Origin of the sequence: Sphingomonas kyeonggiensis, from assembly GCF_030812785.1 — a bacterium.
GTDB classification, from domain to species: domain Bacteria; phylum Pseudomonadota; class Alphaproteobacteria; order Sphingomonadales; family Sphingomonadaceae; genus Sphingomonas; species Sphingomonas kyeonggiensis_B.
Genome location: NZ_JAUSTJ010000003.1, coordinates 961,772 through 1,019,442 on the forward strand (window position 1 = coordinate 961,772; position 57,671 = coordinate 1,019,442).

Annotated in this window: 38 protein-coding genes (2 of these 38 running past the window's edge); 23 read left to right on the forward strand and 15 right to left on the reverse strand. The window is 66.2% G+C overall.

Annotated elements, in window-relative coordinates:
• From J2W22_RS21870 to J2W22_RS21945, 16 genes are all read left to right on the forward strand, one after another.
• Positions 1-400 carry the end of an MFS transporter gene (locus J2W22_RS21870; RefSeq protein WP_307120389.1) on the forward strand. It extends 854 nt beyond the left edge of the window, so 400 of the gene's 1,254 nt are visible here — the last part of the coding sequence; the start codon falls outside the window, past its left edge; it ends in the stop codon at positions 398-400.
• Positions 397-1,461, forward strand: a complete 1,065-nt coding sequence (locus J2W22_RS21875) for a sugar phosphate isomerase/epimerase family protein (RefSeq protein ID WP_307120390.1) — start codon at positions 397-399, stop codon at positions 1,459-1,461. Before J2W22_RS21870 ends, J2W22_RS21875 begins: the two co-directional genes overlap by 4 nt.
• A 34-nt stretch (positions 1,462-1,495) precedes the next feature.
• A complete protein-coding gene (locus J2W22_RS21880) occupies positions 1,496-2,644 on the forward strand; it encodes a Gfo/Idh/MocA family protein (RefSeq protein ID WP_307120391.1) in 1,149 nt (382 codons plus the stop codon).
• Entirely contained in the window at positions 2,641-3,030 is a 390-nt protein-coding gene (locus J2W22_RS21885) for a c-type cytochrome (protein ID WP_307120392.1), read from the forward strand. Before J2W22_RS21880 ends, J2W22_RS21885 begins: the two co-directional genes overlap by 4 nt.
• Positions 3,027-3,965 (forward strand): hydroxypyruvate isomerase family protein, encoded by a 939-nt coding sequence (locus tag J2W22_RS21890; RefSeq protein WP_307120393.1) that lies wholly within the window; start codon positions 3,027-3,029, stop codon positions 3,963-3,965. The genes J2W22_RS21885 and J2W22_RS21890 overlap by 4 nt, the downstream gene beginning before the upstream one ends.
• Complete coding sequence (locus tag J2W22_RS21895) at positions 3,962-4,792, forward strand: 3-keto-disaccharide hydrolase (RefSeq protein ID WP_307120394.1); 831 nt, start codon at positions 3,962-3,964, stop codon at positions 4,790-4,792. The genes J2W22_RS21890 and J2W22_RS21895 overlap by 4 nt, the downstream gene beginning before the upstream one ends.
• Entirely contained in the window at positions 4,789-5,358 is a 570-nt protein-coding gene (locus J2W22_RS21900) for a gluconate 2-dehydrogenase subunit 3 family protein (protein ID WP_307120395.1), read from the forward strand. Before J2W22_RS21895 ends, J2W22_RS21900 begins: the two co-directional genes overlap by 4 nt.
• On the forward strand, positions 5,358-6,200 hold the full coding sequence (locus J2W22_RS21905; RefSeq protein ID WP_307120396.1) for a sugar phosphate isomerase/epimerase family protein: 843 nt from the start codon (positions 5,358-5,360) through the stop codon (positions 6,198-6,200). Before J2W22_RS21900 ends, J2W22_RS21905 begins: the two co-directional genes overlap by 1 nt.
• A gap of 22 nt (positions 6,201-6,222) precedes the next feature.
• Complete coding sequence (locus tag J2W22_RS21910; RefSeq protein WP_307120397.1) at positions 6,223-7,899, forward strand: GMC family oxidoreductase; 1,677 nt, start codon at positions 6,223-6,225, stop codon at positions 7,897-7,899.
• Positions 7,900-8,295: 396 nt separating this feature from the next.
• Positions 8,296-10,710, forward strand: coding sequence for a GH92 family glycosyl hydrolase (locus J2W22_RS21915; protein ID WP_307120398.1), 2,415 nt, complete (start codon positions 8,296-8,298; stop codon positions 10,708-10,710).
• A 10-nt stretch (positions 10,711-10,720) separates the two neighbouring features.
• Entirely contained in the window at positions 10,721-12,715 is a 1,995-nt protein-coding gene (locus J2W22_RS21920; protein ID WP_307120399.1) for a glycoside hydrolase family 2 protein, read from the forward strand.
• A gap of 161 nt (positions 12,716-12,876) precedes the next feature.
• The gene (locus tag J2W22_RS21925) at positions 12,877-15,858 is read left to right on the forward strand and encodes a TonB-dependent receptor (RefSeq protein WP_307120400.1); all 2,982 of its coding nucleotides are present in this window, start codon (positions 12,877-12,879) and stop codon (positions 15,856-15,858) included.
• A 174-nt stretch (positions 15,859-16,032) separates the two neighbouring features.
• On the forward strand, positions 16,033-17,082 hold the full coding sequence (locus J2W22_RS21930) for a glycoside hydrolase family 43 protein (RefSeq protein ID WP_307120401.1): 1,050 nt from the start codon (positions 16,033-16,035) through the stop codon (positions 17,080-17,082).
• A 43-nt stretch (positions 17,083-17,125) separates the two neighbouring features.
• Positions 17,126-19,465: a GH92 family glycosyl hydrolase gene (locus J2W22_RS21935; protein ID WP_307120402.1), complete on the forward strand. Its 2,340-nt coding sequence runs from the start codon at positions 17,126-17,128 to the stop codon at positions 19,463-19,465.
• A gap of 22 nt (positions 19,466-19,487) precedes the next feature.
• On the forward strand, positions 19,488-20,921 hold the full coding sequence (locus J2W22_RS21940) for a glycoside hydrolase family 125 protein (RefSeq protein ID WP_307120403.1): 1,434 nt from the start codon (positions 19,488-19,490) through the stop codon (positions 20,919-20,921).
• Positions 20,922-20,938: 17 nt separating this feature from the next.
• Positions 20,939-23,260, forward strand: coding sequence for a GH92 family glycosyl hydrolase (locus J2W22_RS21945; RefSeq protein ID WP_307120404.1), 2,322 nt, complete (start codon positions 20,939-20,941; stop codon positions 23,258-23,260).
• A 305-nt stretch (positions 23,261-23,565) separates the two neighbouring features.
• On the opposite strand, the gene J2W22_RS21950 is transcribed toward J2W22_RS21945, so the two are convergent.
• The 3 genes from J2W22_RS21950 to J2W22_RS21960 form a co-directional block, all read right to left on the reverse strand.
• The gene (locus tag J2W22_RS21950) at positions 23,566-24,003 is read right to left on the reverse strand and encodes a DUF6386 family protein (protein ID WP_307120405.1); all 438 of its coding nucleotides are present in this window, start codon (positions 24,001-24,003) and stop codon (positions 23,566-23,568) included.
• Positions 24,004-24,115: 112 nt separating this feature from the next.
• Entirely contained in the window at positions 24,116-25,339 is a 1,224-nt protein-coding gene (locus J2W22_RS21955; RefSeq protein ID WP_307120406.1) for an ROK family transcriptional regulator, read from the reverse strand.
• 26 nt (positions 25,340-25,365) lie between these two features.
• Complete coding sequence (locus J2W22_RS21960; RefSeq protein WP_307120407.1) at positions 25,366-26,694, reverse strand: sugar porter family MFS transporter; 1,329 nt, start codon at positions 26,692-26,694, stop codon at positions 25,366-25,368.
• A gap of 159 nt (positions 26,695-26,853) precedes the next feature.
• On the opposite strand from J2W22_RS21960, the gene J2W22_RS21965 reads away from it, so the two are divergent.
• The gene (locus J2W22_RS21965) at positions 26,854-27,768 is read left to right on the forward strand and encodes an ROK family protein (protein WP_307120409.1); all 915 of its coding nucleotides are present in this window, start codon (positions 26,854-26,856) and stop codon (positions 27,766-27,768) included.
• 37 nt (positions 27,769-27,805) lie between these two features.
• On the opposite strand, the gene J2W22_RS21970 is transcribed toward J2W22_RS21965, so the two are convergent.
• Positions 27,806-30,262: a calcium-binding protein gene (locus tag J2W22_RS21970; protein ID WP_307120410.1), complete on the reverse strand. Its 2,457-nt coding sequence runs from the start codon at positions 30,260-30,262 to the stop codon at positions 27,806-27,808.
• A gap of 132 nt (positions 30,263-30,394) precedes the next feature.
• On the opposite strand from J2W22_RS21970, the gene J2W22_RS21975 reads away from it, so the two are divergent.
• The 5 genes from J2W22_RS21975 (at position 30,395) to J2W22_RS21995 (ending at position 36,972) form a co-directional block, all read left to right on the forward strand.
• On the forward strand, positions 30,395-30,523 hold the full coding sequence (locus J2W22_RS21975) for a hypothetical protein (RefSeq protein ID WP_307120411.1): 129 nt from the start codon (positions 30,395-30,397) through the stop codon (positions 30,521-30,523).
• A gap of 76 nt (positions 30,524-30,599) precedes the next feature.
• Positions 30,600-32,330, forward strand: a complete 1,731-nt coding sequence (locus J2W22_RS21980; RefSeq protein WP_307120412.1) for a type I secretion system permease/ATPase — start codon at positions 30,600-30,602, stop codon at positions 32,328-32,330.
• 2 nt (positions 32,331-32,332) lie between these two features.
• Positions 32,333-33,688 carry an HlyD family type I secretion periplasmic adaptor subunit gene (locus J2W22_RS21985; protein WP_373423018.1) on the forward strand — a complete coding sequence of 452 codons (1,356 nt, stop codon included), beginning with the start codon at positions 32,333-32,335 and terminating at the stop codon, positions 33,686-33,688.
• A gap of 189 nt (positions 33,689-33,877) precedes the next feature.
• A complete protein-coding gene (locus J2W22_RS21990) occupies positions 33,878-35,611 on the forward strand; it encodes a type I secretion system permease/ATPase (RefSeq protein WP_307120414.1) in 1,734 nt (577 codons plus the stop codon).
• Positions 35,608-36,972 carry an HlyD family type I secretion periplasmic adaptor subunit gene (locus J2W22_RS21995; protein WP_307120416.1) on the forward strand — a complete coding sequence of 455 codons (1,365 nt, stop codon included), beginning with the start codon at positions 35,608-35,610 and terminating at the stop codon, positions 36,970-36,972. Before J2W22_RS21990 ends, J2W22_RS21995 begins: the two co-directional genes overlap by 4 nt.
• Before the next feature lie 78 nt (positions 36,973-37,050).
• On the opposite strand, the gene J2W22_RS22000 is transcribed toward J2W22_RS21995, so the two are convergent.
• The 9 genes from J2W22_RS22000 to J2W22_RS22040 form a co-directional block, all read right to left on the reverse strand.
• The gene (locus J2W22_RS22000; RefSeq protein ID WP_307120417.1) at positions 37,051-39,363 is read right to left on the reverse strand and encodes a Calx-beta domain-containing protein; all 2,313 of its coding nucleotides are present in this window, start codon (positions 39,361-39,363) and stop codon (positions 37,051-37,053) included.
• Positions 39,364-39,834: 471 nt separating this feature from the next.
• On the reverse strand, positions 39,835-41,022 hold the full coding sequence (locus tag J2W22_RS22005; RefSeq protein WP_307120419.1) for a CehA/McbA family metallohydrolase: 1,188 nt from the start codon (positions 41,020-41,022) through the stop codon (positions 39,835-39,837).
• 94 nt (positions 41,023-41,116) lie between these two features.
• Positions 41,117-41,758 (reverse strand): TetR/AcrR family transcriptional regulator, encoded by a 642-nt coding sequence (locus J2W22_RS22010; protein ID WP_307120420.1) that lies wholly within the window; start codon positions 41,756-41,758, stop codon positions 41,117-41,119.
• A 95-nt stretch (positions 41,759-41,853) separates the two neighbouring features.
• Positions 41,854-44,373: a TonB-dependent receptor gene (locus tag J2W22_RS22015; RefSeq protein ID WP_307120421.1), complete on the reverse strand. Its 2,520-nt coding sequence runs from the start codon at positions 44,371-44,373 to the stop codon at positions 41,854-41,856.
• A gap of 104 nt (positions 44,374-44,477) precedes the next feature.
• Entirely contained in the window at positions 44,478-46,019 is a 1,542-nt protein-coding gene (locus J2W22_RS22020) for a DHA2 family efflux MFS transporter permease subunit (protein WP_307120422.1), read from the reverse strand.
• Positions 46,016-47,269 (reverse strand): HlyD family efflux transporter periplasmic adaptor subunit, encoded by a 1,254-nt coding sequence (locus J2W22_RS22025; protein ID WP_307120423.1) that lies wholly within the window; start codon positions 47,267-47,269, stop codon positions 46,016-46,018. Before J2W22_RS22025 ends, J2W22_RS22020 begins: the two co-directional genes overlap by 4 nt.
• The gene (locus J2W22_RS22030; protein ID WP_307120425.1) at positions 47,269-48,696 is read right to left on the reverse strand and encodes an efflux transporter outer membrane subunit; all 1,428 of its coding nucleotides are present in this window, start codon (positions 48,694-48,696) and stop codon (positions 47,269-47,271) included. The genes J2W22_RS22025 and J2W22_RS22030 overlap by 1 nt, the downstream gene beginning before the upstream one ends.
• Positions 48,693-49,169, reverse strand: coding sequence for a MarR family winged helix-turn-helix transcriptional regulator (locus J2W22_RS22035; protein WP_307120427.1), 477 nt, complete (start codon positions 49,167-49,169; stop codon positions 48,693-48,695). The genes J2W22_RS22030 and J2W22_RS22035 overlap by 4 nt, the downstream gene beginning before the upstream one ends.
• A 120-nt stretch (positions 49,170-49,289) precedes the next feature.
• Complete coding sequence (locus J2W22_RS22040) at positions 49,290-50,129, reverse strand: alpha/beta fold hydrolase (protein WP_307120428.1); 840 nt, start codon at positions 50,127-50,129, stop codon at positions 49,290-49,292.
• Positions 50,130-50,429: 300 nt separating this feature from the next.
• Here J2W22_RS22040 and J2W22_RS22045 point away from each other — a divergent pair, with 300 nt between their 5' ends.
• On the forward strand, positions 50,430-51,044 hold the full coding sequence (locus tag J2W22_RS22045; RefSeq protein WP_307120429.1) for a CGNR zinc finger domain-containing protein: 615 nt from the start codon (positions 50,430-50,432) through the stop codon (positions 51,042-51,044).
• A 93-nt stretch (positions 51,045-51,137) separates the two neighbouring features.
• Here J2W22_RS22045 and J2W22_RS22050 read toward each other — a convergent pair whose 3' ends face one another.
• Positions 51,138-52,256, reverse strand: a complete 1,119-nt coding sequence (locus tag J2W22_RS22050) for a TIGR03032 family protein (RefSeq protein ID WP_307120430.1) — start codon at positions 52,254-52,256, stop codon at positions 51,138-51,140.
• Positions 52,257-52,315: 59 nt separating this feature from the next.
• Positions 52,316-57,671, reverse strand: the 3' portion of a protein-coding gene (locus J2W22_RS22055; protein WP_307120431.1) for a pertactin-like passenger domain-containing protein. It continues 449 nt past the right edge of the window; 5,356 of the gene's 5,805 nt are visible here — the last part of the coding sequence; the start codon falls outside the window, past its right edge; the stop codon is at positions 52,316-52,318.

The following is a 57,671-nucleotide window of genomic DNA, read 5'->3' on the forward strand; positions in this document are numbered from 1 at the left end:
GCCGCTGCTGCTGGTCGGCATGATCGCCTGGGCGCTACGCTATGCGCTGTTCGCGATCGGCGACGGCGGGAGCTCGCTCTGGGCGATCTATCTCGGCGTGGCGCTGCACGGCGTGTGCTACGACTTCTTCTTCGTCGCCGGGGCGATCTATACCGGTACCATCGCCTCGCCAAAGGGCGTCAACGCCCAGGCGCAGGGCATGCTGACCCTGTTCACCTATGGCGTCGGCATGCTGCTCGGCTCGCAGATCGGCGGGCTGCTCTACGCGCAGCTGCCCCAGGCCTCGACCATCGCCGACTGGCACCAGATGTGGTGGTACCCGGCGATCGCGGCCGCGGTCATCGCGATCCTGTTCCAGCTTCTCTTCCGCGACGACAGCCGGACGGAGGCCGCAGCATGAAGGCGATGAAGGGACCCGCGATCTTCCTCGCCCAGTTCCTGGGCGACGCCGCGCCGTTCGACACGCTGGACGGGCTGGCGAAATGGGCCGGCGAGCTCGGCTATGTCGGCGTCCAGATCCCCTGCGATCCGCGGCTGATCGACCTGAAGCTCGCCGCCGAGAGCAAGGCCTATTGCGACGATCTGCGCGGCCGGCTCGCCAAGTTCGGCGTCGAGCCGACCGAGCTCTCGACCCATCTCCAGGGCCAGCTCGTCGCGGTGCATCCGGCCTATGACCAGCTGTTCGACGGCTTCGCCCCGCCCGAGCTGCACGGCAAGCCGGCCGAGCGCCAGGCCTGGGCGGTGGAGCAGGTCAAGCTCGCCGCCAGGGCAAGCGCCAATCTCGGGCTGAACGCGCATGCGACCTTCTCGGGCGCGCTCGCCTGGCCCTATGTCTATCCCTGGCCGCAGCGGCCGGCGGGGTTGGTCGAGGAGGCGTTCGCCGAGCTCGCGCGCCGCTGGATCCCGATCCTCGACGTGTTCGAGGAAGCGGGCGTCGACTGCGCCTATGAGATCCATCCGGGCGAGGACATCCATGACGGCGCGACTTGGGAGCGGTTCCTCGAGGCGGTCGGCAACCACCCCCGCGCACGCATCTTGTTCGACCCGTCACACTATGTGCTGCAGCAGCTCGACTATCTCGACTTCATCGACCGCTATCACGACCGGATCTCGTGCTTCCACGTCAAGGATGCCGAGTTCAACCCGACCGGACGGACCGGCGTCTATGGCGGCTATGAGAGCTGGGTGAACCGCGCCGGGCGCTTCCGCTCGCTGGGCGACGGCCAGGTCGATTTCGTCGGCATCTTCAGCAAGTTCGCCCAATATGGCTATGGCGGCTGGGCGGTGCTCGAATGGGAGTGCGCGCTCAAGCGGTCCGAGGACGGTGCTCGCGAAGGCGCACCGTTCATCCGCGATCACATCATCCGCGTGACCGAACGCCCCTTTGACGACTTCGCCGCGAGCGGTGTCGATCGGGCGGCGATCCGCGCGCTGCTGGGGCTTTCGCCGCAGCAGGACTGAACTCGAACTCGTCGGTTTAGGGAATAGGCGTTCCATGGTTCGACACGCGCTTCGGCTCGGCATGGTTGGCGGTGGGGAGGGTGCCTTTATCGGCGCGGTCCACCGCATGGCCGCGGCGCTGGACGGCGACTGGCGGCTGGCGGCCGGGGCGTTCAGCACCGATGCGGGCCGCAACCAGCGGACTGGCGAGGCGCTTGGCCTGGCGCCGCAGCGCGTCTATGCCTCGCTCGATGCGATGATCGCCGGCGAACGGCAACTGCCCGAGAGCGAGCGCATCGATGCGCTGGCGATCGTGACCCCCAACCATCTCCACGCGCCAATGGCGATCGCCGCGCTGAATGCCGGCTTCCACGTTTTCTGCGAAAAGCCGATGGCGATGAGCGTCGCCGAGGCTCAGGCGATCGCCGAGGCGGCGCGGGCGAGCGGCAAGCATTTCGCGCTCGCCTTCACCTATAGCGGCTATCCGCTGGTCGAGGAGGCACGGGCGCGGATCGCGCGCGGCGACCTGGGCGCGATCCGGCTCGTCCAGGTCGAGTATCTCCAGGGTTGGCTCAGCCTGCCGATCGACAAGGGCGGCAACAAGCAGGCCGAATGGCGCACCGATCCCGCGCGCGCCGGGATCGGCGGGTGCCTGGGCGATATCGGGACGCACGCCTTCCAGCTTGCCGAGCATGTTTCCGGGCTGCGGGTGGACTCGGTGTCCGCTGAACTGACCACCTATGTGGCGGGCCGCCGGCTCGACGACGATGTCAGCGCGCTGCTGCGCTTCGCCGGCGGTGCGCGCGGCACGCTCAAGGCCAGCCAGGTCGCGGCGGGCGAGGAGAATGGCCTCAAGCTGCGCATCCATGGCGAGCGCGGCGGGCTGGAATGGGCGCAGATGGAGCCGAACACGCTCATCCTGCGCTGGCTCGACCGGCCGGCCGAGATACTGCGTGCCGGCGGGCCGGGCCTTCAGGACAGCGCGGCGAGGCTTCAGCGCACCCCATCGGGCCATCCCGAGGGCTATATCGAGGCCTTTGCCAACCTTTATCGTGCCTTTGCCACGGCGATCCGCGGCGGTGGCGACCGCTGGTTTCCCGGCGTCGCCGATGGACTTCGAACCATGCGTTTCATCGAGGCCGTCGTCGCCAATGCGGCGTCGGACGCGAAATGGACAATGATTGATCCGGGAGAGAAAGAATGAGGCTTCTCGTGTGCCTGGGCGCGTTGAGCGTCGCTGCGGCGGCGCAGGTCTTCGCCAGCGTACCCACCGTCGCGCAAACCGCGGCCCCCACGCCGCCGCCGGCATTCAATGCCTGTCGCGCCTGCCATACCGTCGACAAGGGCGGCAAGAACGGCGTCGGGCCCAATCTTTATGGCGTGGTCGGTCGGACCGCCGGTACGACGCCGGGCTTCAACTATTCGCCGGCGATGAAAGCCTCGAAGCTGCGCTGGGACGAGGCGACGCTCAGCGAGTATCTCGCGGCGCCGGGCAAGAAGGTCCCCGGATCGCGGATGCCGATCGGCATGCCCGATCCGGCCAAGCGCGCCGCGATCATCGCCTATCTCAAGGCAGGAAGCGGCAAGTGACCGGCGCGGTCACGCGCAGGACGGTGCTCGCTGCGGGCGCGGCGGGTGCTGCCTCGTCGGCGATGGCGATGACCGGGAGCTCGAGCAAGCAGGGCTCGAACGCCGCGCGCTTCTCGCTCGGCTATGCCCCGCACGAGGGCAGCTTCGCCAGCCGCGGCGGCCTGTTCGAGCAGATCGCCTATGCCGCCGACCAGGGCTTCACCGCCTGGGAGGACAATGAGGCGCGCAGCCGTCCGGTCGCCGATCAGGAGAAGATGGCCAAGGCCTTCGCCCAGCGCGGCATGAAGATGGGCGTGTTCGTCGCCAGCATGCCGAAATGGGCGCAGTCGCGGCCGCTGCTCGGCGGCAATGACGATGCCGAGCGCGAGGCGTTCCTCGCCGATATCCGCACCTCGATCGAGGTCGCCAAGCGGCTCAACGCCACGCGCATGACGGTGGTGACCGGCTTCCTCGACCAGAAGGTGCCGCTCGACATCCAGACCGCGCGCGTCATCGACGTGATGCGCAAGGCGGGTGACATCGTCGCCCCGCACGGGATCGCGATGGTGATGGAGCCGCTCAACACGCGGACCAACCATCCGGGCGTGTACATGCAGACGATCGCGCAGGGCTTCGCCGTTGCGCGCGGGGTGAACAGCCCCGCGGTGAAGATCCTGGCCGATCTCTATCACGAGCAGATCCAGTCGGGGAACCTGATCCCCGCGCTGGAGATGTGCTGGAGCGAGGTCGGCTATATCCAGTTCGGCGACAATCCGGGCCGCAACGAGCCCGGCACCGGCGAGATCAACTATGCCTCGATCGTCCGCTGGCTCCGCGCGCGGCGCTATGACGGGGTGATCGGCATGGAGCATGGCAATTCGGTGAAGGGCCGCGCCGGCGAGGATCGCCTGATCGCCGCCTATCGCAAGATCGATTCACAGGGAGAGGGACTATGACGCGCATGCGCATGGCGGGATATGCTGCCGCCGGCCTGATCGCGGTTACGGGGGCGCTGGCCTGCGCACAGGACGCGCAGGAGAAGCCGGGCTTCAAGGACACCCCGCAGCTGCCCGGTGGCAAATGGCTGGTCCATGATGCCGACCGGCCCGCACCGACGGTGGCCACGCCGGCCGCGGCACCGGGCGGCGCGCCTTCCGACGCGATCGTGCTCGCGCCCGATGCCTGGCAGGCCGAGACCGCGCCCTGGCAGGTGGCGGGCGGCGTGATGACCGTGCCGGCGCGCGCGCAGGGTGCCAAGGAGAGCAATCTCGTTTCGAAGCAGAGCTTCGGCGACGTCCAGCTCCACCTCGAGTTCCGCTCGCCCAATCCGCCCAAGGGCACGTCCCAGGACCGCGGCAACAGCGGCGTCTGGTTCATGCAGCGCTACGAAGTGCAGGTCCTCGACGGCTATCGGAACCCGACCTATGCGGACGGTACGGTCGGCGCCGTCTATGGCTGGAAGCCGCCGCTGGTGAACGCCGCGCGCAAGCCGGGCGAGTGGCAGAGCTATGACATCGTCTTCGAGCGGCCGCGCTTTGCGGCGGATGGCAAGCTGCTGCGCCCCGCCTATGTCACTGCGTTCCTGAACGGGGTACTGGTGCAGAACCATCAGGCGCTGCTCGGCACCACGATCTGGCGCAAGGTCGCCAGCTACCAGGCGCATGGCGATGCCGCGCCGCTGCAGCTGCAGGACCATGGCTCGCCGGTTTCGTTCCGCAACATCTGGGTGCGCCCGCTGCCCGAGGCGGCGATCGCGCAGGACCTTCCGGGAGACGCCAAGTGATCGATCGCAGAACTGCGCTTGCCGGCGTCGTCGGCATGTTCGGCGCGGCGGCCTTCGCGCCGCTCGCCCGTGCCGCCCAGGCGGGCAAGGCATCGGGCATCCCGGTGATCAGCGAGGGGCCGCCGAGCGTGGCGGTGTTCAACCCGGCCCAGCGCGCGCTGATGACCGCGCTCAGCGAACGCGTCCTGCCGACCACCGACACGCCGGGTGCGATCGCCGCGGGCGTGCCGGCCTTTATCGAGAAGATGCTGGCCGATTGGGCGCGGCCGACGGACCGGGTGCCGATCCTCGCCGGGCTCGATGCGATCGAGGCGCGCAGCCAGCAGGACTATAAGGTGTCCGCCGCGCAGGCGACCCCGGAGCAGCAGGATGCGCTGCTCACGCTCGCGATGAACGACAAGCTGCCCTCGGGCGGCGTGTTCTTCGAGGCGTTCCGCCAGCTCGTCCTCGCCGGCTACTACACGTCCGAGATCGGCATCACGCAGGAGCGCGAATATCTGCCGGTGCCGGGCGAGTATAACGGCGAGTTCCTCTATTCCCAGGTCAACAAGGTGTATTCCGCATGATGATCAGCCGTAGAAACCTGCTCGCCGGCGCGGGCGGCGTCGCCGCGCTTTCCCTTGCCGACCTCGCGATCGCGCCGGCCTTCGCCGCGCAGCTGGGGGCGATCGGCATCCAGCTCTACACGGTCCGCGACATCTTCCAGAAGGACCCGGTCGGCACGCTCGAGCAGATCGCGCGGATCGGCTATCGCGAGGTCGAGTTCGGCGGGGGCGGCTATGACGCCATGGATCCTGCGCTGCTGCGCAAGACGATGGACCGGCTCGGCCTCAAGTCGCCGTCGCTGCACATCGGCTATGACGCGCTGCTCGGCCAGTTCGACAAGTCGGTGACGATGGCGAAGACGCTCGGCGCCGATACGGTGGTGCTGCCCTACATGACCGACGAGCACCGCACCGAGCAGGGCTGGAACGCGGCGCTGCCGAACTTCAACCGCTTCGCCAGGGACCTGAAGAAGGCCGGGCTCGGCTTCGCCTATCACAACCATGATTTCGAGTTCACCCTGAAGCCGGGCGGCGTCAGCCTCTACGAGCGGTTCCTCAAGGAGACCGATCCCGCGCTGGTGAAGGTCGAGCTTGATCTCTACTGGGCGGCGCATGCCGGCGAGGATCCCGGCGCGCTGATCGATCGCCTGTCGAAGCGGCTCTACGCCTATCACGTCAAGGACATGCGCGCCGATCGCAGCATGGCCGCGGTGGGGCAGGGGACGATCGACTTTGCCGCGCTGTTCAAGCGCAAGGGCAGTGCGGGCGTCCGCCACTTCTATGTCGAGAACGACCAGGCGCCGGCGCCTTATCTGCCCGACATCACCACCAGCTTCCAGACGCTGCGCGCGCTGCGTTTCTGATCAGTTTTCGGGAGGGAAGAACATGGCTTCGACCAACAGGTTCGATGCGATCGTCATCGGCTCCGGCGTAAGTGGCGGGTTCGCTGCCAAGGAGCTCACCGAAAAGGGCCTGCGCGTCCTCATGCTCGATCGCGGCGTGATGGTCGAGCATGGCGAGGGCTATACCTATGACGGGAAGCCCGCCTACGAGATCCCGGCGCGCAACATGATGCCGGCGGGCCTGCGCGAGAGCGACTATTTCATCGCCAAGCACGGCTATGTCCAGCCGAGCAACCGCGCCTTCTACAATGACGACCGGCTCAACCCCTATGCCTTTGACGAGGGCAGCAAATTCTACTGGATCCGGCCTGGCGCGGTCGGCGGCAAGTCGCTGATCTGGGGGCGGTGGAGCTTCCGCTGGAGCCCGGCCGATTTCGAGGCGAACAAGCGCGACGGGATCGATGGCGACTGGCCGATCCGCTATGACGACCTCGCGCCCTGGTACAGCTATGTCGAGAAATATATCGGCGTGTCGGGCTCGCGCGAGAACTTGCCCTACCTGCCGGACAGCGAATTCCAGCCGCCGATGCCGATGAACATCGCGGAGAAGTGGCTCAAGCAGCGGCTCGAGACCGAGTTCCCCGGCCGCAAGCTGATCAACACGCGCCTGTCCAACATGACCGAGGACAAGCCCGATCAGAACCGCACCAAGTGCCAGTTCCGCAACCAGTGCGGCAATGGCTGCTCGTTCGGCGCCTATTTCTCGACCCAGGCGGTGACGCTGCCGGCCGCGCGGGCGACCGGACGACTGACGCTGCGCGCCGACGCGGTGGTGACCAACCTCGAATATGACGCGGCGAAGAAGCGCGTCACCGGGGTGCGGTTCATCGATGCGAAGACCGGGCAGGCGGAAGTGGTCAATGCCGGGCTGGTCTTCCTCTGCGCCTCGGCGATGGCGTCGAACCAGATCCTGCTCAACTCGCGGCCCGCGGGCAGCGGTCGCAGCCATTTCGACAGCAGCGGCACGCTCGGCAAATATGTGATGGATCACATCTTCCGGGTGTCGATCGACGGCGACATCCCGGGGATGGAGGAATATATCGAATATGGCCGCCGGCCCGGCGGCGTCTACATCCCGCGCTTCCGCAACAATGGCGGGGACGAAGGTGTCGGCTTCAAGCGCGGCTATGGCTATCAGGGCAGCGCGCGGCGCGAGCCGGCGCCGCCGGTGGGCTTCGGCGCGTCGATGAAGCATGGGATGCGCAAGTACAGCGGCTGGAAGTTCGGCATGGGCGCGTTCGGCGAATGCCTGCCCTATGAGGACAATCGGGTGTCGCTGCATGCCGACAAGGTCGACCGCTTCGGGGTGCCGCTGATGCGCTTCGACGTCCGCTTCCGCGAGAACGAACTGCGGATGATGGCGGACGCGCGGGCGCAGGGCGAGGCGATGCTCAAGGCGGCGGGACTGACCAACGTCAAGAGCTATGAGGACGAGCACGTCCCCGGCGACGCCATCCACGAGATGGGCGGCGCGCGCATGGGCGCCGATCCCCGTTCCTCGGTCCTGAACAAGTGGAGCCAGGCGCATGACGCCACGAATCTCTACGTAACCGACGGCGCACAGATGGCATCCGTATCCTGCGTAAACCCGTCACTCACCTTCATGGCCCTGACAGCCCGAGCGGCCGATCACGCGGTCAAGCAGCTCGCGAGCGGATGACGCTGCTCCTTTAGGCCTGACAAGGCGGCAGGGAGAGGCCTGCCGGTCTAATGGCTTTCCGTGCCGGTACGCTTTCATGGCGGGCCGGCACGTTTGTTTTAGTGCGCCAGATCGGTGGCGGCGAATCCGCGCGTCCGACGAACGCTCCAATGCCCATCCGATTTGAAGGGCAGCTGGTCAAAGCCAGAAGAATCCGCGAGTTGCAGCAAGATCCAGCATCAATCTGATTTATCAGGGGAATCGGTTCGGGTGGACGATTCTGCGCCTTTCGGACGCCCTCGAATGCGTGAGTTCATTTGACAAAATGATTTATTTAATCAACATCGCGACTCATGACCGCCGGATAAGGCGGCACGGGAAAATGAGCGGCGCGGACCGCTCGATTGGAGAGGGTGAATGGGGTTTTCCAACCTGCGGCCCAAGGATCGCGCGTGTCGCCGCGGGATCGGTATTGTTGCGCGTAGTCGCGTCGCGCGCTTCGTTGCGCTGGCCGGCGCTACGTCGTTGCTGGGCATCGCATCGGGCATTGCGCAGACTGCCGGTAGCGGGGACGAGGCGCGTGCGCCCGTCGATATCGCCAATCCGCTGGTCGGCACGGCCCCGCTCGACAAGCCTGAGTTCATCGGCAACGCACCGCCTGCGGGCGAGCCGCTCTATTCGGGCCTGACCTCGCCCGGTGCCCGTCTGCCGCACAGCGCGGTCGAGGCCGCGCCGGTCAATTCGAACGTCGAGCTCAGCTATCCCTGGGGCGTTGCTACCCCCTATTATTACACCAATCCCACGATGATCGGCTTCACCGGCGGCGGTGGTCCCACTTACGGCGCGCGTGCCACGCCGATGCTGATGCCGATCGTCGGCGACTGGACAGTGCCGCCGGTCTATACCGAGGCTTATTACGACAAGGCGCACGAAGTCGCGGCGCCGGGCTATTATTCGGTGTTCCTCGACAGCTTCAAGGCCAGGGTCGAGCTGACCGCGACCCAGGCGACGTCGCTGATGCGCTTCACCTTCCCGGCGACTGAGCGCGCGCATGTCATCCTGAACCTTCAAGGACGCGGCGGGCAGGTCGAGGTGGTCGGCGATCGCACGGTGCGCGGCATCATCGGCGCGCACCGCGACAATGATGCGCGCGACGGAAGCTATTTCGTCGCGGAGTTCTCAAAGCCGTTCAAGCGCTTCGGCACCTTCCGCAAGGCGCCGGGCAATGCCCGCGGCTATGGTATCGGCGACAAGGACGTGCAGCCGGACACCCGGCAGATCGAGGGTGCGTTCGCCGGCAGCTATGCCGATTTCACGACGCGTGACGGCGAGCAGGTGCTGGTCCGCATCGCCTATGGTCCGAGCTACGAAGCTGCCACGAAGCGGCTGCGCGAGGAGAGCCCGGACTGGAATTTCGACCGTATCCGCGGTGCTGCTCGTGCCGAATGGGCGAAGCTGCTCGACCGCGTCCAGGTGAGCGGCGGCACCGAGAAGCAGCGGATACTGTTCTACTCGACGCTGTTCCAGTCCTTCGCCAGCCCGCGGCTGGTGGCGCGCAAGGGCGAGCATTTCACCGATACGAACGGCAAGACCCAGGTCGCCAGCTATGATCGCTACGGCCCGGTGCCCTTCTGGGATACCGGCCGCAACCAGATCGTGCTGCTCGAACTGCTCGAGCCCGAGCTGACCCGCGACGTGATGCAGTCCGAGCTCGACATGGCCCGTGAGCGGGGGTTCATGAACACCTCGTTCCACGGTGACAATGCGGTGTTCCTCTATCTCGGCGCGATGCGGCGCGGCATCCCGTTCGACTATGCGGCGGCGTACGAATATCTCCGCAAGAACGCGCTGGACCCCAAGGGGCCGCGCCATTTCCTCGACGAATATATGGCGCGTGGCTGGATCTCCGACGTTGTTCCGGACCGCAACCCGAGCCCGCCCCATGCCGACGGCAAGGCCGGCGCCGCAAAGACGCTGGAATATGCCTGGGACGACGCCGCGCTCGCCGATATGGCCGATCGGCTGGGCAAGCCGCAGGACGCCGCACTGTTCCGCAAGCGCGCGGGCAACTGGCGCAACGTGTTCGACCGCTCGATCGGTTTCGTCCGCGGGAGGACCGAGGACGGCAAGTGGTTCACGCCCTTCGATCCGGTCGAGCCCTACTACAACCACATGATGAAGGAGGCCTCGGGCTGGTCGACCCTGTGGCTGGTGCCGCAGGACGTGCAGGGGCTGATCACTGCGCTGGGCGGCCGCACCGCGTTCAACGCCAAGCTCGATGAGTTCTTCACCAAGCCGTACAATCCCACCGGCATCTGCCGCGACTGCACCGGCGTGATTGGCCAATATGTGCAGGGCAATCAGCCCGACCAGCAGGCGCCCTATCTCTATGCGTGGAGCGGTCAGCCCTGGAAGACGCAGGAACTGTCGCGCCGCATCCTGCGCGACCTCTATGGCAGTGACGCTGCGGGTTATGGCTATCCCGGCATGGACGACCAGGGTGCGACCTCGTCCTGGTATGTGCTGAGCGCGATGGGCTTCTACACGGTCGATCCGGCGAGCGACGTCTATGTGCTGGGCAGCCCGCTCTTCGATCGCGCCGCGCTCAGGATGGGCAATGGCAAGACGTTCGAGATCGTCGCGAAGAACAACTCGGCCACGAACCTCTACATCCAGTCCGCCACGCTGAACGGCAAGCGCTGGACCAAACCCTGGTTCCGCCACGCCGACATCGCCAACGGCGCGGTGCTGGAACTGACCATGGGCCCGAAGCCCAATCCGGCCTGGGGCAGCAGCCCTGCCGATGCGCCGCCCTCGCTGAGCCGGCACTGAGGAGTTGACGATGCGAACCCTGATGCTCGCCCTGCTGCTCTCCGGTGCGGCGACCGAGGCGCTGGCCCAGCAGACGCCCGCGCCCCGCGCGGATGCCACCTATACCGGCGGGGGCATGATCACCCGCTGGGGCCGCGAGGTGACGCCCGAGAATGCCTGGCGCAGCTATCCGCGCCCGCAGCTCGAGCGCGCGAAGTGGCTGAACCTCAATGGCCAATGGGACTATGCCATTACGAAGGCCGCGGCGCCGATGCCGCAGCCGACCCAGATGGACGGCAAGATCCTCGTCCCCTTCGCGGTCGAATCCCGCCTGTCGGGCGTGGCGCGCAAGGTGCAGCCCGAGGACCGGATCTGGTACCGCCGCAGCTTCACCGTGCCCGCCGACTGGGCCGGGCAGAATGTGATGCTCAATTTCGGAGCGGTCGATTTCGAGGCGCATGTCTGGGTCAACGGCGCCATCGTCGGCGCGCACAAGGGCGGGTCGAGCCGCTTCGGTTTCGACATCACCCCCTATCTGAAGCCCGGCGCGAACGAGCTGGTGGTGCAGGTCGCCGACCCGACCAGCGCCGGCAGCCAGCCGCGCGGCAAGCAGCTGCTGAACCCGGACGGCATCTGGTACACCCCGGTCAGCGGCATCTGGCAGACCGTGTGGCTCGAGCCGGTGCCCGCGCTCCACATCGCCGATGTGCGGGCGACGCCGGACGTGGATCGCGGCACGGTGGAAGTCGATGTCGCTCTCTCCGCCTGGGCGAGCGACACCGACGCGGTGCGCCTGAGCGTGCGCTCGCAGGGCAAGACGATCGGCTCCACGATCATCCGCGCCAATCGCCACGCAAGCATCGCCATCCCCGACGCGCATCTCTGGTCGCCCGAGGACCCGTTCCTCTACGACCTGGTCGCCGAACTGGTGACCGTGCGCGATCCTTATGCGGACCGGAAGGAGCGCGACCGCGCCGCCTATGACTCGCGCTTCACCGTCGGCGAGAGCCAGGCCTATGCCGCCGCGCAGGTCGATGGCGCCGCGCGCGATACCGCCAAGGCCTATTTCGCGATGCGCAAGGTCTCGGTCGGGCCGGGCAAGGTCCATGGCCAGCCGGCGCTGCTGCTCAACAACAAGCCCTATTTCCACAATGGCGTGCTCGACCAGGGCTGGTGGCCGGACGGGCTGCTGACGCCGCCGTCCGAAACCGCGATGCGCTACGACCTGGAGTTCCTGAAAAAGGCGGGCTTCAACATGGTCCGCAAGCACATCAAGGTCGAGCCGGACCGCTATTATTACGATGCCGATCGCATGGGCATGCTGATCTGGCAGGACATGCCCTCGGGCGGCGGTGAGGACCAGTTCCTCGCCGGCACCAGCCAGAGTCAGGCGGTGCTGTCCTCCGAGGTGATGGCCCAGCAGCAGTTCGAGCTGTCGCACATGATCGGCGATCTGCGCGCCTTCCCGTCGATCGTGCTCTGGGTGGTGAACAACGAGGGGTGGGGGCAGTACGACTCCGCCACACTCACCAGGTTCGTGCGCGGCATGGATCCGAGCCGGCTGGTCAATTCGGACAGCGGCTGGCTCGACGTGGCCGGCCGCGATTCCGATGTGTTCGACATCCACACCTATGAGGACGTGCCGCACACCCCGGCCCGCCACAGCGACCGCGCCATCGTGCTCGGCGAATATGGCGGGGTGGGCTGGCCGATCGAGGGGCATCTGTGGCGCAACGACAAGCGCTGGAGCTACCAGGTCACCACCGACTCCAGCGACTATCTCGCCCGCTATCGCCGCAAGTTCGAGGAAGTGGTGCGCCAGGCGAAGGAGAACGGCCTGAGCGCGTCGGTCTACACCCAGACCACCGATGTCGAGGGCGAGATCAACGGGCTGCTCACCTATGACCGCGCCGTCGCGAAGGCCCCGGCCGAGGCGTTCGCCCGGATGGCGGCGCCGCTGTGGGAAAAGCCGGCCGCTCCGCCGAAGGACGCGCCGACGCCCCGAAAGCGCAAGCGCGGCTCATAAGGGCGCAAACGTGCAACAGCTGGTCGGGATAACGGGGCCAGTGCAACCGGATACAATTGACAAATTGATTTAAGTATTATGATTTCGGAGCGCCTCAAGGGAATAGCCGGGGCGCATAACACCGGGCCAGCCCTGGCCCGACTTGGAGAGGGAAATAGGGGATGACTTTTCGCGCACCAACGCCACTGGCTGGCCGTAACCGGCTGATCTGCCAGCTGCTCGCATCGGCGAGCTTCGCCATGATGATGGGCGGTGTCGCCCAGGCGCAGGACGCGGCCCCGGCCGGGCAGGATGCCGGCCAGGCGCAGCAGGATGCGGGCGCCCAGAGCGGCGACATCATCGTCACCGGCTATCGCGGCTCGATCGAGAAGAGCCTCAACCAGAAGCGCGAGGCCAACGCCTTTGTCGACGTGATCACGGCCGAGGACATCGGCAAGTTCCCCGACAAGAACGTCGCGGACTCGCTGCAGCGCGTGCCGGGCATCATCATCGACCGCGACGGCGGCGAAGGCAGCCGGGTGAGCATCCGCGGCCTCTCGTCCGACCTGACGCTGACCGAGCTCAACGGCAACTTCATCGCCTCGGCCGACAGCGGCGATCCCTCGCGCTCGTTCAACTATCTGCTGCTGCCCTCGACGCTGATCGGCAGCGTGGAAGTGTTCAAGTCGCCCGAAGCACGCCTCGACGAAGGCGGTGTGGGCGGTGTCATCATCAACCACACCCGCAAGCCCTTCGACCTCAAGCCCTGGTCGGGCACGGTGTCGGTCGAGGGTACCTATGCCGACGTCACCAAGAAGATCGAGCCGAACGTCTCGGGCCTGCTTTCCTGGCACAATGAGGACAAGACGCTCGGCTTCCTGGTCGGTGCGACCTATCAGGTGCGCACCAACCGCTCGCTGAGCGCGTCGGGCGACAGCTGGCAGTGGTGGACCGACAGCAAGGCCAGCCAGCCCGCGGTCGACGTCAACGGCAAGCCCTTCGCCAATGACTCCGCGATCTCCTATTGGAACAGCGGCAACAATGCCGGCCAGACGACGCAGGGCGGCACGCATTACAGCGGCTATTGGGCGCCCCAGTCGGTCGCCGAGACGATCACCGATCAGAAGCGCAAGCGGCTGGGCATCCAGGCGACGGCGCAGATGAAGCCGTTCGACAATTTCGAGGTCACCGCCAATTATTTCCGCTTCCAGCTGAACGGCGACTATACCCGCAGCACGATCAAGATCCCCGAATGGGGCTTCGGCAATTTCTTCACCGGCGCGACGTTCGACGAGAGCGGCACGATCCTTACCGGAGCGAAGTTCGAGGTTCCGCCCGAGGGCACCGGTTGCCGCGTTCCCGGCAACATGTGCACGATGGAAACGCCGGCGCCGCAGGACACCTATGTCCGCGAGAAGAGCGTCTCCAACACCTATGACGTGCGCGGCAACTGGGAAGTCGGCCACCTCAACGTCGACTTCGTGTTCGGCAAGACCAAGGCAACCGGCGGCCCGTCGTTCCAGTTCTTCGCCCAGGCCAAGCCGCGCAACGGCACGGTCAACGGCAATGCGCTGAGCGCCTGGAACTTCACCGATCAGTCGATCGCGATGCAGTTCTCGCCCAACGTGATCCAGAACATGCTGAACGGCGTGGCGCAGATCGATCTGGGCTCGACCGGCTCGGGCTTCACCAATAGCTCGATCTCGCAGCGTTATGCGCAGGTCGACGTGACCCGGAAGTTCGACTCGCCGTTCTTCGACTCGATCCAGCTCGGTGCGAAGTGGCGCGACGGCCGCGTTCACCGCGAGACCGGCCGCTTCGAATGGTATTCGGACGCGGCGAACACGCTGCGCTTCCAGGATACGCCGGGCGGCGCGCTGGCCAAGCCGGAGATCTTCTACCCGGGCTCGCTCAGCAACATCGCCGGCGGGTTCGAGACGACGGCCTTCCCGGCGATCAACATCCGCAAGTATATCGACTATCTGAACGCGACCTATAGCGGTCCGGTCCGCGTGCCCGAGCCGCAGAACATCTACAACATCAAGGAGCGGATCTGGGCCGGCTACGGCCAGCTCAACTTCAAGACGAGCAACATCCGCGGCAATATCGGCGTGCGCGTGGTCAACACCAAGCAGGACGGCACCTCGACCGATCGCATCACCTACGAGAACGAATATTGCGTCAATGGACCGGGCGGCCCGTTCGATCCGAACAAGCCGGTGGGCGCCGACGGCAACTGCACGGTGATCCCGGAGGCGCAGCGCCAGGTCCGCTTGTTCAGCCCGAACTCGGAGGGCAAGAGCTACACGGACGTGCTGCCGAGCTTCAACATCTCGTGGGACGTGACTCCGAACCTGCTGCTGCGTGCGGCGGCGTCGAAGGTCATTGCACGGCCGGGCTATGGCGATCTGGCGGGCGCACGCTCGCTGACCTTCAACTCGGATCCGTTCGTGTTCGACCGTGCCCAGTTCGGCGCCCGCGCCGGCTGGTTCGGCAATGGCGGCAATTTCGACCTGAAGCCGTTCAACGCCTGGCAGTATGATTTCGGCGTGGAGTGGTATTTCCAGCGCGGCTCGGTGCTGGGCGCGACCCTGTTCCGCAAGGACGTGAAGGACTTCATCGTTCCGGTGGTGATCGACCTTCCGCAGGAAGTTGCTGGCCAGACCGTGACGGTCCAGCAGTACGCCACCCAGGCCAATGGCACGAGCGCGGTGTCGCAGGGTGTCGAGGTCTATGCCCAGCACACGCTGGACTTCGGCCTCGGCGCGCAGGTGAACTTCACCTATAACGACACCTCGCAGGCCGATGTGTCGCTGAACGGCACCAAGCTCGGTGAATCGGCCCTGGTCGGCAGCGCCAAGACCCAGATCAATGCGTCGATCTTCTACGAGCATGGCCCGGTGCTGGTCCGCGCTTCGTACAATCGCCGCGGCGAAGTGGTGCGCGGCCTGTCGTCCGGCCTCAACGTCTATGACGATCCGTATGAGCAGGTCGATCTCAACGCCGCGGTCGATGTGTTCAAGAACTTCCAGATCACCGGCTCGGTCATCAACCTGACCAAGTCGGAACAGCGCCAGCACCTGGGCAACGACACGAAGGACCGCTTCATCTCGAACGTCTATTCGGGCCGCCGCTTCTACATGGGTCTGGCGTACAAGTTCTGATCATCGAATGAGTCAGCCCCCTGACTCAGGAGGTGGCCCATCCTCCCCCCGGGCCACCTCCACCCCCTTGATCGGGAGCAGGGACGAGGACGACAACGACAATCATGCAGCCGCCGGATTCTTCGGAACCCGGCGGCACATGAATCTGGGGTGGATGGAAAAGGGGACCGTCGCGTGAACAAGATCCGGGCCGGCATCGTCGCCGTCACCGCCATGCTGGGGGCGGGCATCGCCTGGGCGCAGAACCCGATCGTGCCGGGCTGGTATGCCGATCCCGAGATCCGGGTGTTCGGCGGGAAATACTGGATCTACCCGACCTATTCCGACGATTACGGCGCGCCCGACGTGACCAAGCGCTTCACGCCGCACCAGACGGAATTGCGCAAGCAGAAGACGGTGCGTCCGTCCTATGTGCAGCAGACCTTCTTTAATGCGTTTTCGTCACCCGATCTGGTCCACTGGACCAAGCACCGCCACGTGCTCGACGTCGAGAATGTCGCCTGGGCGGGCTATGCCATCTGGGCGCCCTCCGTGCTCGAGCACAAGGGGCGCTACTACATGTTCTTCAGCGCCAACGACATCCAGAGCGATGCGGAGGTCGGCGGCATCGGCCTGGCGGTTTCGGACAAGCCGGGCGGGCCGTTCAAGGATGCGCTGGGCAAGCCGCTGATCGGCAAGTTCCACAATGGAGCGCAGCCGATCGACCCGTTCGTCTACCGCGACGACGACGGCAAGGTGTACCTGTTCTACGGCGGCTGGAAGCATTGCAACGTCGTGCAGCTGAGCGACGACCTGCGCTCGGTCGTGCCCTTCGCGGACGGCAGCACCTACAAGGAAATCACGCCGCCCGGCTATGTCGAGGGATCGTTCCTGATCAAGCGCAAGGGCGTCTATTACCTGATGTGGTCGGAGGGCGGCTGGACCGGCCCGGACTATAGCGTCGCCTATGCGACGGGGCCGACCGCGCTCGGGCCGTTCACGCCCAAGGGCAAGATCCTCCAGCAGGACTTCAAGATCGCGCGCGGCGCGGGCCATCATTCGGTGGTCAACGTGCCGGGTACCGACGACTGGTACATCGTCTATCATCGCCGCCCGCTGGGCAACGACAAGGGCGAGCATCGCGAGATGGCGATCGACCGGATGGAATTCGCCGCTGACGGCGCGATCAAGCCGGTGGTGATGACGAACGAAGGTGTGACGCCGCGGCCGTTCAAGGCGCGGTGACGGGCGCACGCAACTACGAAATCGAGCAGGGGAGTATCGGATTGTGAGAAAGTTCATCGGCGCATGCTGCATCTCGGCAATGCTGCTCACCAGTGCGCTCGGCACGACCATGGCGCCGGCAATGGCGCAGAGCGCGGAACCCGCACTGGTCGACTTGATCAACCCGCTGATGGGCACCGACAGCAGCTACGAGCTGTCCTATGGCAACACCTATCCGGCGGTGGCGGTGCCCTGGGGCATGAACTTCTGGACGCCGGTCACCGGCAAGATGGGCGATGGCTGGGGCTACACCTATAGCGCGCACAAGATCAACGCGATCAAGCAGACCCACCAGCCCAGCCCGTGGATGAACGACTATGCCGCGTTCGGCCTCTTCGCCGAGACCGGGCCGCTCAAGGTCAAGGAGAATGAGCGCGCGTCCTGGTACAGCCACAAGGCCGAGGATGCCCGCGCCTATGGCTACAAGGTCTATCTCGCCGATTATGACGTGACCGCCGAGGTCACCCCGACCAACCGCGCCGCCAGCTTCCGCTTCACCTTCCCCAAGTCCGACGACGCGCACATCCTGATCGACGGCTATGCCGGCGGATCGATGGTGAAGATCGACGCAGCGAACCGCCGCATCATCGGCTATGTCCGCAACAACCACGGCGGCGTGCCGGACAATTTCCACAGCTATTTCGTCGCGCAGTTCGACAAAGACTTCGAAGTCACCCGCACCTGGGACGACAATGGCCAGGTCTCGGGCGCCAACGCCAGCGAAGGCGATCATGTCGGCGCGGTGGTCAGCTTCAAGACACGCGCGGGCGAGCAGGTGAACGTCAAGGTCGCCTCGTCCTTCATCAGCCCCGAACAGGCCGCGCTCAACCTCGATCGCGAGATCGGCAAGGACAGCTTCGACCAGACCCGCGCCAAGGCGCGCGAGACCTGGGAGAAGGAGCTCGCCAAGGTCCAGGTGAGCGATCCGAACCTCGACAATCGCCGCACCTTCTATTCGGCGATGTACCGCATGCTGCAGTTCCCGCGCATGTTCCACGAGGTCAATGCGGCGGGCAAGACCGTCCACTACAGCCCCTATGACGGCAAGGTGCACGACGGCTTCCTCTACACCGACAACGGCTTCTGGGACACGTGGCGCGCGGTCTTCCCCTGGTTCGCGTTGATGAACCCGGAACGCGACAGCGAGATCATGCAGGGGCTGGTCAACACCTACAAGGAATCCGGCTGGCTGCCCGAATGGGCGAGCCCCGGGCACCGCGACGTGATGATCGGCTCGAACTCGGCGAACCTGATCGCCGACGCCTATCTCAACGGCGTGCGCGGCTTCGACGTCGAGACGCTGTACGAGGCGATGGTCAAGAACGCGACGACCTCCGAAGGCCGCCCGAAGGACAAGCGCGGCCGCACGGTCGGCGCGGTCGGCCGCGAGGGCGTCGAATATTACAACAAGCTCGGCTATGTCCCCTATGACGTGGGCATCAACGAGAATGCCGCGCGCACCCTCGAATATGCCACCGCCGACTTCTCGCTCTCCCGCCTCGCCGCCGCGCTCGGCAAGACCGAGGACGCCAAGAAATACGCGGCGCAAGCGCAGAACTATCGCAAGCTGTTCGACCAGGAGAGCGGCTGGATGCGCGGCCGCAACCAGGACGGCAGCTGGTCCAAGCCCTTCAATCCCTACAAATGGGGCGACGCCTTCACCGAGGGCAATTCGCTCCATTACAGCTGGTCGGTGATGCAGGACGTGCAGGGCCTGATCGACCTGATGGGCGGGGACAGGAAGTTCGTGGATCGCCTCGACTCGATCTTCTCCACCCGGCCGATCTTCGACGACAGCTATTATGGCCAGGTGATCCACGAGATCCGCGAGATGCAGATCGTCAACATGGGCCAGTACGCCCATGGCAACCAGCCGATCCAGCACATGATCTATCTGTACGACTGGGCCGGCCAGCCGTGGAAGGCGCAGGCGCATGTCCGCGACGTGATGAAGAAGCTCTATTCGGCGGCGCCCGACGGCTATCCGGGCGACGAGGACAATGGCCAGACCTCGGCCTGGTACGTCTTCTCGGCGCTCGGCTTCTACCCGGTGACGCCGACGGTGGGCCAATATGCGATCGGCAGCCCGCTGTTCCGCAATGTCCGCCTGACCATGCCGGGCGGCAAGGTGCTCAACATCGAGTCCGCCAACAACAGCGACAAGAACGTCTACATCCAGTCGGTCACCCTGAACGGCAAGCCGCACGACAAGCCCTGGTTCTCGCGTGAGGAGCTGCAGGGCGGCGGCACGCTGCGCTTCGTGATGGGGCCGACGCCGAACACCAAATGGGGCATTGCCAAGGCCAATGCGCCTTTCTCGATGAGCGCGCCCGCGACGCGCTGAGCCAGAAGAACAGGAGAAAGACATGCAGCGTCGCGAGATGATGATGGGGGCAGGGGCACTTGCCGTTTCGGCGGCCCTGCCGATGCGGGCACTGGCCGGACAGGCGGAGGGCTTCGTCTCGAAGCGCCCGCCGGTCGCCCAGCGCGGCTTCGTCAGCAAGGCGGTCGAGGCCGAGATCAAGGCGGTGAAGGCGAAGATCGCCGACCCCGAGCTCGCCTGGCTGTTCGAGAATTGCTACCCGAACACGCTCGACACCACGGTCAAGCTCGGTACCGTGGAGGGCAAGCCCGACACCTTCGTCATCACTGGCGACATCGACGCGATGTGGCTGCGCGACAGCTCGGCGCAGCTGCAGACCTATGTCCACCTGACGCCCAAGGACGCCGACTTGCGCCGGGTCTTCCAAGGCGCGATCCAGCGTCAGGCGCGCTGCATCCTGATCGATTCCTACGCCAATGCTTTCACGCCGGACCCGACCGCCAAGTCGAACCTGTCGGCGATCAACGACCGGACCGACATGAAGCCCGGCGTCGCCGAGCGGAAATGGGAGATCGACTCGCTCGCCTATACGATGCGCCTCGCCCACAGCTACTGGACCGCGACGCGGGACAAGACGCCGTTCGACGCGCTCTGGGCGCAGGGTGCGGCGCGGGCCGTCGCGACCTTCCGCGAGCAGCAGCGCAAGGACGGCCCGGGCCCCTACCACTTCCAGCGCGTCGATCCCTCGCCGACCGAGACGCTGATGTTCGGCGGTTATGGCGCACCGACCCGCAAGGTCGGGCTGATCCATTCGGGCTTCCGCCCGTCGGACGACGCCTGTGTCTTCCCCTTCCTGATCCCGTCCAACCTGTTCGCGGTCTCCGCCCTCAAGATGCTAGCTCAGGTGCACAATGAGGCGCGCGGCGACACCGTGGCTGCGCAGGATGCGCTGGCATTGGCGAACGAGGTCCAGGCAGCACTCGACGCCCATGGCAAGATGCCGGACGGCAAGGGCGGCCAGGTCTGGGCCTTCGAGGTGGATGGCTATGGCAATGCCATCTTCATGGACGACGCCAATGTCCCGAGCCTGTCAGGCCTGCCGCTGCTCGGCGCCGCCGACAAGCGCGACCCGCTCTATGTCCGCACCGCCGCGCTCGCCTGGTCCGAGCGCAACCCCTATTTCTTCAAGGGCAAGTTCGGCGAGGGCATTGGCGGGCCGCATATCGGCATGGACATGATCTGGCCGATGTCGCTGATCACCCGCGCCCTCATCCACGACGACGACGCGACCGTGATGCAGTGCCTCAAATGGCTAAAGGCCTCGCATGGCGGCACCGGCTTCATGCATGAGAGCTTCCACAAGGACGATCCCGCCAACTTCACGCGGAGCTGGTTCGCCTGGGCTAACGGCCTGTTCGGCGACCTGATTCTCGACATCGCCAGGCGCAAGCCCGCGCTGCTCGCCCAGAAGATCTAGGAAGAGTAAGAGACCCCATGATCACCGCAAATCGCCGCCAGTTGCTCGCCGGAGCCGGCACCCTCGCGCTTGGTACCGCGCTGCCGCATGTAGCCAGCGCCCAGGGCGCGGCCGGGCCCGGCAAGCCCAATCTGTTCATCGGCACGGGCGGGCATGGCCACACCTTCCCGGGCGCCTCGCTGCCCTTCGGCATGGCCCAGCTCAGCCCCGATACCGACAATGCCCGCTGGGATGCCTGCTCCGGCTATCACCGCAGCGACACGTCGATCATGGGCTTCTCGCACACCCACCTGTCGGGCACCGGCATCGGCGACATGCTCGACGTGCTGGTGGTGCCGACCCGCGGGCCGCTGCAGCTCGATCCGGGCACGCTCGAGAATCCGGATCTGGGCTATCGCCAGCGCTTCTCCGAGGAAGCGGCCGAGCCCGGCTATTACCGCGTGAAGCTCGAAAGCGGCGTGCTCGCCGAATTGACCGTCACCGAGCGCACCGGCCTGCACCGCTATCATTTCCCCGCGGGGGCCGGGCACATCCTGATCGACTTCGCGCACATGATCCGCGACGTGTGGGACAAGGGCGTCACGCTCGATAATGCCTCGCTCGCGATCGACGCGAACGGCGTGCTCACCGGCAGCCGCCGGGTGCATCGCTGGGCCAAGGGGCGGATGATCCACTTCGCGATGCAGCTGTCGCGCAAGCCCGACCGCGTCGAGTTCTTTGGCGACGACAACAAGCCGGCGGCCAAGGGCGCCCGGTCGATCGCCGGCAACCGCCTGAAGGTCGCCTTGTTCTTCGACAAGGCCGGCGGCGCGCCGATCCAGATCAAGACCGGTATCTCCGCCGTCGATATCGCCGGTGCCAAGGCAGCGCTGGCCGAAGAGGCGCCCGGCTGGAATTTCGACGGTGCGGCAAGCAAGGCACGGCGCCTCTGGGCCAAGGAACTCGACCGCGTCCAGGTGGCCGGCGGCACCGAGGACCAGCGCACGATCCTGACCAGCGCGCTCTATCACTGCTTCCTCGCGCCGACGCTCTTCACCGATCGCGACGGCCGCTATGTCGGCATGGACCAGCAGGTGCATACGGTGCCGGCGGGCGAGGCATCGTTCAGCACCTATTCGCTGTGGGACACCTATCGCGCGCTGCATCCGCTGCTCACTCTGGTGCAGCCCGATCGCGCCGCCACCTTCACCCGCGACCTGATCCGCCAGACCCAGCAGAGCCCCTATGGCCCGCCGGTCTGGCAGCTCCAGGGGATCGAGACCGGCTGCATGATCGGCTGGCACTCGGTCTCGGTGCTGGCCGAGGCGCATGCCAAGGGCATCAAGGCCGATTATGCCGCCGCCTGGCCGAACATCCGCCGCCGCGCCTTCGATCGCACCTTCAAGGACAGCGACGGCTCGCTCGGCCGCGGATATTATTACGACCTCGGCTATATCCCCGCCGACAAGATCTGGGAGTCGGTCAGCCGCACCCAGGAATATGCCTATGACGACTGGGCGATGGCCGTGCTCGCCGACGCCGCGGGCGCCAAGGACGATGCCGCGGCACTCCGCAAGCGCAGCCTTAACTATCGCAACGTGCTCGACGCCTCGACGCGCTTTGCCCGGCCGAAATTCTCGGACGGGAAGTGGTGGGCCAATTACGACCCGATCCAGATCGGCCATGATCCCAAGCTGCACCGCGATTACACCGAGGCGAATGGCTGGCAGGCGACCTTCCTCAACCAGCATGACGTGCACGGCCTGATCGCGCATTTCGGCGGCGATGCCGCGTTCGTCGAGAAACTCGACGCGCTGTTCAACGCGCCCTCGACGCTGCCCGACAATGCGCCGCCCGACATCTCGGGCCTGGTCGGCCAGTACGCGCACGGCAACGAGCCCAACCACCACGTCGCCTATCTCTACGCCTATGCCGGCGCCCCGGCGAAGACCCAGGCGATGGTCCGCCGCCTGTGCTTGGAGATGTACAAGAACGATCCCGACGGCGAGATCGGCAATGACGATTGCGGCCAGATGAGCGCCTGGTTCGTCTTCTCGGCGCTGGGCTTCTATCCGGTCGATCCGGTCAGCGCGCTCTATGTGTTCGGCTCACCGCTGTTCGACCGCGTCGAGGTGGCGCTGGGCGGCGGCAGGACGCTGCGGGTGGTGGCGAACGGCAACGGTGCGGATCGCCCGTACATCCAGTCGGTGCGCTGGAACGGCAAGCCCTGGACGAAGAACTGGATCGCCCATGCCGACCTCGCCAAGGGCGGTGAGCTGGTCTTCGAGATGGGCGACAAGCCGTCGAGCTTCGGCACCGCCAAGGCCGATCGCCCGCCCTCGTTCGGGCACGCCGGTTAGCTCACTCTTTCAGTTCCCCGGCGAAAGCCGGGGCCCAGGGTAACAAAGCGAGACGGCAGAGAAACCCTGGGCCCCGGCTTTCGCCGGGGAGCAGCTAAGTCACTCTGAGGATAACCTGCCGTCGGAGGCGGTGGGAGGGTGAGGGTGATCTCTCATCACGCGCCGGTGCCTGTGGAGAGGTCACTCCCACCCAGCCCTCCCCATCAAGGGAGGCTTTTTGGGTCAACGCTAGGTCGCGATTATAGGCATCAGCTTCTAGCGTAGGGCTGAGCGGTCGAGATTGGGTGGTTAGCTGCCGTTCCCAATTACAGCCGTATCAATTGCGAGACCTCGTTTCTCGAAGCCGGGGCCGCGACGAACTTCACACTTATCCTCTGCCCGTCGCGAGAGACGAAAACTCTATAATTGGGCTCCCGCACTTCGACAAAAAAACCGGACATGCCTTCGGGTTCGAAACCGCCGCCAGACATCTCCTCCCCAGCCCCAATGAAGACTCGACCTGACGGGGTATTCAAATTGAAACTAACCGCGCTCTGGTCAATCTCATCCACAATCTCAAGTTGATAGGTGCCGTCAGTCCCAAGATTGAGGAACAAGGCATTTCCGTTTTGAACCTCGGCCAATTCGTTCGCGGGGATCGACCACCAATCACCGACATCGTTGACCCGGTGCTTCATCGCGCCAACGTCAAAAATGCAGATGGTCGCCGTGTCGGTCGCGACGGCATTAAACAACAGCACCATAGAGCCCCCGTGCGATTTTGCGGGTAGTTTGAGAGCAAGTCGTCGATGTCCGCAACTGGGGCGCTTGCCACCAGTCCGCTTTATGAGCCCACGGCCCGATCGAGCCCCGCCTCTAACCGTCGATCCCATCCATCTCCATATCCGCGCTGCCCTGTGCCTTCCACAGCGCGCCCGGCTTGGGCAGCAGGAAGTGGCTGAACGGCAGGATCGCTGCTCCCACCGCCGGCGCGTCCTCGGACAGCGCGGCGCGGGCCACCGGCGCTACCGCCGGCAGCTGCGGCGCGCGCTCGCGCATCAGCGCGTCGGTGCGCGCCGCCAGCGCGTCGAGCTGCGCGGTGGGCAGGCGCCCGCCGAGCAGCACCACCGCCGGGTTGATCAGGCAGTTCACTGCGTCGAGCGGCACGGTGAGCTGGTGGGCGGCGCGCTCGGTCCAGTCGGCGATGCAGTGCTGTACCGAAGCCTCGGGCGTGCGGCCCCGCGCATCGGCTAGGCTGTGGCCGGCCGCCTCGAGGCAGCGGGTCAGGCCGGAGAGTGATACCAGCGACTGGATCTGCTCGCCCGTCTCGCCCTGCGCGCGCATGAAGCCCAGTTCGCCGCTGCGCCCGTCCGCGCCGCGGATATAGGTGCCGTCGATCACCAGACCGCCGCCCAGGCCCGAGGACAGCAGGATGTAGAAGAAGCTGTTGTTGCTTTGGCCATGGCCGAGCTGCATCTCGCCCATCGCGGCGGCGGCGGCGTCGTTCTCGACGAACACCGGCAGGTCGAACGGCTCGTCGAACAGCGCGGCGATGTCGGTCTGCTCCCAATCGGCGTAGTTGGCCGGGCGGCCCGGCAGGTCGACCAGCCCGAGATCGTCGGGCATCGCCACGCCCAGCCCGACGACCTTGGCCACATCGACATCGGCGCGGCGGAGCATGTTGCGGATCGATCGGCGATAGAGCGCGCGCACTTGGTCGGGCAGGGCGAAATCGACTTCCTCGGTGGTGCGCGTCAGCGTCTCGCCGGAGAAGTCGACCAGCACAATGGTGATATGGTCGCGGTCGATATTGACGCCGATCGAGTAGCAGGCGTCGCGCTTCACCACCAGGGCGGTCGGCGGCTGGCCGCGGCCGCCGCGGCGCTGGCCGGCTTCCTCGATCAGCCCGTCCTGCAGCAGCCGCTTGGTGATGTTGGCGATCGCCGGGCCGGTGAGCCCAGTGATCCGCGCCAGCTCGACGCGGGTCAGCGGCCCGAGCACGCGGATGGCGTGCAGCGTCACGCGCTGGTTGTGGTCGGCGGCACGCTCGAGATTGGTCCCGGAAAGGCGCGGCCGGGCGCGGCGGGCAATGCTCGTCATGCCAGGCTCATTTCCATCACCTACTCTCATTTCCCTTCGAGCGTTCCTTCCAGCCGCTCGAGCGAAATGCCGCGCGTTTCAGGGAAGTATCGCCAGACTATGACAAACTGCACCAGCATTGCAGCGGCGAACAGCCAGAATGGCAAGGCCTGCGTATATTGCGCAACTATCGGGAAGCCGAAAGCAAGAATTGCGTTCATGCCCCAGTGGGTTGCACTGCCGATTGCCTGGCCGCGCGCCCGCACCGCTGTCGGAAATATTTCAGAAAGATAGACCCAGATCACCGCGCCTTGTGAAACCGCGAAGAACAGGATGAACGCGATCAGTGCCGGCAGCAGGAGCATCTGTCCCGCGCCCAGCGTGTAGATCGTCGCGACGGCGGCGAGCGCCAGCGTCGTGCCGATCGCGCCGATCAGAAGGAGGAGCTTCCGCCCGACCCGGTCGATCACCGCCAGGCCGAGCAAGGTGGCGAGCAGGTTGGCGACGCCGATCGCCACTGCCTGCAGGTCCGCCGACACTGCGTTGAACCCGGCGGCTGCGAAGATGTCGCCCAGATAATAGAGGATCGCGTTGATGCCCGAGAGCTGGTTGAACAGCGCCAGCGCGATGGCGAGCAGGATCGGGCGGCGGTGGAGCGCCCAGCTCAGCCGGGCATGGCTTCCTGGAGTGGTTGCGGCGGCGGTGAACTGCGCGAGGAGCCGCTCGGGGTCGCCCATCCGCAGCGTGCGGATCGCGGCGCTCGCCTCGGCGATGCGGCCCTGCTGCGTCAGCCAGCGCGGGCTATGCGGGATGCGCAGGAGCAGTAGCAGGAAGAGCAGGGCGGGGGCGGCGGCCACGGCCAGCTTGATCCGCCAGGCCAGGTCGCCGTCGATCGCGCGGGCGATCAGGAAATTGCTCACATAGGCGGCGAGGATGCCGATCACGATGCTCAACTGGAACAGCCCGACCAGCTGTCCGCGCCGCTCGGCGGGGCTGACCTCGGCGATATAGACCGGTGCCAGCACCGAGGAGCCGCCGATCGCGAGGCCGCCGATGAAGCGGAAGGCGACGAGCATCGCCAGTCCGCCCGCCGCTGCCGATCCGATCGCCGAGACGATATAGGCGCCGGCGATCCAGTAGAGCATGGTGCGGCTGCCGAAGCGGTCGCCCGGCGGTCCGGCGCCGAGCGCGCCGACCAGCGTGCCGACCAGTGCGGCGGAGACCGCCGCGCCGAGCTCGGCGGCGCTCAGGTGGAAAGTATGGCGCAGGGCATCGGTGACGCCGGCGATCACTGCCGTGTCGAACCCGAACAACAAGCCGCCTAGGCTGGCGGCACCCACGGCCGATCGATTGAGCGTGCTGGTTCCAGCTTCCATCGCAGACCCCTCTCCGGATCATTGAATTATCTAATTTGAAATATTAATGCAGACATCGCGTGTGAAAAGCAATGCGTACCGAAACACGCCAAGTTATTGCCGGGAGAGGGGAATGCAGTCGCAATCTGGTCCGAACGCAGCGATTCGGATCTTGCCCGCGTGAGCGATGTTCACAATGTTACGCCGCTGCGGGCCGGCATCGAACTGGGCGGAACCAAGTGCGTCGCCACGCTGGCGAGCGGTCCGGACGATATCCGCGACCAGCGCACCGTGCCGACCACCCAGCCCGACGAGACGCTGCCCGCGATCCTCGCGATCCTGCGCGAATGGGATGCGGCGGAAGGTTTCGCCGCGCTCGGCATCGCGTCCTTCGGCCCGATCGACCTCAACCCGCGTTCCGCCAGCCACGGCCAGATCCTGGCGACGACCAAGGCGGCATGGCCGGGCACCGATGTGCTCGGCATCCTGTCGGCACCCTTCGACGTGCCCGTAGGCTTCGACACCGATGTGAACGGCGCGGCGCTGGCGGAGATGTCCTGGGGCTGCGCGCAGGGGATGGACGACTTCGCCTATGTCACCGTCGGCACCGGCGTCGGCGTCGGCCTCGTGGTGCACGGCCTGCCGACCCGCGGCTTCGCGCATAGCGAGCTCGGCCATATCCGCGTGCCGCGCCTCGTCGGCGACGGCCAGCCGAGCTTCTGCAGCTTCCATGACGATTGCGTCGAAGGCCTCGCTTCGGGCTCGGCACTGAAGCTGCGGCTGGGCGGCCGCCCGATCGGCGAGGTGGGCGCGGACGATCCCGTCTGGGCGCCGGTCGCCCATGCGCTGGCAATGATGTGCCATGCGATCGTCTCTTCCACCGCTCCGCATCGCATCGCGATCGGCGGCGGCGTCGTGACCGGCCAGTCGCACCTGCTCGGCCGGATCGAGGCCGAGCTCCGCGCCAGCCTCAACGGCTATATGACGCTGCCGGACGACGGTCCGTACATCGTGGCGCCCGCGCTGGGTGACAAGGCGGGGCCGCTGGGCGCCATCGCTGTCGCCAATCTCGCGCTTTCCAAGGCCGGGAAGTAAGCCCCGAAGGTCGGCGCCCGGCGCCGACCACCCCCTGCTAGACCACGAAGAAGTCGGTGTGCGCCAGGTGCAGCCCTGGCGTCAGCGTCGCGAACTGGACCGCGGCGCCGCTGCCATTGCCGTCGGCGTCATAATAGAGCGCGCCCGTCGCCGCATCGTAGAGGATGCGGTCGTCGGCGTCGGCGGCGACGCGGCCGTTGACGAACGCTCCCTCCGACAGCGCGCCCTTGCCCAGTGCGGTGAAGATCGCGGAATCGAGCGCGATATGATCCTCGCCGCTCACGAAGTCGGGGAGCAGGTCGATATTGGTCGGCCCGAGCGCGGTGCTGAACACGAAGGTGTCCGCGCCGCCCATGCCGCGCAACGTGTCGGAGCCCGCACCGCCGTCGAGCGTGTTCGCGCCGGCATTGCCGATCAGCTTGTTGTTGAGCTCGTTCCCAGTCAGGTCGATCGCGGTCAGCGCATTCGGATCGGTGGTGCCGAGCACTTCGATCGAGACGCCGGCTTCGAGGGTGTAGGATTCCGACGCATAGGCGGAGTCGAGGCCTTCGCCGGCCAATTCGACGATCTTGTCGCCCTTGTTGACGTAATAGGTGTCGTCGCCGGTGCCGCCCTGCATCAGGTCCTGCCCGGCACCCCCGTCGAGGATGTCGTTGCCGCCGAGCCCGAGCAGCGTGTCGTCGCCGGCGCCGCCATAGATCTGGTTGTCGCCATTGTTGCCGACCACCCGGTTGTTGAGCTCGTTGCCAGCCAGGCGCAGCGGGTCGGTCAGCCGCCAGTCGGTCGTGCCGATCACCTCGACGCTCGACCCGGCCTCGAGCGAGAAGCTGCTGCTCGCATAGACGGTGTCGAAGCCCTCGTCGGCCGCCTCGCGGACCACGTCGCGGGCATCGTCGACATAATAGCTGTCGTCGCCGGTGCCGCCCTGCATGAGGTCATAGCCGGTGCCGCCGTCGAGGATGTCGTTGCCGTCCATCCCGACCAGGCTGTCATTGCCGGCGCCGCCATACAGCTGGTTGTCGCCGCTGTTGCCGACCAGCTTGTTGTTGAACGCGTTGCCGGTGAGGCGCAGCGGATCGGTCAGCCGCCAGTCGCTCGTGCCAAGGACCTCGATCTCCGCATTCGCGTCGAGCGTGAAGTTCCCGCTCGTATAGATCGTGTCGAAGCCGTCGCCCGCCGCCTCGACCACGACATCGCCCGCATCGACATAATAGGTGTCGTTGCCATGGCCGCCTTCCAGCAGGTCCTGCCCCGCACCACCTATGAGCGTGTCGTTGCCGAAGAAGCCGGCGAGCCAGTCGTTCCCGTCGGTGCCGACGAGCCGGTCGTCCACGCCGGTGCCGAGGATCATGTCACCCGGCGCATCGCTGCCGAGGAAGCCGTAAAGGCCATTGGCGACCAACTCGGTATCGGCACCCAGTGTCGGCACCCCGGAAATCGGGAACATCAGCCCGAGCGCGCCCCATGCCTCGATCTTGCCGCCGTCCCAGCTGATGCCGTCACCGAAGACGTTGATCCCGTAGGAGCCGACCGGCGAGAGCGGATCGACGATGCCGAGCGCATCGGTGTTGGTGATGAGGAGGACGCAGGGCGTGCCATCGGACGAATAGCCGAATTCGGCCCCGATCACCGCGCCTTCGAAATAGGAGCCGTCGATCGTGCCGCTGATCCCGCCCAGCCTGGCACCGGCATTGCCGGTCGATACGAAGGACGATCCCTCGATCACGAGGCCGGTCACCGGATTGAATCCCGCCGAGGTGATCGCCGCGGAGGTGCCGGTCTGCACGGTGCAGTCGATGATCGAGATATTCTCGAGCCCCGCAACGCTGGTGATCAGGCCGAAGCCGCCGCTCACCGCGCTGATCGAGGTGCAGTCGATATAGGTGATGTTCTTCGAGCCCGAGAGCGGGTGGAAGCTGTATTCCGAGTTGATGTCGCCATCGCCGTCGCGGGCGTTGCAGTTGGTGAGCGTGATCCCGTCGCAGAACATCTGCTCGAAGGCGACGTTGGAATTATAGCTCCAGCAATTGGTGTAGGTGCCGCTCGCATAGACGGCCTCGCCGCCGGCCTGATAGGTGTTGAGGTCGCCCTGGGCGAACTGGCCATAGCCGGTGGCGTTGTAGGTGTTGACGTTCTCGACCGTGAAGCCGGTGGCCTGGTCCATGTAGCAGGCATTCATCCGGGCGCCGTCGACGAGGAGCTTGGCCGCGTCGATACTGAGGTTGGAGACGGTGACATTCTCCGCACCGGTCGCGGAGGCGACCACGCCGAACGAGCCCTCGTCCCGGGCGAATTCGGGCAGCGCCTGGATGAGCGTGGAATCGGTGCTCGTGCCGGTCAGCGTCTTGTCCGAGGGCACGATGATGGAAGAGGCCGCGTAGAAGGTGCCAGGCCCCAGGACCACGGTGGTCACGTCCGGATCGGCCAGCGCTGCCATGATCCGGGCGCTGTCATCCACGCCCGGTGTGCCGGCTTCGATATAGACTGTCGTCACCCAGATACCCTTTTACGCGCATGTTGCACTGCACAACCGCAACAGATGCCCTTCGGCCAGGGTCTTTGCTGTAATATTTCTGAAATTTTCCAAACGTTGTTTATGCGGAATTAATTTCAAAAGCCGTGGGGAATGAAGCCGGTGATCCTCGGATGCCAAGGTCAGGCCCGCATGGGCGGAGCGCTGGACAGGATCGTCGATTTGCTCCACGAGCTGTCGACCATCGACTGGCCCCGGGCCATGGGCTGGAATGGAATCTGACCCGGAATCAGCGTAATTTGTGTAAACGCCGCGCGATCCAAAAGGGTTGCGCGGTTGCGCAATTTGGGGCGACGGGATGAAGGACGCGGCCACTCTCGGGACGATGCGCGCTGCGCTGCAGCTTTGCCGGCGCCATTTCGTGGCGGCCGCAGCGTTCAGCGCGCTGATCAACCTGCTCTACATCGTTCCTACCCTCTACATGCTGCAGGTCTATGACCGGGTAGTGCCGACGCAGGGACTGCAGACCCTGTTGTTCCTGACGCTGGTGCTGCTTTTCGCGCTCGGCACGCTCTCGCTGCTCGACCGAATCCGCAGCCGGCTGCTGGTGCGGGCGGGGGTGCAGCTCGACGCCGCGCTAGCCCCATTGATCCTCGACGCGACGCTCGGCCGGCCCGAGCTGCCGTTTGCCCGCCAGGCGCTACGCGAGTTCGACACGTTGCGCGGCGCGCTCACCGGCGCGGGCATATTGGCGCTGTTCGACGCGCCCTGGATGCCGATCTACATCCTGGTCTGCTTCCTCGTGCACCCCTGGATCGGCGCCGTCGCGATCCTCGGCTGCATCGCGCTGCCCCTGCTCGCCTGGGGCAATGAGCGGATGACGCGCAAGCGGCTCGACCGGGCCCAGGCGATCGGAGCTGCATCCTATGCCAACCAGGACGCATTGCTCGCAGCGAGCGACAGCGTGCGCGCGCTCGGCATGCGCGAGGCGATGGTCAAGCGCCAGCTGCGCCAGCGCGAGGCGATGCTCAGCGCGCAGACCGAGGCGAGCCTCGCTGCGGGGGGCTTCCTTACCGCCAGCAAGTTCACTCGCCTCGCGCTCCAGTCGCTCGCGCTGGGGCTGGGCGCGCTGCTGGCGGTCGACAACCTGATCTCGGGCGGCGCGATCTTCGCCTCCTCCTTCCTGATCGCCCGGGCGCTCGCGCCGATCGAGCAGCTGATCGGCACGTGGAAGGCCATCGTCCAGGCGCGGCAGAGCTATCACAATCTCGGCGGGCTGCTCGACGGCGCGATGACGGCAGGCGAGCCGACCCGGCTGCCGCCTCCGCGCGGGGCGATCACGCTCGAGGGCGTGACGGTGCTCAACGACAGGCAGGACGGCGCGATCCTGGCCGGCATCTCGCTCAAGGTCGCGCCGGGGGAAGTGGTGGCGATCGTCGGGCCCAGCGGCGCGGGCAAGTCGACGCTGGTGCGCGCCATCGCCGGCGCGCTGATCCCCGATCGCGGCACGATCCGCTTCGACGAAGCCGATGCGCGCGACTGGAATCCGGAGACGCTCGCCCGCCATCTCGGCTATCTGCCGCAGGACGCCGTGATGTTCGCCGGCACGGTTGCCGAGAACATCGCCCGTTTCGCCCGCGAGCGCGGCGAAGATCCCGCGGCGACGGACGCCGGGGTGGTCGCCGCGGCGGAGAAGGTCGGTGCCGATACGCTGATCCGCCGGCTGTCCAACGGCTATGACCATCAGCTCAAGCTCGGCGGGCGCGGCATCTCGGCCGGCCAGGCCCAGCGGATCGGGCTGGCCCGCGCGATATTCGGCGATCCCGCGATCCTGATCCTCGACGAGCCCAACGCGCATCTCGACCAGGAGGGAGATCAGGCGCTGGTCGCCGCGGTCGCCGCGATCAAGGCGGAGGGGCGCACCGTGCTGATCGTCTCACACAAGCTCGGCATCCTGCCGGTGATCGACAAGATCCTCGTGCTGCGCGACGGCCGGGTGGAGATGTTCGGAACCCGCAATGAAGTTCTGCCCAGGATCGCGCCCCAGCCGGCCGGCAGGGTGCGCGCCACCGGGAGCGGCCAGGCATGAACATGACCCTGTTGCCGTCGCGCCGCGCCGTGTCCGCTCCGCAGGCGCGTCCCTTCGCCGATCCGCGCGGCGATATCCGCATGGGCGTGGTGATCGCGGCTCTGTTCTTCGTCCTGTTCCTCGGTGCTGCGGCATTCGTCCGCCTCGATGCCGCCGCCTATGCGCCGGGCGCACTGGTCGTCTCCGGGCAGCGCCAGTCGGTCCAGCACCGTGACGGCGGCGTGGTCGGCAAGATCCATGTGCGCGAGGGCCAACGGGTCGAGCGCGGGCAGCTGCTGGTCGAGCTCGCTGCCGCCGAGGTGCGCGCGCAGGAGCGTGCGCTCGCCTCACAGGCTATCCGGCTGCTCGCCCAGCGCGCGCGGCTGGAGGCTGAGCAGCTCGGACGCGCCACGATCACCGCTCCTGCCCAGTTCGCATCGCTCTCGCCCGAGGATCGCGACGAGGCGGCGCTGGCGCTCAAGCTCCAGCAGACCGAGCTTTCCGCCCGCACCTCAGTGCTGGCCGCGCAGCGCGGCGCGCTCGACCAGCGCGTCGTCCAGTCGTCCCAGCAGGGCAAGGGCTATGGCGAGCAGGCGGTGGCTGCGCGCGAGCAATTGCGCATCATCGACGACCAGATCGCCGCGCTGAAGCCGCTCGCCGACAAGGGGTTCGTCTCGCAGACCCGGATGCGCGATCTGGAGCGCGCCCGCGCGGAGCTGCGGGGGCAGGGCGGGCAGTACAGCGCCAGCGCCGCCCAGACGCGCGGCGCGGCACGCGAGAGCGAGCTCCAGGCGCTCGAGGCCGAACGCGCCTTCCGCGAGCGCACCGCATCGGACCTGCGCGAAGTCGAGACCAGCCTGGGCGAGGTCCTGCCCAAATGGACCGCCGCTCGCGATCAGCTCGAGCGCACCGCGATCCGCGCGCCCACCACCGGCGCGGTGGTCGGTCTCTCGGTGTTCACGCCCGGCGGCGTCATCGCGCCCGGGCAGAAGCTGATGGAGATCGTTCCCGAGCGCGCCTCGCTGGTCATTCAGGCGCGCATCGCCCCTGACGATGCCGACGACCTGCACGTCGGCCAGCGTGCCTTGGTGAAGTTCTCCGGGCTGCACGAGCGGACCCTGCCCAATCTGGAAGGCCAGCTGACCCGGCTCTCCGCAGACAGCTTCACCGACGAGAAGTCCGGACAGAGCTATTTCACCGGCGAGGTGATCGTGCCCCATGACCAGCTCAAGCTGATCCAGCAGGTGCGCGGCAAGGATTTTGCCCTGCGCCCGGGCATGCCGGTCCAGATCCTCATCCCGCTGCGCAAGCGCACCGCGCTCGACTATGCCTTCGAGCCGCTGCTCGGCAGCTTCTGGGCCTCGTTCCGCGAGCATTGACCGCACATCCTTTCCACTCTCGGGCGCGCGCATTCCGGCCTGGATTTTGTCCGTTATTGTGACAATCGACGGTACGGAGCCGATCCGGGGATTTCTCTCCGGGAAAGCGTCACATTGATCCCCTAGCGGTGGCGCGCGGGGCGAAGCGATGCGGGCTTCCCACGCATGGGGGCCCTTCCGGATTAGGCCATGGACAAATCGCGTCTTGCTTCGCCGGGCATCGCGGCAGCCCTGGCCCTGTGCCGCCGCCATCTGTTCGCCGTGGCGGTGTTCAGCGCGCTGCTCAATCTGCTCTACATCGCGCCGACCCTCTACATGCTGCAGGTCTATGACCGGGTGGTCCCCACGCGCGGGCTGCAGACGCTGGCATTCCTGACCCTGGTGCTGCTGCTAGCGCTGGCCACGCTGGCGCTGCTCGACGGGATCCGAACGCGACTGCTGGTCCGCGCCGGCGTTCAGCTCGATGCCGCGCTCGCGCCGCAGATACTCGATGCGACGCTGGGGCGCCCGGACCTGCCGGTGGCCCGCCAGGCGCTGCGCGAGTTCGACACGATGCGTGCCACGCTCAGCGGCGCGGGCGTGCTGGCGGTGTTCGATGCGCCCTGGGTGCCGATCTACATTCTCGTCTGTTTCCTGGTGCATCCCTGGCTGGGCCTGGTCGCGATCCTGGGTTGCACGGTGTTGCCGCTGATCGCCTGGGCGAACGAGCGCGCGACGCGGAAGCGGCTGGACCAGGCGCAGAAGATCGCCGCGCTTTCCTATGCCCATCAGGACGCGGCGCTGGCATCGAGCGACAGCATCCGCGCGCTCGGCATGCGCCGCGCAATGGTCGCCCGGCAGCTGCGTCAGCGCGAGGCAATGCTGGGCGCGCAGACCGAGGCGGGCTTCGCCACGGGCGGTTATCTCACCGCCACCAAGTTCGTCCGCCTCGCGCTCCAATCGCTGGCGCTCGGGCTGGGCGCGCTGCTCGCGGTCGACAATCTCATCTCGGGCGGGGCGATCTTCGCCGCTTCCTTCCTCATCGCGCGCGCCCTTGCGCCGATCGAGCAGCTGATCGGCACCTGGCGCCCGATCGTGCAGGCGCACCAGGCATATCGCAACCTCGGCACGCTGCTCGACGGCGCGGGGCAGATGGCCGAGCCGACCCGTCTGCCGTCCCCGCGCGGCGCCGTGGCGCTCGAGAATGTGACGGTGCTCAACGAGGCACGGGACGGCGCGGTGCTGAATGCGGTTTCGCTGCGCGTTGCGCCGGGCGAAGTGGTCGCGATCGTCGGGCCGAGCGGCGCGGGGAAGTCGACCCTGGCGCGGGTGATCGCCGGCGCGCAGCTGCCCAGTCATGGCGCCGTCCGGTTCGATGGCGCCGATGCGAGCGACTGGGAGCCTGAGGTGCTGGCCCGGCATATCGGCTATCTCCCGCAGGACTTCGCGCTGTTCGCCGGCACGGTCGCGGAGAATATTGCCCGTTTTTCGGCGGAACTGGGCGAGGATCGGCCGGCGATCGACTCTGCGGTGATCGCCGCCGCCGGAATGGTCGGGGCCGATGCGCTGATCCGCCGGCTCCCCCATGGCTATGAGCATGCGCTGAAGCTGCGCGGCGCCGGGCTGTCGGCGGGGCAGGCGCAGCGGATCGCGCTGGCCCGCGCCGCCTATCGCGACCCGCCGATCCTGGTGCTCGACGAGCCCAACGCGCATCTCGACCAGGAGGGCGACCAGGCGCTGATCGCTGCGATCGCCGCGATGAAGGCGGAAGGGCGCACGATACTGATCGTATCGCACAAGCTCGGAATCCTGCCGGTCGTGGACCGTATCCTGGTTTTGCGCGAAGGGAGAGTGGAGATGTTCGGGCCGCGCGACGAGGTGCTGCCGAAGATCACCCCGCCGGCCTTGCGGGTCGCCCGCACCGTGGGAGCGCAGGCGGGATGACGACGCCCGTCCTGCTCCCGCCGCGCCGTGACGCGGTGCAGATCTCGGCGCCGTTGCAAGCCGATCCGACGCGCGACATCCGGCTCGGTGCAATCGTTGCCGTGCTGTTCTTCGTGCTGTTCCTCGGCTGGGCCGCGTTCGTACGGCTGGATGCGGCGGCCTACGCGCCCGGTACGCTCGTGGTGTCGGGGCAGCGCCAGTCGGTCCAGCATCGCGACGGTGGCGTCGTCGGCCGGATCCTCGTCCATGAGGGGCAGCGTGTCGAGCGCGGGCAATTGCTGATGCAGCTTGCCGCCGCCGAAGTGCAGGCGCAGGAGCGGGCGCTGGCGTCCCAGTCGATCCGGCTGCTCGCCCAGCGCGCCCGGCTCCAGGCGGAGGAACTCGGTAAGGCGACATTCGCCCCGCCGCATGAATTCGACGGGCTGGCACCGGAAGACAGGGCCGAGGCGGAAGTGGCGATGCGGCTCCAGCGGACCGAGCTCGCCGCGCGCAACGCCGTGCTGGGGGCACAGCATGACACACTCGGCCAGCGTGTCGTCCAGTCGAGCGAGCAGGGCCGCGGCTATGACCGCCAGGCGTCTTCGGCGCAGGAACAGCTGCGGCTGGTCGAGGAGCAGATCCGGGTGCTGCGACCCGTCGCCGACAAGGGTTTTGTGTCGCAGACCAGGATGCGCGATCTGGAGCGCGCGCGCGCGGAATTACAGGGGCGTAGCGGGCAATATCGCGCCAGCGCCGCGCAGACCCGCGGCGCGGTGGGCGAGAGTCGCATGCAGATGCTCGAGACCGAGCGCAGCTTCCGTGAGCGCACCGCCGCCGACCTGCGCGACGTGGAGAGCCGGCTCGGCGAGGTGCTGCCCAAATGGATCGCTGCGCGCGACCAGCTCGAGCGCACCGCCATCCGCGCACCCGCGACCGGCGCGGTCGTCGGCCTGTCGATCTTCACCCCCGGCGGCGTGATCTCGCCGGGCCAGAAGCTGATGGACATCGTGCCCGAGCATGCCACGCTCCGCATCCAGGCACGGATCGCCCCCGACGATGCCGACGATCTGGCGGTGGGGCAGAAGACGCTGGTGCGGTTCAGCGCGCTTCACGAGCGCCGCCTGCCGAGCCTGGAAGGCCGGCTCACCCGATTGTCGGCGGACAGCTTCATCGACGAGAAGACCGGCCAGAGCTTCTTCACCGGTGAAGTGACGGTGCCGCGCGATCAGCTCGGCCTGATCCAGGCGGTACGGGGGAGCGACTTCGCGCTTCGTGCGGGAATGCCGGTCGAGGTGCTGATCCCGCTGCGCAAGCGGACCGCGCTGGACTATGCGCTCGAGCCGCTCCTTGGCAGCTTCTGGTCTTCATTCCGCGAGCATTGACTTCGGTTCCGCACAACTCGGTGCAGGCGGAAAAGTGGCACCCCGGTCGAGCTTTTGCCCGACCGGGGTGCCCGCGCATCAGAAGCCGTGCGCGAGGTCGGTCGAGCTCACGTGCGGCAGCGTGTCCGCAAGCGCGCCATTCGCTTCGAGCGTGCCGGCAAGCGCCGACAGATGGTCGAAGATCGAATCGCCGGTGACGATATGGACCTGGCTGGCGTCGCTGACGCCGAGCAGGACCGCCGAACCGCCGAGGCTGAACTTGAGGACGAGATCGTTGACGCCGTCATTGTTGACGTCGTTGACCTTGGTTTCGGTCACCGTGACGCCGTCGTCGAGGACGATCTGATCCTGGCTCGTGTTGAAGTCGTGGATCGTGTCCCGGCCGCCGAGCCAGCTGAAGTGGAAGCTGTCGGAACCGGCGCCACCCCACAGATCGTCCTTGCCCAGGCCGCCATAGAGCGCGTCGTTTCCGGCGTCGCCGTGCAACTGGTCCTTGCCCAGGCCGCCATACAGCGTGTCGTTGCCGTCGCCGCCATTCAGCACGTCATTGCCCAGGCTGCCATCGAGCAGGTCGTGCCCGGCCTGGCCATTGAGCGTGTCGTTGCCCAGGCCGCCCCACAGCGTGTCCTCGCCCGAGGTGCCGTTGAGCGTATCGTTATTGATGGTGCCGATGCGCACCACGCCATCCGCTATGCCGGTCACCGTCGCGGTGCTGGTGAGGCCGCCGGCATCGGTCACCGTGTAGGTGAAGCTGTCGGTCGCGGTCGCGCCGGGCGCGAGCGCGTCGAACGCATCGGCGTCGGCGACATATTGCAGCGTCTGGTGGGCGGGGTCGAACACGACGTGGCCGAGCGTGCCGCTGGTGTTGATGGCGCTGATCGAGAGCGGCTGGCCCTCGGGATCGGCGTCGTTGCCGAGCAGCGCGGTCCACAGGTTCGCCGTGGTCGCATCCTCGTTGACCGCAGTCGCGTCGGCATGCGCCACCGGGGCCTGGTTGGGATGGTCGTCATTGACGATCGTGCCCGTGGCGGTGTCATCGTCGACGATCACATTGTCGCTCAGCGGGTAGAGATGGACCGCCAGAGTCTCGTTGCCCTCGACGATGGTGTCGCCCTTGACCGCGACAGTGATTGTCTTGGTCGTCTCGCCGGCGGCGAAGTCCACGACGCCCGCGAGAATCGCGCCAGAGGCGAGGTCGCTGGCCGAGGCAGAGCCGTCGAGCTCGACGCCATATTCGACGCTCGCCGCATCGGTGCCGCCGGTGCGGGTGACGGTGAAGACGAGGTTGCTCGTGCCGCTATTGCCTTCAACGACGCTGGCGTCGCCGATGCTGATGTGGCTGGGGAGGACGTCGTCATTGACGATGGTGCCGGTGGCCGAATCGTCATCGACGACCACATTCTCGCTGAGCGGGAAAAGGTGGACCGAGAGGGTCTCGTTGCCCTCGACGATCGTGTCACCCTTGACCGCGACGGTGATCGTCTTGGTCGTCTCGCCGGCGGCGAAGTCCACGACGCCGGCAAGGACTGCGCCCGAGGCGAGGTCGTTCACCGAGGCGCTGCCGTCGAGATCGACGCCATATTCGACACTGGCCGCATCGGTGCCGCCGGTGCGGGTGACAGTGAAGACGAGGTTGCGGGTGCCGCTGTCACCTTCGACGACGCTGGCGTCGCCGATGCTGATGTGGCTGGGGAGGACGTCGTCATTGACGATGGTGCCGGTGGCCGAATCGTCGTCGACGATCACATTGTCGCTGAGCGGGAAGAGATGGACCGAGAGGGTCTCGTTGCCCTCGACGACGGTGTCGCCTTTGACGGCGATGGTGATCGTCTTGGTCGTCTCGCCGGCGGCGAAATCGACGACGCCGGCAAGGACTGCGCCCGAGGCGAGGTCGCTCGCCGAGGTGGAACCATCGAGATCGACGCCATATTCGACGCTTGCCGCATCGGTGCCGCCGGAGCGGGTGACAGTGAAGACGAGATTGCGGGTGCCGGCATCGCCCTCGACGACGCTGGCGTCGCCGATGCTGACATGGCTGGGCAGGAAGTCATCGTTGACGATGGTGCCGGTGGCTGTGTCGTCGTCGATGATGAAGTCGCCGTTCAGCGGGTAGAGGTGCACCGAGAGCGCCTCGTTGGCTTCGACCTGGGTGTCGCCCTTGACCGCGAGAGTGATCGTCTTGGTGATCTCGCCGGCGGCGAAATCCACGACGCCGGCAAGGGCGGCGCCCGACGCGAAGTCGCTGGCGGAGGCAGAGGCGTCGAGCTCGACGCCATATTCGAGGCTGATGGCGGCAGTCGCGTCACCGGTGCGGGTAACGGTGAAAACGAGGTTGCGGGTGCCGGAATCACCCTCGATGACGCTCGCATCGCTGATGCTGAGATGATCCATGGGATATTATTCCTTTAGCAGGTCTACGCGTGCCGCGCAGAGAGGATATGGTTACGCGAATCACAAACAAAGTGACGCATCTGGCTAATCATCGAGTATGACAGCGCCATTGCGGATCTTTATTTTTGAAAAATTGTCAATTACTATTTGGCTTGTCTATTGTTGATGCTGAATTGTTTATTCTTGTGATGATTTTGTTTGATGTTGTGATTTGGAGATTGCGTTGCTGATGATGCCTGCATAATTGTGCATCGCTCCGCTGGCGGTGCATGCGGGGCGTGGCGCATTCGGCGAATGACGTCCGCGGCAATCTCATGGGCGCCATCACGCGTTCGCGCGGCGCGCCAGAAGACCCCGTGTTTCCCCCAGCCGGAAGCGAAATCGACAAAAGCGCGAGTTCTGAGCTTGCGGCTTATCGGCTTCTTGCCCGGCAGCGGTCCGATCGTTGTCAGACCGGACCGCTTCCCTGGGTCAGAAATTCGGGTCGAAATTGAAGAAGACGGGGTTCGACAACGCCACCATGGTGCCGCTGAGCTTCATCGAATTCGGAACCTCGGGATACGGGTTCTGGGGACCTTCGACCTCGACGCGATAATAAGCGCGCTTGGCCAGTTCGGGCGTATCCGTAAAGGTCACGACCGGATTGGCGCCGGTCGCTTCATAGGTCCCGAAATCCTCGCCGTTGCGCACGACGTGGATCTTGTAGGCGTTGGCCGCTTCCATGCTCCCTGCGAGGCGAACCTGGAAGGTGACCGCCTTCCCGGTCGACTTGACGTTGTCGCCCATCATCATGTCGGGCCGGCCATCCTGGTCGAGGTCGGCGGTGAGCTCGACCCGCGGATCATAGGGGTTGGCGCTGATCGACACGCGGCCATTGGTGAGCGCGTCGACGACGGCCTTGCGGGTCCGGGCCGTTGCGAACACCCAGGTCGTCGGCGTGCCGACATAGTTGTAGGGCCGCTCGGCGCTCCCCTTGCTGGTCTTGTCCGGTGTGTCCGGCGTGCCGTGGTGCGCGTCGCTGCCGCCGCGGCCGGTCAGCTTGCGGCCAGAACGCATCATGTCGTCCCAGACCATGATCGCCGGCCGGTTCTTCGCCGCCATCGCGGAGTTCCAGACCTCGATCGAATCGACGATGTCGTAGGAGAAGCCGAAATGGTCCTTGCCGATCGGGTGGTTGGCCGACAGGTGGATACCGAGGGACTTCTTGACCGCGAGGATCCTGGCGTCGCGCGCGTCGCGAACGTCGAAGAGCCGCTGATGGTCGTAGGGCACCGCAGAGAAGACGTTGCCATGCCCGCGATCGGTGGTCCACTCGGCGCCATAGAGCAGCACCACCTTGTCGGACTTGAACTCGGGGTCGGCCCAGGTGTGGTGTGCGACGTCACCCAGCACGTGATTGTCATGGTCGGTGATGGCGAGGAAGTCGAACCCCGTCTTCTCGGCGAAGCCGATGATCTTGGATTCGGGGTTGTTGGTCGATTCCTTGCTGTGGCGCGAATGGAGGTGCAGGTCGCCCTTCATCCAGACACCGTCGCTGAGACTGGCGACGGGCGGGATGGCCGGGCCGTCACCGTCGCGCGCCGCCGCCGGCACGATGGCGAGCAGGGGTGCGACTGCAAGAAGACCCATCCCCATGCCCAGCCATTGCTTCCGTTCCATTGTCGCGAGTCCTCATGATTGAAATCGCGGCCGATATGATAGCTATGGCTATCACTTTTATGACAATGGAAGCGAGTGGGCGAAAAAATCCGCCTCAGGCCGGCCGGTCGAGGACGAGGCCATAGTCGGGGAAATGGAGCATCGAACGGAACACGAATGCTGCGTCCTCGAGCAGCCGTTCCTGGTCGATATCCTCCTCCTTGAGCATCTCGTCTATCGAATAGGCCATCTCCACCGACATGCGGTTGCGGCGGCGGATCACCTCGCGATCCACACCCGGCAGATAGGGCTGGTAGGTGTCGGTCAGCCGATCGGCGACGTAGTTGTGTGAATAGAGACGTATGGGGGTCATCGAGGGCACGGAGCGCAGTGCCCGCATGATCCAGATCGCGCCGGGCTGGCTGCTGGTGATCTCGTGCATGGTCTTGAGCAGTTCGAGCAGCTTCTCGGACAGCACAAGAATCCCGGCATCCTTGTAGCGTTCGATCCATGCCTCGAGCGCGACATTCTGTCGGCGCAGCAGCCGCTCGGCCAGCGCGAAGATGATCGCGTATTTGTCGTCGAAATATCGATAGAGCGCGGGCGGGGACAATTGCGCCCGCTCGCAAATGAGGTTGGTGGAGATCCGCTCAATCCCCACCTCCCCCAACAAGACTCCTGTCGCGTCCAGCAGTGCATCGAAGGTCCGTTTGGACCGCTCCTGCTGCGGCTCGCGATAGGCCGGAATTCTCGTCATGCATCCTCCCCGGTCGAGGCTTGAGCGCCTCTCTCCCCAAACGGTTATGCTATCTATCGCTATCGTTGGGGAGGGGGAAAGATGTAGTGGTGGGATCAGAAGCGATAGGTGATCGCGCCGCGGAAGCTACGCCGATATTGCGAGCTGCCGATGAAGATCGCCTGTCCGGCCTCCGTATTGTTGATCGTGCCGGCGCGCGGGTTGCCGTTCACCAGTCCCAGCGTATCGGTGAGGTTGTTGACGATCAGGTTGAGCTGCAGCTGCGGGGTGACCTGGTAGCGCGCGGTGAGGTCCATCGTCCACATCGGCTGCAGGCTGATCTGGTTGGCGACGTCGGTGAAGCGCTGGCCGATATAGTTGACGTCGGTCTCCACCCGGAAGGCCTGGTTGAACAGGTTGACCGCGGGGGTAATGCGGAAGCTGTTGTGCGGCAGCGGGTTCTGGCGATTGTTTGAATAATCGACCTTCTTCAGCACCGGCTTTCCGTTCGCATCGACGATGGGCTTGCCGGCCGCATCGACTGCCTGCTGGTTGAACACGAAGTTGGTGTAGCGGGCGTCCTGCCAGGTCCAGGCGCCGTGCAGGTCGAACCACTGCACCGGGCGCCAGGTCGCCTCCAGCTCCGTGCCCCAGGTACGCGTGTCGCCGAAGACGCGGAACGGGACCAGGGCGCCATTTGCGTCCTGACGGACATCGGCGATCTCGAAGCTGTTATACTGGGTGCGGAATCCGGTCAGATAGACCGAGAAGTGCCGGCGCGAGAATTTGAGGCCGGCTTCCGCGAAGTTCATCGTCTGCACGACCGGTTGCGAGGTCGGGTTGGTGATGAAGCTCGAGATGTTGGGCAGGCGGAAGGCGTCGGTGTAGCGCACGAACGCACCGAAATCGGGCAGGAACTGGTAGTTCACGCCGGCCGTCCACGACATATGGTCGAAGGTGCGGTCGAACGGCGTGAACTTGCCGGTGCCGCTCAGCACCTTGTCGTCGGCGATGCCGGGGTTGAGCAGCTTCAGATTCAGGCTCTGCGTGCCTTCGACCTGCCCGCTCGTCTTGATCTGCTCCCAGCGAAGGCCGGCATCGAGGCGAAGCTTCGGGGTGATCTGCCACTCGTCGCTGGCGTAGACCGCGATGTTGTCGGACTTGCCGGTGCCGTTGGCGAACTCGGCGCCATATTGCAGCACGCCGCCATCGGTGAGGTTCGCGCCGCGCGTGCCGCCCGGCCCGAGAAGCGAGACGTCCAGCACCTGCGCATTGTCGCGAACGTCGGTCAGCACCGCGGCGCTGTCGGCCCGATAGCCTTCCTTGGCATGCGCGTAGTAGACGCCGAACGCCAGATCGTGATGGCCGAGGAAATCGGCCTTGGCGAGCAGCTTGGTATCGCTGATCACCTCGTCGAGCGGCACGACGTGCGAGCGCGCCAGATCGATCAGCGGCAGGCCGTTGCCATTCTGGTTCGCTGCGAACGCGGCGCCGGTATCGCGATAGAACAGGCCCAGGCCCGGCGCGAGCGCCGCACCGAAGGTCGAGGAGAGGAAATCCTTCCCCGACGCGAAGATCTTGTACGGGGTGACGCTGTCGCGGCGGGTGTAGCTCTCGCGATACCGGACATTCTCTTCGACCCGGACATTGTCGCTCAGCTCGCGCTTGCCGGTGAAGCTGAGCTGGGTGAGCTTCACGGTGGTGCCGATCCCGTCGTCGAACGCATATGCCCCGCGGCCGGTCTTGAAGGTGAAGCGGCGATTGTCGCTGCTCTCGATCGTATCCTGCCTGGGGTTGAAGCCGTTGACCCCGATCGGGTTGCCATCCTTGTCGGTCGTGTAGATGCCGCCGCCCCAGTTGGGGATGCGCTCGTCGATGCGCTTCACGCCGAAGCTGACCGAGCCATGGTCGAAATCGCGCGAGATGTTGACGCGGAACTGGCCGCCCTGGCCCTGGCGGAAGCCGGGATCGCGCTTGCCCTGGTCGATGCGGTAATAGCCGCCGGCGAAGAAGCGCCAGTCGCTGTTGCCGATCGGACCGCTCACCCAGGCATCGACGCGGTGCGAGCCCCAGTCGGCCGCTTCATAGCGGACCATGCCCTGCATATGGTCGCCGCCCTTGCGGGTGATGAAGTTGATCGCCGCGCCCGGCGCGTTCGAATAGAAGATCGACGAGGGGCCGCCGCGTACCACTTCGATCCGGTCGATCGTCTGGTCGACGCGCATCGACTGGTCGCCGTTCAGCCAGCCCAGGCCGGGATCCGACTGGACCGGAATGCCGTCCTCGAGCAGCGCGACCGACTGGAAGCCGTCGCTCGGGATGCCGCGGACGCTGACGCCGCTGGATGCTTCGCCCGAAGTGTTGGTGATGAAGAAGCCCGGTACCTGCTTCAGTGCTTCCACGACGCCGAGTGGCGAGCGCATCTGCAGTTCCTGCGAGCTGACCGTCGAGATGGCGTAGCTGGTGTCGACCTTCTTCTGGTCGGTGGTGCCCGCGCGGCCGGTGACGACGATGTCGTCGCCTTCCGTCTGGTTATCCGGTGCACCCTCCGCCGACTGCGCGAATGCCGGCGAGGCGGCGACGCCCGTGGCGAGTGCGCAAACAAGTGCAATTCTGGAAGCGGCGTAACGAATCATCTGCAGGTCCCCTTCGGAATGTCGGGGCGCCTATGATAGTCATAATTATCATTTTCGTGACAGTTCTGGAAATTATGAGGCGCCGTCCGATCGGCGCCCCGGCTTCAGTCCGCCGCGACCGCGTGCTGGCTGGGGGCCGGCTTCCTCGCCATCCAGATCACCACGATCGTCACCAGGGCCATCCAGCCGCAGATCCAGAACAGCTCGAGCGACGAGAGCAGATAGGACTGGTTGGCAATCTGCCGCATGATCGAACCGGCCGCCTGAAGCGGGCTCATGCCGTGTGCCTGGAGCTGCTCGGTCGCCTGGCGATAGACCGGCGAATAATCGTTCCCGACTTCCGTCAGCCGCGTCTGGTGGAGCGCCGCGCGCCGATCCCAGAAGGTGGTGATGATCGACGCGGCGAAGCTGCCCGCGGTGATGCGCGCGAAGTTCGAGATGCCGCTGGCCGACGGCACGCGCTCGGGCGGTAGCCGATCGAGCGAGATGCTGACCAGCGGCACGAAGAACATGCTCATCGCCACGCCCTGGAGCAGCAACGGCAGCATCAGGGTGACGAAGCTGGCGTCGGGCGTGTAGTTGGCGCGCATGAAATAGGAGTTGGCAAAGGCAAGGAAGGCGATCGTCGCGAGCCAGCGCATGTCGAGCTTCAGCCGTGCCACGATCGGAGTGAGCAGCACCGCCACGATCCCGCTCGGCGCGGCGACGAAGCCGGCCCAGGTCGCCGTATAGCCCATCTGTTCCTGCAGCCAGAGCGGCAGCAGCAGGTTGTTGGCGAAGAACAGCGCATAGCCAAGGCAGAGCGCAAGCGTGCCGAAGGCGAAGTTGCGGCGCTTGAACAGGCTGAGGTCCACCGCCGGCGCGCGGTCAGTCAGTTCCCAGATCACCCAGGCGATGAAGCCGACCACCGCGCAGACCGCGAGCACCACGATCAGCGAATTGTGGAACCAGTCCCGGTCCTTGCCGAGATCGAGCATGGTCTGGAGGCTGAACACCCAGAAGGCGAGCAGGATGAGCCCGCCGGTGTCGATGGGCAGCTTGCGCGTGGGCGTCTCGCGGCTGGCGAGCTGGCGCCAGCTGATCGCGGCGGCGGCGATGCCGACGGGGACGTTGATCAGGAAGATCCAGCCCCAGTGATAATTGTCGGAGATATAGCCGCCGAGCACGGGCCCGAGCACGGGGGCGACCAGCGTAGTCATCGCCCAGATGCTGAGCGCCGTCCCGCGCTTGTGCGGCGGGAAGATCGCGATGAGCAGCGCCTGGCTGCCCGGGATCATCGGTCCCGACACCGCACCCTGTAGAATCCGGAAGGCGATCAGCGATTCTAGGTTCCAGGCGAGGCCGCAGAGAAGCGAGGCGATGGTGAAGAGAACCACCGAGATGGTGAAGGTCCGCACCACGCCCGCGCGCTGCATGAACCAGCCGGTGAGCGGCACGGTGACGCCGTTCGCCACCGCGAAGGAGGTGATCACCCAGGTGCCGTTGTCGGTCGACACGCCCAGATTGCCGGCGATCGTCGGCAGGGAGACGTTTGCGATGGTGCCGTCGAGCACCTGCATGAAGGTGCCGAGCGCCAGCGCCACCGAGGTGATCCCCAGCGCGATGCCCGTCAGCGGCGCCGGCTGGGCGCCCGCGCCATTGCTCACCGGCCGCGTCCCAGATTCTCGGCGATGATCTGGCGAATGCGTGCCTCGATCTGCGGGCCGCCGTCGAGGCTCCGCTGAACCGCGCCGGCGGGCGGCGAGCTGCCGGCGACCATCGGGCCCGAGCGATCGGCGGTCGCCACCTTCACATCGACCGACAGGCCCACGCGCAGCGGGTTCTTCTTCAGTTCGGCGGGATCGAGTGCGATGCGCACCGGCACGCGCTGGACGATCTTGATCCAGTTGCCCGAGGCGTTCTGCGGCGGCAGCAGCGAGAAGGCGCTGCCGCTGCCGGCGCCGAGGCCGAGCACCTTGCCGTGATAGGTCACGTCATTGCCATAGACGTCGGCATGGATCGTCACCGGCTGGCCGACGCGCAGGTGCTGGAGCTGGGTCTCGCGGAAATTGGCATCGATCCACAGGCTGTCGAGCGGCACCACGGCCATCAGCGGCGTCCCGGCGGCGACCTTCTGGCCGAGCTGCACGGTGCGCTGGGCGATCACGCCCGACACCGGGGCGACGATGCGCATGTGGCTGGAGTTGATCGCCGCCTGGCGGACATCCGCGATGGCGGCCAGCACCTGGGGATTGTTGTAGACCGAGGTGCCGGCAACGGTGCTCGCTGCCTGGGCCTGCCTGGCGCGTGCGAGGTTGAGCGCGGCACGTGCGGTGGCGACGGCATCGGCGGCGTGGCTGACCTCTTCGCCGGAAACCGCCCCATCGGCAGCCGCGCCGCGGCGGCGGGTATAGTCGTTCTGCGCCTTGCTCAGCTCGGCCTGGGCCTGGGCGATCTCGGCGCCTGCCTCGTCGACCTGGGCATCGTTCGAGCGAACCGCGCGGACTGCCCGGCCGAGCGCGGCCTCGGCGGCGGAGAGCTGGACGTCGGTGGTGGCGGGATCGAGATCGATCAGCGGTGCGCCCTGCGTCACCTGCTGGGTGTTGTCGGCGTGGAGCGCCAGCACCGTGCCGCCATCGCGTGCCGTGACGGCGACGATGTTGCCGCCGACATAGGCGTCGTCGGTCTCCTCGCTCGACGGAGCGGTGAAGGCCATCACGGCATAGGCGATAAGGCCGATCAGCACGACGGCGCCGAGGACGAGCAGGCCGATACGGCGCGCCCGCGTGTTGGTCTTGGGCGGGGCAGGCGGGGGCGGCGTGGAAGCGGCACGCGCGGTCTCCGGCTCTGCCTTGGGAGCGATCGGCGAAGCGTCTTCGTTGCGCGGCTTCACGGCGGTTTCGGTCTTGTCGGTCATCAGTGGGTTTCCGCTGTCGCCGCGGCCTGCGGCTGGTTGGGATCGAAGCCGCCGCCCAGGGCGGCGATGAGCTGGATGCGGCGCGTGAGCGCGTCGGATTCGAGCGCGGCGAGCGCCTGTTCGGCCTCGAGCAGGCGGAAGCCGGACTCGATCGTGTCGAGGCGTGAGCCGAGCCCGGTCGAGACACGGACCTGATCGAGCCGGGCCGTCTCGCGCAGACCGGCGACGATGCGGCGCTGGTCGCCCAGGTCCTTGTCGGCAGTGCGGACCAGGGTCAGCGCGTCGGAGGCATCGCGGATCGCACCGAGCACTGCGCCGTTGTACGCGGCCACCGCAGCGTCGAGATCGGCGGTGGCGCCGCGATACTGGGCCCTGAGCTTGCCGCCCTCGAAGATCGGCAGATGGATCGCCGGGCCGGCGCCATAGGTGCGGGAACCCGGATCGAAGAAATTGCCGAGGCCCAGCGCGGCGAAGCCGGCCAGCGCGGTGATGTTGACGTTCGGCAGGAAATCGGTTCGCGCCACCTGGCGCCCCGCCACCGCCGCGTCGATCCGCGCCTGGCCGGCAAGCAGGTCTGGACGGCGGCCGAGCAGGTCGGCGGGCAAAGCATCGGGCACGGCCGGCGGCGTGTCGAGCGCCAGGGTCGGCGCGGTGATCTCCGGATAGAAATCGGCACCGCGCCCGGCCAGCGCCGCCAGCGCATGGACGAGCAGATCGCGCTGTCCCTCGGCTCGGGTCTTCGCCTGTTCCGCTTCGGCGAGCAGCGTCTCGGCCTGGCGCAGCTCGAACTGGCTGGCGAGCTGGTTCTTGATGCGGGACTGGACGTAGCGCAGCGCCTGCTGGCGGGTGGCGACAAAGCCCTCCGCGATGCGGATCAGTTGGTCGGAACGTGCCAGACCGACATAGGCCTGCGCGATCGAGGTGGAGATCACGAGCCGCGCCGCCGCCGCATCGAGCCGTGCCGCCTGGGCATTGGCCCGGGCGCCCGCGACCATCGCCTTCTGCCGGCCGAACAGGTCGAGATTATAGGTGAGGTTGGCCTGCACCTGGGTGATCGGCCAGGCGGCGCCGGCATAGGGCGGCGGGTAGATGAACTTCTCCGGGAAACGCTGATAGGTCGACTGGCCATCGGCAGTCACCTGGGGGAGCTGGTCGGCATGGCGCACATCCACCGTCGCCTCGGCCGCGCGGACGCGGGCAAGCGCGCCATCTAGGGTCGGATTGCCGGCCAGGCCCATCGCCACCAGCCGATCGAGCTGCGGGTCGCCGAACGCGGTCCACCATGCCGCATCGATCACCGGTGCCTGCGCGTCCAGGCCGAGTGCCGCCGGCTGGAGCTGCGCCACCTGTGGCGGATCGTGCGGTACGGTCGCACACCCGGCGAGCAGGAACGCTGTCAATGCGGCAAGGCCAATCGAGCGATTCATTCCCCGGTCTCCTTGCCCGCGCCGGCGACGCGTTCCGCGGCTGCCAGCAGCTTGGCCAGCAAGGTGACGAGGACTTCGGCCTCCTGCTGGGTGAAGTCGGCAACGACTTCGTTCCAGGTCGACACGACATCATCCTGCAGCTTCGCGACCGTCGCCCGGCCCTCCGGCGTGATCGCGAGGCGCACCACGCGGCGATCGTCGGCGGTGCGATCGCGCGACAGCAGGCCGCGCGCCTCCAGCAAGTCGATCATCCGCGTCGTGGCGCCGGTGGTGATGCCCAGCTCGTGCGACAGCTCGCCGGCATTGCCGACGATTCCGTCGCGCACGACCTTGAGTGCGATCCATTGCTGGAAGCTCAGGTCGAACCCGTCGAACTTGGCCTCGATCTGGCCGGACATGATCTTGTCCAGCCGTCGCAGCAGCCGCCCGGGCGAACGACTCGCCGCGCAATCCTCGATAGTGAAAACAGCCATAAATCTCGCCAAGCAGTATCTGCACGGGCAGATATATTGGCGGCTCAGGCTTTCAAGGGCTCCGTAGAAATTTCCTTTGCAAAGGAGCGGACGGGACAGGCCCGTCCGCTCGATGGTCGCTCAGGCGAAGAAGTCGCGGATCTCCGCGGCGATCTCACCTGCATGCGTCTCGAGTGCGAAGTGACCGGTGTCGAAGAAGGTCACGCGCGCTTCCGGGATGTCGCGCTGGAACGCCTCGGCGCCAGGCGGCAGGAAGAACGGATCGTTCCGTCCCCACACGGCCAGGAAGCGCGGCTTGTGGGTGCGGAAATAGTCCTGGAAGGTCGGGTAGAGCGCGACATTGCTCTTATAGTCGCCGAACAGGTCGAGCTGGACCCGGTCCGCGTCCGGGCGGCCGAGATAGTGATTGTCGAGCGTATAGCCGTCGGGCGAGAGGGCAGTGGGGTCGGCCACCCCGTGGGAATACTGCCAATAGGTGGCCTCGGGCTGCAACATGTTGCGCAGCGCGTCCCGATTGGCGTCCGATGCGTCTTCCCAATAGGCCCGGATCGGATTCCACCCTTCGCTCAGCCCTTCGAGATAGGCATTGCCGTTCTGCGAGATGATGCCGGCGATCCGTTCGGGATGGCGGATGGCGAGGCGGAAGCCCGTCGGCGCGCCATAGTCGAAGACATAGACGATGAAGCGGTCGAAGCCGACGATCTCGGTGAAGCGCTCGATCGTGTCCGCGATGGAATCGAAGCTGTTTGCCCGGGGATCGTCGGACTGGCCGAAGCCGGGCAGGTCGGGCGCCACGATGTGGAAGCGGTCCGCCAGCAGCGGGATGAGGTCGCGGAACATGTGGCTCGACGACGGGAAGCCGTGCAGCAGCAGCAGCTTGGGCTGCCCCACGGTGCCGGCCTCGCGGTAGAAGATGTTGAGTCCGTCCACATCGACGGTGCGGTTCGAAATCCTGATCATGCTGATAGCTCCTGGCTGGGTTGGAGGTGTCTGGACTTTCTGTAACCTCTGAAAATTTATTAATGAGGTTACAAACTTTGGGGAAAATTCACCGCCCGCTTCGCCGTGCGGCATTGCCCCGATATGCCATCCGAGCGGTGCCTGTTGCGAGTGTCTGCTATTATGTCTAGTCATAACGCTCCATGCCCTTGAAACCCCTCAAGTGGCAATACAGTGGTTACATTCGATATTTGTAACTTGTCAACGGCAATTTTAGAGGTTACGTGTGGAGCCCTCGATCAACGACGGATCACAACCGCAATGCCGCTCGGTACGCCTGCCATGTTCCTCGCCGACGCAAGGGGACTCGATTTCCTCAATTCGGTGGCCACGCCGGTCGATGTGCCGGTCGACTGGATCGGCGACGGCCGGGGCCTGGTCGACTGGCTGAAGCAGTCGGGCCTGGTGCCCGAGGCGCAACTGGAGGAGATTGTGGCGCGGGCGATGCCGGGCGAGCTGGACCGGGTGGCCGATCAGGCACGTGATCTCCGCGAATGGTTTCGGGGCTTCGTGAAGCGCCATATGGGCCGTCCGCTGGGCGGAGACGCCCTGGACGCGCTGGCACCGGTCAATCGCCTGCTGGAGCGCGACGAGACCTATCGCCGCATCGTGATGCGGGACGGCCATGTGGCACTGGAGGCGGCGCGGCGCTGGCGCTCGCCCGAATCGCTGCTCCTGCCGATCGGCGAGGCGATCGCGGAGACCGTCGTGTCGGAGGATTTCGCCCAGGTGAAGGCCTGCCAGGGGCATGACTGCACCCTGATCTTCGCCGACCATACCCGCAGCCGTGCGCGGCGCTGGTGCAGCATGGCGGTATGCGGCAATCGCGCCAAGGTAACCGCGCACCGTGCGCGCCAGCGGAGCGCCGCGGGCTGAGTCTCTTCGCTCCGCCAAACCCGGCCTGACGCCTGTCTAACCAGCGCCGCTGTCCAGTGAAGCGCATGTCTCGCGCTTCACTGGCGAACCCATCTACGCCAATGGGTCGAAGGTAATGGTGCTCTGAATCTCCTGGGTCGCAGGTCCCACCGACATCGGGCAGATGACGCCAGGCATCGCGGCGACGTCGAACATCTCGGTGATGTGCCCCTCCAGCCGCACCCATTCGACGATATCGCCGGTGGCGAGGCTGACGATCAGCACGCCGCACCAGGGCTCGGCGTCGCGCGCCTTGATCTCCCCGTCGAGCAGCAGTCCCTTGAAGGTGCCGTCGCGTGGCTTGGAGACGGTGACGATGGCATGGCCGTCATGGATCGCCATGCCGCGCAGGAATCCGGGGCAGAAGGCGATGTCTTCCTTCCTGCCCGTCGCCGGATCGACGCGAATGATCTGGCCGCGGCCGCTGTCGAGCGCATAGACCTGGTCGCCCACGACCCGGGGGCTGTGCGGCATCGAGAGCTGATCGGTGACGATACGGTTTGTCTGCACGTCGATCAGCACGCCGCCCTCGTGGCGCCGCTCGCGCCAGCCCGAGATCACGTCCGTCCGGCTGACCGCGGTGACATAGCGCACCTCGCCGTCATGGACCGCCATGCCGTTCAGGTGGCAGCGATCCTCGGGCGCCAGCTTCGAGATGAAGGGCGGCTTCCAGATCGGCTTGAAGCTGTGGGTGAGATCGAGCGTGCACAGGCAGCTATATTTGGTGTTGACGAAGATCACGCGCCCGTCCTTGTCGACGCCGACTTCGTGGATGTCGATGTCGCCGGTGGTCTGCGCGTTGCGCGGGATCAGCACCTGGTCGAAGCTCTGATTGCCGATCTCGCCGGGGCGCAGCATGTTCTCGAGCCGCCAGAGCTGGAACAGCGAGCCGAGATAGAGGCGGCCGGGCTTCCAGCATACGCCCATCGCCCGGCTGAAATTCTGCTGGTTGAACGAAACCGTGCCGTTCGGCAGCACGCCGACCAGGAACAGCTGGCCTGTCTGGTAGCTGGTGAAGGCGAGGCTGGTCTGGTGGCTGCGCAGCCAGGCCGCGAACCCGCGCGATACCTGGATGCCGGTCGAGCCCGGTGCCGGGCCGGCCTGTTCTGCGCCGGGTGCGGATGCCTGGCCGGTGTTTCGGGTTTCGGTTTGCGAGTTGGGAATGTCGGTCATCATTGCCTTTGGAAGAAAGAGGCGAGGGTCCGGCGCACCGCGGACCCTCGCTAGTCAGGTCAGAACTTGAAGCGGAGCCCCACGCGGCCGCCGCCGCCGCTGCCGTTCTTGCCGGCAGTGGCATTGCCCTCAAGGAAGCCGCTGACCTTGCCGGCCCCGCCGATATTCAGGCCGAGGGCGAACTGGCCCACGTCACCCAGCCGGCGGTTGACGAGGCGCTCGCTCGCGCCGCCGCTGTCGAAGGTCAGCGCGCCTTCGCCGTCGAACTGGTGGACGAACAGGCCGCGGGCATAGACCGTCGCCTTGGCGCCGCCCTTCAGGACGAAGCTGGAGCCGAGGCGCGCCCCGAGCGAGCCGGTGAAGCCGGAATTGCTCTCCGGATCGATCGTCTGCCCAAGTGCCTGCAGCGCACCGAAGCTGGAGCGCTGATAGGCGAGGGCGGCGATCGGCTCGGCAAAGAACTTGCCATTGCCCAGGCGGGCACCGACCTCGACCTTGCCGCCGATGTCATCGCCATTGGTATCGTCGGACCAGTTAGCGACACGGTCGCGCGCATTGGCCCAGTAATGGGCATATTGGACGAGGCCGTTCACGAAGAAGGCACCGGCATTGTAGCCGACATACCCGCCAGCATTCAGGCTGTCGTAGCGGATCCGCTCGCCCGAACCCTGCATGTTCAGGTTCGAGTTGAGATAGCCGGCGGTCACGCCGAACACGAGCTTCTCGCCGCCGAAGTCATAGCCCGCCTGGCCGCCGAAATAATCCTGGCGATAGTCGAAGCTGTAGGCGGTGCCGCCAACGCTGCGCGTCTCGTTGCGGTTGGCGACGCTGCCATAGGCCTGGCCCCACAGCCCACCCTGGCCCGGCAGGTCGCGCAGGTCGGCCATGTGGCTCGACCAGGTGTCCGCCGACTGGTTCCAGATCGCCTGTCCGCCCTCGTCGAGCTTGAGCAGGCGGTAGACCGGCGCGCCGGCCTGGGCGCTGAGGCCGAAGGAGCCGGAGGTGGCGTCGAACGCCAGGCTGTACTGCACCAGGCCGACATTGGCATTGGCGAGGGTGAAGGCGCTGGCAGCGCTACCAGTCCCGGCCTTGACCAGCTGGACCGGGCTGCTCAGCAGCCTGGCGCCTTCCGGCGTCACGTCGAGCAGGATGGCGGTCGATCCGGTCGCGGCGCCCCCGATCACCAGCTTGTCCGCGCCGCCCGCGGTCACGTCCAGGCCGAGCATGGCATTGCCCGAGCCGACATAGGCGCCCGACAGGGTCAGCACATCGCCGCCGGTGCCGTTGCGCAGGTCGACGATTCCGTTGTTCTTGAAGGTGGCGAGATTGAGCAGCGAGACCGAGGTGCCACCCACCGCTGCCGCGGCGAGGCGCGCCTGGGCAGTGGCCGGCGCCATACCGAGCTTGAACGTGCCCGAATTGACGAACACGTCGCCGCCGCCGCCGAAATCGCTGTTCTTGGTCGCGATGAAGGTGCCACTGTTGGTGAAGGTGTCGGCGAAGGCCGAGAACTTCACCGCGCCGACCACGACGCCGCTATTGGCCACGTCCACACCGCCGCCGCTGACGGCGATGGCATAGCCGGTGCCGCCGGTGATCGTACCGGCATTGTCGATCCGGGCAGTGCCCGCCGCCGGATTGGCCGGTGGCAGAGGCTGCGGGATGTCCTGGCCGATATAGCTCTCCGGCGCATAACCCCAATATTGAACGCGCGGGGTGACGTGCGGGGTGGCGTCGATCGTGATGCCGTTCACCGCGCCGCTGATCGTCGCGCCGGACGTGACGGTCAGGCTGTTGTGATAGCTCTGGAGCAGCACGCCATCGACGCCGCCGGTCACCTTGCCATGCACGGCGAGCTGCGCGCTGTCGAAGCCCTGCAGCGCGATCGCGGTGGCCTGGGCCGAGCTGGTATTGCCCGTGTCCGCCCGCACGTTGCGTCCCTCTGCGAAGACACCGATCGAGTTCTTGCCGGTCACCGCGACCGTGCCGCTGTGGATGTCGGCATTGCCGGTGGTGGTGCTCACCATGATGCCATCCGAGTTCGCCCCGGCGGTGGTGACGCCCTTGACCGTGACCGAGATGGTGCTGCCGGTCGTTGCCGTCTCCGGATCGCGCGGATCAGGGAAGGGGAAGCCTTTGGCGAGGTCGCTTGCGCCCTTCGCGCCCGTCTTGTCGTCGGCAGGCGGCTCGTAGGGATAGACTTCCGAGTGGCGCTTGGCCTCGGTCGCTTCGATGCCGTTCGAGCCCCGGCCGACGGTCGAGACGGTGCCGACGTCGATGGCAATGTCGCCGGGGGACGAGGCGCGGACGCCTGCGCTGAAATACGCGCCCTTGGTGCTGATCGCGCCGCCGCCGCTGATCTTGATCCCGCCATTGCCGGCATAGGCGACGATGGCAGTGGAAAGCACGCCCTCGGTCGAGACCTTGCCGCTGACGTCCAACTCGGCGCGGTGACCGTCGAGATGGACGGCCTGGGCGTAATAGCCCTTGGTCGAGACGTTGTTGAGCTTCGCGCCGGCGGTCTGGTTGGCCGAATAGATGCTTACGCCGCGCGCCTGGTCACCCTCGGTGGTCAGGTCGCCGGTGACGATCGCCATCGCGCTGCCGAGCTTGGTGTTGTCGGAAAGCAGCATGCCCGATGCGCCCCAGCCCTTGGTCGACAGCGAGCCAAGCGTGACGGTGATGCCGCCTGCGCCATTGGAGGGCTCGGCACCGATGCGATTGCTGGTCACCGCCACCACGCCGTTGCTCTGGCCACCGGCGGTGCTGATTGCGTCCTGCGACACCGTGATGGCGCCGCCCCGGTTGCTATAGGCGTTCACGCCGTCGCCGAACTGGCCCTGGGTCGAGATCGTGCCATGGCCGTTGACCGTCACATCGCCATCGGCGCGGACATAGATGCCGTTGGCGAGATAGGCGTCATTGGCGCCACCATTGGTGGTGGCGATCGTGCCGTTGTTGGTGATCGTCGCATCGCCGCCGCTGGCGATCGCGGCGATGGCGCTGTAGCTGCCCGACTTGTCGATCCTGCCGTCGATCTCGAGCGTCACCGAATGGCCCGATGCAAGGATCGTGTTGGCATAGGCCCCGGCGCTGGCGTCCTTCACCTTGACGTGGACATCGCCCTGGCCGGACGTGCTGACCGCCTCGATCGCGTTGGTATAGTCGGCACCGACATGGACGCTGCCAGCGGTCAGATCGACATCGCCATAGACCGAGCGTGCGCTGACGCCGACAGCGCCTTCGCCGCTGGTCGTGACACTGCCGACATCGACCGAGACGTTGCCGGACAGCGTCGAGGCATAGATGCCCCAGGCGCGATCGCCGTGCGTCTCCACCGATCCGGCGCTCACCGATACATCGACGCCCTCGGCATTGGCGAAGGTGCGGATGCCGTGCGATTGATAGCCCTGGGTGACGACGTCGCCGGCATGGATGGTGATCGTGCTGGGGCTGTCATGCGCGATCCCCGTGTCGAGCGAGAGGGCATAGATGCCTGCTGCATTGTCGCCCGCGGTGCCGATATGGCTCTGGTCTACCGAGATCGAGCCGCCATAGGTGATCGCGTAGACGCCCTTGGCGCCCAGGCCCTTGGTGTCGATGGTGCCGGCACCGGTGACGGAGATGTCGCCCCCGCCGAACGAGACTGCGTAGACGCCGCGCCCGCCGGTTGCCTCGGTGGTGATCTGGCCCTGATTGTGGACAGAGACATTGCCGCCGGCAAAGGCCGCGACCGCATCCGAATAGACGTCCTTGGTGGCGATATGGCCGGTGGTGGTCACATCGACCGAGCCAGTGCCATAGGCGACCGCGTTGATCGCGTTCGAGCCGAAACCGTCGGTGGTGACGTTGCCGGCGGTGATGGTGACACTGGTGCCCGAAGCATCGATGCCGCGCGCCAGATCGCCTTCGGTGGTGATCGAGCCGGCTTTCACCGTCACATCGTCCATGGCGCCTGCCTGGATGCCGACGCCGAGATAGCCCTTGGTCTCCACTGTGTCGGCATCGACCGAGACGTTGATGCCCGAGGCGCTGATGCCGAACGAGCTGTCGCCCGTGGTGCTCACGCTGCCTGCGTCGATATGGACGTCGCCATAGCGATCCCCAGCCGAAATTCCGAAGCTGAGATTGCCGCTGGTGGCAACCGTTCCTACCGTGATGTTGGTGTCGCCGCTGGACGCGTAGGTGAAGATGCCGGCGGTGTAATCGCCGCTCGTGCTCACCTGGTCGGCCGTGATCGTGACCTTGCCGCCCAGCGCATAATTTATCGCATCGATGCCGTCGGCGTATTTGCCATGGGTCTCGACGGTGCCGGCGTTGATCGTGATGTCGCTGCCCGGGCCATCGGCAATCGCGCGGATGCCCGTGGCGGCATAGCCCTGGGTGGTGACGGAGCCCGCGGTGATCTTGGTATCCGCCTGCGTGCCGAGGCTGATCGTCTCGATGCCGATCGCGCCGTCGCCGCTGGTGACGACCGTACCGACCTCGACCGTATTGGTAGTGCCCGCCGAGTTCTGCTTGCCGCCGGCATAGGAATAGACGCCTACCGCATTCTGGCCGCTGGTCGTCACGGTGCCAGCATGGACCGAGACGGTGCCATAATAGCTGGCGGCGATGATGCCGCCCGAACCGGCGCCGTGCGTCGTGACTTCATCCGCATCGATGCTGATCGAGCCGAGCGGTGCGAAACCGAACACGCCATTGGCATAGTCGCCATGCGTCTCGACCTTGTCGACCTTGATGCTGCTCTGGCTGTTCTGCGCGGTGTTGACCAGGGTGATGCCGTCGGAGCCGAGGCCCGAAGTGGTGACGGTGCCCGCCTCGACGGTGATATGATGGTCGTCCTGGCCGTTGTCATGGACGAAGTTGCTGTTGGCGTAGATGCCGACCGAATAGTCGCCGGTGGTGCTGACGGTGCCGGCATGCACCTCCACAGCCGCGCCGACGGCCTTGATCGCGCCCGAATCCAGGAAGGTGCCATAGCCCTGGCCCGTGGTGCTGACGGTCTCGACGTTCACCGTGGTCGTGCCGCCCGAATAGGCGGTGATGCCGCGTCCGCCGACGCCGCTGGTCTCGACGGTGCCGGCGTTGATCGTCGTGTCGTGCTGGTAGCTCCAGCCATAGATGCCGTCGGCGCCATAGCCGCTGGTCTTCACCGAGCCGACCGTGATGGCCGTGCTGCCGTTATAGGCCGTGGCGCGCACGCCCGATGCCGCGAAGCCGCCGGTCTCGATATTGCCAGCGGTGATCTCGATGCCGCCGGAATTGCCGCCGACATTGGTGTTCGCGTTGATGCCATCCGCGCGATAGCCCTCGGTATGGATGTCGCCGGCATGGATGGTCATGTCGCCATAGCCATATGCCCGGACCCCGCCCGAGTTGCTGCCCTGGGTGGCGATGTTGCCGGTGGTGATC

Coding starts and splice junctions, on each gene's coding strand:
- J2W22_RS21980 (WP_307120412.1), top strand. CDS start 30,600: ATGAAGGACGCGGCCACTCTCGGGACGATGCGCGCTGCGCTGCAGCTT.
- J2W22_RS21960 (WP_307120407.1), bottom strand. CDS start 26,694: ATGGAAGCTGGAACCAGCACGCTCAATCGATCGGCCGTGGGTGCCGCC.
- J2W22_RS21945 (WP_307120404.1), top strand. CDS start 20,939: ATGATCACCGCAAATCGCCGCCAGTTGCTCGCCGGAGCCGGCACCCTC.
- J2W22_RS22040 (WP_307120428.1), bottom strand. CDS start 50,129: ATGATCAGGATTTCGAACCGCACCGTCGATGTGGACGGACTCAACATC.
- J2W22_RS22010 (WP_307120420.1), bottom strand. CDS start 41,758: ATGACGAGAATTCCGGCCTATCGCGAGCCGCAGCAGGAGCGGTCCAAA.
- J2W22_RS21920 (WP_307120399.1), top strand. CDS start 10,721: ATGCGAACCCTGATGCTCGCCCTGCTGCTCTCCGGTGCGGCGACCGAG.
- J2W22_RS22050 (WP_307120430.1), bottom strand. CDS start 52,256: ATGACCGACATTCCCAACTCGCAAACCGAAACCCGAAACACCGGCCAG.
- J2W22_RS22015 (WP_307120421.1), bottom strand. CDS start 44,373: ATGATTCGTTACGCCGCTTCCAGAATTGCACTTGTTTGCGCACTCGCC.
- J2W22_RS21995 (WP_307120416.1), top strand. CDS start 35,608: ATGACGACGCCCGTCCTGCTCCCGCCGCGCCGTGACGCGGTGCAGATC.
- J2W22_RS22035 (WP_307120427.1), bottom strand. CDS start 49,169: ATGGCTGTTTTCACTATCGAGGATTGCGCGGCGAGTCGTTCGCCCGGG.
- J2W22_RS21950 (WP_307120405.1), bottom strand. CDS start 24,003: ATGGTGCTGTTGTTTAATGCCGTCGCGACCGACACGGCGACCATCTGC.
- J2W22_RS21940 (WP_307120403.1), top strand. CDS start 19,488: ATGCAGCGTCGCGAGATGATGATGGGGGCAGGGGCACTTGCCGTTTCG.
- J2W22_RS22005 (WP_307120419.1), bottom strand. CDS start 41,022: ATGGAACGGAAGCAATGGCTGGGCATGGGGATGGGTCTTCTTGCAGTC.
- J2W22_RS22030 (WP_307120425.1), bottom strand. CDS start 48,696: ATGAATCGCTCGATTGGCCTTGCCGCATTGACAGCGTTCCTGCTCGCC.
- J2W22_RS21910 (WP_307120397.1), top strand. CDS start 6,223: ATGGCTTCGACCAACAGGTTCGATGCGATCGTCATCGGCTCCGGCGTA.
- J2W22_RS21880 (WP_307120391.1), top strand. CDS start 1,496: ATGGTTCGACACGCGCTTCGGCTCGGCATGGTTGGCGGTGGGGAGGGT.
- J2W22_RS21875 (WP_307120390.1), top strand. CDS start 397: ATGAAGGCGATGAAGGGACCCGCGATCTTCCTCGCCCAGTTCCTGGGC.
- J2W22_RS22045 (WP_307120429.1), top strand. CDS start 50,430: ATGCCGCTCGGTACGCCTGCCATGTTCCTCGCCGACGCAAGGGGACTC.
- J2W22_RS21985 (WP_373423018.1), top strand. CDS start 32,333: ATGACCCTGTTGCCGTCGCGCCGCGCCGTGTCCGCTCCGCAGGCGCGT.
- J2W22_RS21925 (WP_307120400.1), top strand. CDS start 12,877: ATGACTTTTCGCGCACCAACGCCACTGGCTGGCCGTAACCGGCTGATC.
- J2W22_RS21895 (WP_307120394.1), top strand. CDS start 3,962: ATGACGCGCATGCGCATGGCGGGATATGCTGCCGCCGGCCTGATCGCG.
- J2W22_RS21955 (WP_307120406.1), bottom strand. CDS start 25,339: ATGACGAGCATTGCCCGCCGCGCCCGGCCGCGCCTTTCCGGGACCAAT.
- J2W22_RS21915 (WP_307120398.1), top strand. CDS start 8,296: ATGGGGTTTTCCAACCTGCGGCCCAAGGATCGCGCGTGTCGCCGCGGG.
- J2W22_RS22000 (WP_307120417.1), bottom strand. CDS start 39,363: ATGGATCATCTCAGCATCAGCGATGCGAGCGTCATCGAGGGTGATTCC.
- J2W22_RS21990 (WP_307120414.1), top strand. CDS start 33,878: ATGGACAAATCGCGTCTTGCTTCGCCGGGCATCGCGGCAGCCCTGGCC.
- J2W22_RS21975 (WP_307120411.1), top strand. CDS start 30,395: ATGAAGCCGGTGATCCTCGGATGCCAAGGTCAGGCCCGCATGGGCGGA.
- J2W22_RS21885 (WP_307120392.1), top strand. CDS start 2,641: ATGAGGCTTCTCGTGTGCCTGGGCGCGTTGAGCGTCGCTGCGGCGGCG.
- J2W22_RS21905 (WP_307120396.1), top strand. CDS start 5,358: ATGATCAGCCGTAGAAACCTGCTCGCCGGCGCGGGCGGCGTCGCCGCG.
- J2W22_RS22025 (WP_307120423.1), bottom strand. CDS start 47,269: ATGACCGACAAGACCGAAACCGCCGTGAAGCCGCGCAACGAAGACGCT.